Consider the following 57,671-nt stretch of genomic DNA (forward strand, 5'->3'; position numbering starts at 1 on the left):
CCACCAGCTCGCGGATCCTGACAACCATGAAATTAAATCTGCGGGAAAGTCGTCCCACCTCATCGTCGCCGCGGATCGGAATATGAATATCAAAATCCCCATGCTCGACCTTGCGCATAGATCTCTCCAGTCGCTTGATCGGTTGCGAGATTTTGGCAGACATAAATGCAGAGATGAGCAGCACGAATCCAAGAACAACAAGCAGCAGCCACGAAATAAACCCGCTGATTTCCCTGCGCGTGGTCACGATCTCATCCATATAGGAAACGCCGATTATTTTCCACCCGATATTATTGACAGTGTTGATCGTAATGAGCCGTTTCTCCCCATTGGATTCATCCAAAAAGCTGCCGTATGTATATTTGAGCGCCTGCTCCACATTTTCATATTTGAGCCCGATATAAATTAGCTGCTGCTGCGGATGATAGATCATATTCCCCGCCGATTCATCAATGATGTACACATAGCCTTTTTTCCCCAAGCTTACCTTGCGGCATAAATCATCAATCGTTTTAAAATTAACGTCTACCAATAAAACGCCTTGGATGCTTTGGTTATTATGTTTAATCGTAATCCCCTTGCTCATCGATACCACCCATTTGTACTCACCCTTGTACAAGTTCTGGATATGAGGAAGCGAATACGACAGGTGGTTCGGATTTTCCAGTGCCGATCTAAACCAGCTTTGCTCGGTTAGCCTAGTAATGACACGCATTTCTGCGTTAGGCAGACCCGTTATCAGCTCTCCCCCGCTTGTAAATAACGCCATCGAGACAATATCGTCCCGTGAATCCAGGATCGTATCCAGCTGCTCAGCTAACCTATCATTGGGAATTCCCTCGCTGATGTTAATTTTTTTATGAACCAGCCCAAATACCTCAGCCATTCCCTTTAAATAAATGCCTAAATTTGAATTGACCTGCTCGACGATTTGCTGGTTGCTTAAGATCGTATTCCTCTCGGCAGTCTCAGAAAACTTATTGTACAGAATCACACTAACAAAAAGCATGGCCAGCACCGTTACAAGCGTAAAGGAAACCGTAATAATAAACTGGATGCTTTTTACTCTCCAAATCTCAACTAAGGCATACCGCCAGCTGCGAAGCGCTTTTTTCATTGCAAATGCCCCCTATTAATCCTTCGAGCTATTTCTATATTCCTTAGGGGACATGCCGAAATGCTTGCGGAAGGTGAAGCTGAAATAATTGGGCTCGGCGTAGCCTACCCTCTCAGCAATCTCAAATGATTTGAGATCAGTCGTCATCAGCAGCTCCTTGGCAGCCTCCATTCGGATATTCATCAGATAGCTGACGAAGGTGAGCTTGGTTTCTTTTTTGAAAATACTGCTAAAGTACCCGGTGCTAATATGTAGAAAGCTGCAAACCTTGCTAATCGAAATATCACTGTCTTGATAATGCGCCTTGGCATAATCCTTCGCTTTATCCACTAGTGTTCTATAGCTATATTGGCGGTCTGCCGCAATACAACTCATCATTTTCGTACACAAAGCAAGCATCCAACGCTTCGCCTCCTGCAAATCGGTGAATCGGTGCAACTCTGCAAAAGGATTGAAATCAGCGCCTACAATCGCGTCCAATTCCGTCCCCGAATCCTTGGCGGCCTTTAGAACAGCCGTTAATAGTTCAAGTAAATAAATTTGATAATCCTTAAAAGAAATCTGCGTATCCACAATATCAAGGAAGAGCTCATCGATAATTTCGTTCAACTCTGGAAGCGTACCCACCTTGATACAGCGAATCAAGGCTTGCTCCTTCAGCTCATCAAAGCGTAGTTTTTCGATAAACCGGGCTTCCACATCCCCAATGCAAATAACCCGATTATTGCCGAGGATCAGCCGATAATCCAGCGCCAGTACCGCATCCTTGAACGGATACCGCAGATCCGTAACCTCCTTGCTGACCGTACCTACTCCGATTGTCACTGTAAACTTCAAATATTTTTCGATGCTTTGGCGAATTTCTTCAAGCACCGCCATCGTTCGCTTCATTACGGCTTCCTGCTTGTTATCCTGAGACACGGTAAGCAGCACGAGCTGGTCATTATGCAGGTATACGATGCCAAGCTGATGCTTATCCACGATTTCCTCGGAAATATTCAACACCGCAAACCTCTTCAGCTCATGATCCCGTGAATATTTTAAGGATTGCTGGAGGGCTAAATTCTGTGCTTTCGTCCTGTCCTCCGATGTTCCCTGCTCACCCGGGTTGTCCAGACTAATGACCGAAACCAGGAATGCCTGGCCTTGCAAACGGACATTATAGTTGCTTGCCTTTTCGTAAATTTCCGCCTTCGAAAGCTTCCTGGTCACCAATGCAGCCAAAAACACCTCGCGTAATACAGGCAGGCTTTGGCGATAATGCTCCTGCAGCGTATGTATATTTTCCTTGCGCTCCATTTCTTCGTCAATGAGGCGCTTGATTACAACCAGCGCCTGAATAAATTCCCCTGCGGAAAAGGGCTTCAGCACATATTCGTCAATATGCATCTTGATTGCTTTTTGTGCGTATTCAAACTCATCAAAGCCTGTTAAAATAATAATCTTTGTTGTCGGATATTTCTCCCGTATCCATTCCGATAGCTGCATGCCATCCATAAAGGGCATCTTAATATCGGTCACCACCACATCTGGCAGCCAACGCTCGATCATATCCATTGCTTCCTTGCCATTCTCTGCCTTATCTATAACCTCGAAGCCCTGCTCTGCCCAATTGATTTCCTGAATGATACCTTCTCTTACCTCTTCCTCATCCTCGACCAATATTAATTTATACATACTAAATCCTCCTTGAGGTAAATATGGATGTAATTGTCATATGATTATATCAGTATACAGCAAATAAACCCAATGCAAAGTCGCTGGCTGCGATCGTATGCCATTAGGTTTATAAGTCTTACAGGAAAGGCTACCGCATTTTCAAAATCGCTTCTTTACCTTTCATTCCAGGCACAATGCCCATCCGCTCTGCCTCATAGGTAACGGATTCCAGTGGAGCTTCCAGCAGCTCCTCTATGGTCTTAACGCCAGTGGCTCTTGCAGCGATAATGAGGCGGTCCTTCAAACGTTCATTCAGCAATCCCACATCCAAGGCGCCGCACATGATATAACCTTTATCCGTAGAAACCATAACCAAGGTGGTCAGCGGTAACTTAACCTCGATCGCTATGGCCGTAAAGCCTTCTAATACAACAGGAGTCATCTGTATCATGGCTATCCCTCCTACTTATCGCTTGTTGTACAATATGTTGGAAGTGGCGGGAATGTGAATGAAATTAACGGTCAAGCGTCGAATCGTAAATAGCAACCACTGTAACACTTTTTAAAGTAACCACGTCATAATCCGCCAATTCCGTTTGAATCTCAACAAGGTTTTCGACCATATCTGTAATGATTTCGGTAATTTTATCATGGTCAACGATTTCTTCCAAAGGAATTTTAATATTTTGCTTTAACGTTTTCTCTATAGCACCCTTTAATGTATCTAAAGAGTAATTAACATCATATAAATACCGACTTTCTATTTGCAGAAATTTTAAAGCTTGTGGGATTTTCTTAACATATGTAGCCATTCCAAGCACTCCTTCGAATCGAATAATGAATAACCTGTATAGAACCTTATCTCAGTTTGCCGACAAAAGCTACAGCAATTTTTATTTTGTTGGATCTGGATCCTAGCCATCTCTAATTCATTCGGTTCGGCTAGTTTCGAAATTCGCTTTAAAGTGATATAGTAGGGCTAGGCATCGTTTAAATGGAGGCGTCCTCATGGAAAAAACACAGGCAAATAAAGACAATGGGAAATATTTATTCAATGTAGACATCCTCGTTGAAAGCGATACCAACGGTCGCGCTCTAGAAAAGCTGCTGCACATTCTGAATTCTGCTGATATTCAAGACTACTTGGTCAAAGAGGGAATTCAACTAGGACAAAGAATCCAAACGATCATGCGGGAATCGATTGGTAAACAATCAGCCCTACCTAACATAGATTCTGTGCCTAGATCCGAAACTAAACCAGAGGCTTCTATCAGCAAAACCACTAAAAAAATAAGTATAAGCGAAGCTGCCCATCAACCTATTTGGGAGCAATTCCAAGGGTTTAAAGAGCGTAATTCCTTGATTCGCCTCACCATTGTCAAAGCAATGGGCATCAAGCTAAGTATCCCCTGCCGTATCCTAAATGTGGATCAAGATAACGGGAATGTATCTGTATACCATGTGGATGAGAGACAGGTTTATTTGTTTAAAATTAACGAAATCGACGATTATTCCGCAAGCTAATGGGTAAGCCTCTACCGAATAGGGCGTACCCACAAAAGAAGAGAGCCTTAGCACGGAGTAAGTTTACTCTCTGCTAAGGCTCTTTTCTTTGCACACCAACCCAAACCAAGCATAAATACTTGTGCGACTATCACATGTTAGTCCTGCCTCTGATCACGCTCGCTATTCATTCAGTCCGTTTCTTACGAAGCTGCCACCTGCTTCATCCGCAGCACCAATTCTTGGATTTTCTCAGTGTTAACCGGCGGACTGAACCAGTAGCCTTGAATTTCGTTACAGTCGTTATTACGCAGGAAGCCAAGCTGCTCCTCTGTTTCTACGCCTTCGGCAATAACCTTCAAATTCATATGCCTAGTCATTGCTATGATCGAAGCCACAATCGCCGCATCGTTAGGATCCGTCATAATATCGCGTACAAAGGATTGGTCAATCTTCAATTTGTCGATCGGGAACCTTTTCAAATAGGAGAGCGAGCTATAGCCGGTGCCAAAATCGTCAATACTGATTTTCACGCCTAATGCCTTGAGCTCTAATAGCACCCCAATGGCAAAATCCACATCCATCGTACTGCTTTCTGTAATCTCCAGTTCCAAATAAGCTGAATCCAGTCCTGCTTGGGCTAATACGTGGGATACTTTATCACGCAAATCATGCTGCAAAAACTGGCGCGTTGAAATATTCACCGAAACTGGCACGAAAATAAGCCCTTCGTCCTGCCATTGTTTATTTTGCCGGCATGCCTCCTGCATGACCCACTCACCAATCGGAACAATCAAGCCGCTTTCCTCGGCAAAAGGAATAAATTCCTTAGGCGATACCATCCCCCGTTCAGGATGAAGCCAACGGATTAAGGCTTCGAATCCAACAATCGCGCCCGTCTCAATATCCATTTGTGGCTGGTAATGCAGCATCAATTCATTTTGGCTCAATGCCCGCCGCAGCTCATTTTCCAAGGTTAGCCGTTTAAGCGAAACTGACTTCATATCCGAATTAAAAAGCTGGTATGTATTTTTCCCTTTTTCTTTGGCACGGGTCAAGGCAATATCTGCACATGTGGTCAAGGAATCCGCATCGACATCATCCTCGGAAAGCATGGCGATTCCAATGCTAGCCGTAATATGAAGCTGGTATTGCTCTAAGCTAAACGGCTCCTCCAGAACATCAAACACTTGCTTAGCTAGATCCGCTATATGCTGCGTTGGTGAAAGACCCGTGAAAAACAGAGCGAACTCATCGCCTTCGGTGCGAGCCAAATAGTCATTTTCTGTAATGCAGCGGCTAAACCGTTCCGCGAGCTGCAGCAGGAGCATATCTCCATAATCATGCCCAAAGCAATCATTCACCACTTTAAAGCGATCAATGTCAACGAAAAACACAGCCAGCATGCTCTTATGCTTCAGCGCTGTAATCATCGCTTCATTCAAATGGCTTGCGAACAGCCTGCGATTAGGCAAGCCTGTCATGTCATCATAATAAGCCATATGGCGTATTCGTTCTTCCGTCCGTTTATTGGAGGTGATATCTTGGCCAATGACAATGATGCCTGTTACTTCATCGCCTTGCTTGATAGGCGCCGCGGTAACCTCCAAGTCCACCCGATAGCCGTCCTTATGCTGGACTGCTGTTTTGAACGTTTGCGGAGCGCCTTCACATACCTGCAGAAAAGCCTGCAAGGAATGCACCACTGTCTCCTGGGTAAGCAGGGTTTGAAATTGCTGGTTTTCCATTTCTGTATTGATATAGCCCATGATCTGCTGGGTGTTGCCATTCACTTTAATAATGCAAGCCTTTCGGTCCAGCAAAAATACGATGTTAGGGTTATGCTCGAATAAGGATTCAAACACAAATTGATTTTCCTTCAGCCAGCTCTCCATAGAATCATGTATAGAGGATCCATCAGCTTGGTTGTGATGAAAAAACCAAGCGGAACGAAATACAAGAAGACATAGCAGGACAAAAGTACCACTAAATACCCACACCATCGGATTCGGAATCCACCACACCATGCCTAGGGTAAACAGAAAATATCCGCAAAATAGCACAAAAAGTTTGGTTGGAAACGTGCCAGAGCCGGAGCTGGTAGCCTTTATCATCATAGACCCCCCTTCAGCGGATATACATAAACATGAATCCAAAAAAAAATTTTAATAACGGGTTGGTTTTCTTACAGCCAACGCCACAAATAACCATGCCAGTAAAAACGCCACACCGCCAAATGGTGTGATAATGCCTAGCTTTGTATATCCAGTAAGACTAAGCACATAGAGGCTTCCCGAGAATAAAACAATACCAGCCAGCATCAACCAGCCAGCTCTTACAAGATGGAGACTTTTTGGAAAATGCGCAGCGATCAGCCCGACGGCGATCAATCCCAGCGAGTGGTACATTTGGTATTGCACACCTGTCTGAAAATTAGCTAGCATATTCGGTGTCAATATCTCCTTCAGCGAATGAGCCCCGAAAGCACCAAAGGCTACCGATAAAAAGGCGCTCATACAACCAATAGCTACAAAACGAGCATTCATTCCCTAACCTCCACATATCCATAAAGTAGCTGTGGTCAGAGCAAAACCGGTTTCGCCTATAGCGGGAACCGGTTCTAGGCATCAAACAGCTTATTGAATTTCACCAACATCATGCTGGCCGATAATTAATGTAATAGGATCTAGATAAATTCGGGTCGTAGCAGGATTAGTGATCAGATCAATCTCAATGTCGACGATCCGGCACCGTTGCTGCTTGCCTTCTCTTGTATCATATACCACTTCAAATTGCTTTAAACCTAATTCCTTAGTAATTATAGTTGAGCCTACAGCCAATGCGGACAACTCATACTTACCATGATCAAATAAAACCTCAGACATGATCTCATCGTTCATATCCACTATTTTCACAGATTGATTGATTAAATAATTCAAATAAAACTCCTCCTTAAGCTTTGCTAATGCCTAAAGGATTGAATTCGACATAATTCTAGGTAAATCCTGCCTATACCAAAAAAATCTAGGACTATGGTCTTTGATTTTCCTAAAATCATGTCCATGCTTAACTTAAACTGGGTAGACTGGTTAGAATGGTTAGTATTTATGGAATATTCATCCTCATGATTAGTAAGCTAGTCCTATTCTATACTAACCTAACTTGTTAAGAGGGTTAAAGCTGCGCTATAATTCAACAAAAAGCGCATGCAGGAGGTCGGTTTCTGTTGGAAAAAGTAATCGAACTACACGAGGTTTCTTATACGAAGGATCGCAAAACGGTGTTGCAACAGATCAATTGGCAGGTCAACCCAGGAGAGCATTGGGCAATATTGGGCTTAAACGGCTCTGGAAAAACCACCTTGCTTAATTTGTTGAATGGCTACATGTGGCCGAGTACTGGAACGATCCGTGTACTTGGGCATGAATTCGGCGATGTGGATGTGAGGGAGCTGCGCAAGCTCATCGGCTGGGTAAGCTCTTCGCTGCAGGAAAAGCTGTATGGCTCCGACCGCACGCAATACGTGGTCATTAGCGGCAAATATGCCTCTATTGGTTTATATGAAAATCCAACGGACGAGGATTACGAGCTGGCACTTACGCTTATGAAGCGTTTGGGATGCAGCCATTTGGTGGATCGAACCTACCAAAGCTGCTCACAGGGTGAAAAACAAAAGCTGTTAATAGCCCGCGCCTTGATGGCTTCACCTGCTTTATTGATACTGGATGAAGCCTGCAATGGATTGGACTTTATTTCGCGAGAAATGCTCTTATCCAGCATCGCCGAGCTGGCAGCCCAGCCCGACGCGCCCCATATGCTGTATGTCACTCACCATACCGAAGAAATATTGCCCATGTTCAGCCATACCTTATTAATTCGCCGTGGCGAAATATTTATGGGCGGCAAAACGTTCGACGTTGTCAACAGCTCTAATCTGTCCGTATTTTTCGAGACGCCAGTTGATGTTCGTTGGCATCAAGAGCGTCCTTGGCTTTCGGTCACGTAATTACACCTTAACCTCTGCCCCTGCACGTACCTTATTTGCTGACACTGTTTTTAGCGCATTCTGGTAACGTACATAGACCAATAAAGACAGGGTAATCAGCGCCGCCATTCCCCAGAACACCAGGCTGTAGGAAACAGACAATGGAAGATGCTTGCTCCACTCTATCGAGACGCCTGTTAGCGCTACGCCAAATGCCCCCCCAAAAAACTGCGTCAATTGAGCCATTCCCATCCCCGCCCCAATCTCCGACTTATCCAGAATCCGGGACATTTCATTGGAAACACTCGTTGTCAATGCAGAAACAGATGTGCCCATAATAATATAAGCGCCCATGATCGCGTATGTGGACATCCCGCTGAACAAAGCCAGGCATACTGTGGCCAGCAGCAACGTCCAATGGCCAGCGCGGATCAGCACCGCATTTCCGTAGCGGTCAATTATTCGCCCGATATAACGGGCTGCTATAAAGGACAAGATCGCTCCGGGAAAAATAAGCAGCCCTGTTTCCGCGGCACCTTTCCCATACAAATGCACGAGAATAATCGGCATCAGAAACAACGTCGAGAAATGGATCACATAAGCGGAGAAGCCCATCACCATCAGATCGATAAACCTTCGATTACGCAATAGGCTTGGTTGAATAAAAGGATGCTGAATCCGATTGATTCTCCACCACAATAAACCAAATGAAGCCACACCTAAGGCAAGCAGCAGCATGGAATACGAGGTAAGGAATAATAAGGTGCCTGTAGTTCCAATACCGATCAATAAAGCCCCTATAATGTCAAAATGCACAGGCTTTGTTGGCTCCTTCGGCAGCAGCTTGCCGAAAAAAGGAATAAACAGCAGCACAATGGCCGTAACAGTAAACAAATAGTTCCAGCCCAAATATTGGGTGATCGTTCCGCCCACAACAGGGCCTAGCCCAAAGCCTAATGAGGCTGCCGATATGATCGTGGACATCGCCTTGCCACGCCGCTCAAGCGGAATATAGCGGGTGACTAGCACGACACCCAGTCCCGGAGCGGCGGCTGCCCCTGCTGCTTGCAGCAAGCGCGCCAGCAGTAACGGAACGAAGCTTTGCGACAGCATGCCAATGATCGAGGATATGCCAAGCAGGCATAAGCCAATCAACAGCAGCAGGCGGATGGGCAGGAAATCTGAGAGACGGCTGTAAGTAATCGAGCCAATCGCAAACAAAATGGAATATCCTGTTACGATCCATGAAGCGGTTGTAGCGGACAATGCGAAATCCGCGGCTACTCGAGGCAAGGATACATTGAACATCGTCGTATTCATTACGACTAACATAATGATCAAGCTCCATAAAGGAATAACAATGGCTTCTTTAAACGGGGGTATATGATTTCCGTTGAGCATACTAAATCCTCCTTGCCAAATTGTTTTGCGAGTATATAGTTTGATTATAAAACTATTATTATCAAACTATATACCACTTCGGCATTAGGGTCAAATGATTTATTATATACAAATTTATGTTATGATAGGAGATATACTTGGCACTTCAATTACGGCAAGGAGGTTTCTGGAATGAGTCCTAGCTCTACTGACAACAAAGAAACAATCTTCAATATGCCAACAGTAACATCCATGTGGCGGTCATTAATGGAACTTAACCGTCAGGTTAAACAAATGATTCAACAAATGAGCACAGAGGTTGGTATTTCCTGCTCCTCGGTATGCCTCATTTTCAAGCTGGAGCAGGCTGCCTCCATGAAAATGAACGATATTGCCGATTATTTATCAATTACTGTAGGTGCTGCGACCAGCTTGGTCGATAAACTGGAATCCCAGGAATGGATCGAACGGATCCGCTCCATCGAGGACCGGCGGATCATTAATGTACGCTTATCCGATAAGGGAATGATCAAGGTAGCTGAGCTTCGCCAGCATTTTGCCATGCGGGGTGAGCATATATTCGATGCTATTCCCAAAGAGCAATTGGTTATAATGGAGCAGGAATTGGGCAAAATCAATATACTGATGAAGGATTATAACCAGCTATAAAATAGCGTCCACACAAAAAAACCGTCAGCAACTACGCGACGGTTTTACGGTTATGGCTATTCAATAATAAAGCGTATATAACGGAACCTTACATTTGCTGCTCACAGCAATTAGTGGGTTACCACCTATTGCTCCGCCAAGCCTGCTTTGTTTCGATCAATTTGGGCAAGATGGATATTCACATGGTTAATAAAGCCCTGAAACAGGTCGGCGATGGAAACCTCTTTGTCACCATTTAAACCTTTCTTGCTCCAATCCTCCTCCGATAAGCGCTCATAGAACAACGCATTATAAAGCAGGAGCGCATGGAATGCGCTTAATATCTCCTCCATACTCGTTGCATTGGATCTTGAGCTAGCCACCCAGGCATCCTGGTCGTAGAGCAAAAATTGCGGCGTGTTTTCTGCAACTATTTTACGGATACGAATGGCATGTACCATGCTTGAATCAACAAGATGGGCTACCACTTCTTTAATACTCCACTTGGCCGGAGCCGGTTTCCATTCCAATTGAAGGTCTGTCAATCCTTCGATTTTTTCTTGAATGCACACGTAAGTTGCCCTGTACTCGTTAACGGGACGCAATGTAATTTCGCTCATGCTCATACTCCCCATTCCTTATATAATTGGTCGTTATGCTCCCCCTTAAGAGGAGGCTGGCGATAAACCTGGAATTCATAACCGGACAGCTTGACTGGATAACCCACTGTGGTGGTGTTCGTATTATTAGGCAGCGGCAGCTCATGCAGCAGCCCTGAGTCGAGAACCGCTTGATCGTTCAAAATATCGGCAAAATTATTAATCGGTGCACAAGGCACTCCTCTGCGGTCAAACTCCTCCAGCCACTGCACAGCAGTCTTTGATTGAAACACCTGCTGCAGGATAACCGCAAGCTCCTTTTGATTGTGGGCGCGCAAGGCTTGGCTCACGAATCTGGAGTCATCGGCGAGCGCTGGCAGATCTACAGCCGCACAAACCTCTCTCCACAATTTATCGTTGCCAGCAGCGATAACGAAGGGCTTGTCGCTAGCGTGATATCCCTGATAAGGCGCATTGCGTGGATGTGCACTCCCCATACGTTTGGGAGCGACCTGGTTGCCGTAATATTCGCTTGTCTGCAAAGCGGATATTCCTAATACACTTGCCAGCATGGAGCAATCGATATACGCACCTTGCCCGCTTCGCTCGGCTTGCAGAATCGAGGCAACAATCGAATACGCACCATACAATCCAGCAACAAAATCCGCAACAGGCACACCGCATTTAACAGGCTCTCCATGCTCTTCTCCAGTCACACTCATCAAACCGCTGATCGCTTGAATGGTTACGTCGAAGGCACCTTTTTGTGAATAAGCCCCCTCTTGCCCATATCCAGAAATCGAGCAATAGATGAGCTTTGGATTAAGCTGCGACAAGCTGTCATAACCCAAGCCAAATTTCCCCAGTACACCTGGTCTGAAATTTTCAATGATTACATCTGCCTTCGTGCATAGCTCTTTGAGGCGAGCCAACTGCTCCGTAGATTTGAAATCTACGGCAATGCTGCGTTTGTTGCGGTTTAACGAGCTGAAATTGGAGCTAAATGCCTCCCCCTCATCGTTAGCGAAGAACGGCGGCCATTCCCTCATGCTGTCGCCAACATCCGGCCGTTCTACCTTCACTACATCTGCACCCAAATCGGCAAACAAAAGCCCGGCAAAAGGACCGGCGGCTATTTGTCCAAACTCCAGCACTTTGATTCCGGAAAGAGGCCCTTTAACGAATTGCGTCATATCTGTCACCTCTTTAAATTTTTTGATGCAAGTTTTTTGATCCTATTCGTCAAGCACTGATTTCGGCGGTAAGCCATAAAGTCAGCTGTAAATAGGCGATTCATTGTCATGCCGAGTAATCACATCGCGGGATTTCCCGGTTTCCACATCATGGATATGGCGTTCTTGCTTGCCGATATCGGTACCATAAATATGAACCGTAATAGCCTGTTCGGCAAATGGATTGGAAACCCCGTGAATATCATAATCCGGTGGATAAACAAAAGTAATATCACCTTGCTTTGCCGTCACCTCAGACACCTCACGGATCGAATACCGAGGATCTGCCAGCCTGCCGTGATCCTCGCGGCGATAGCGCTTTTCGATCACGGAGCCGCGGTATAAACCTACCAATCCCCAAACTAGATGGTCATGGACTGGAGCAGTTTGTCCTGGCCCCCAGATAAAGGCGATGACCGAAAAGGACTCGTTTTCGGGCTTATACAACAAATATTGGGCATATTTATTAGGAAGCGGTGCTTGATAGGCTTCTGGAATCAAATCATCATTAGCCAGCAGCCTTTGAAGCAATGGACGGACAGCATCAATAATTGCGCGGTTTTCCTGGTGTTGCTCCAGCACTGCATCAACATCATATTCCAATTCTTTCCAATTATAGTTATTACTCATTGCGGTTCCCCATTTCCTGTAATATGCCTTGCTAGACTTTGCTAAAGGTTTGTCGCGCAAATTCCGGATAAATTTGTTCTAACTGCCCGCTCACCACACCTCTAAGCGTTGCCAGCTCCTCAGCACTGGGAGCAGCCGTCTCAGGAATCGGTTCCCCCGAGGCTGCAAGTTTAAGGTCAAAGTTTGTTTGTGCTTGCACAAAATGAGCTTGGACGCCTGGCGCCGTATGGGTAAGCTGTAGCCTTCCAGCCTCTGCTTCCTTGGTGATGGCTGCTGGTCGAAATATGCCAAGCGGTGTAAATAAACCAGCTAATTGGCTGGGTCGGTGAACATACGGTTGGGAGCTGGACACCGAGGTGGCAAAATCAAGCTCCTCAGGAAAGCCCTTGGCATTATGATCGGTTTTGAATAGGAGGATCCGCTTGCACATAAAATAAACGATTGCCGAGCCTGCCCCTCCGGGCAAGCGTACTTTGGGCTGGTTGTAATTCCCAATAACGTGAAGGTTAATATTGCCATACGCATCAATTTGAGCCCCGCTTAGAAAAAACACATCAATGCCGCCACGCTGCATAAGATTAAAAAACTCCCCGGTGCCCTCGAACGGCCAACCCGGTTGACCCAGAATATAAAGGATTGCGCTGGGAGCTTGCAGCGCTTTAGCTAATAAAGCTGCCGCCGCAGGCACGGGCGAGTTATTGCCGACTCCGATTACCTCGTGGTCTCGCAACTCCCTGGCTAGCATACAAATCAATAATTCATCCTGTGAGTAACTGGGGCTTATTATATTCATCGTTTGATCTCCCGGAAATACGCGTCAAATAAGTAAGCCTCATGATCCTTAGGGGCTGTTACATAACGATGCAAATAATCTTCAAAGCCGGTCTCCGACTTCGAAGCCTCTAAATAATGCCGAATATGCGTATTGTCGATCTTATAAATTCCTGGGCAGCTTGTAGGGTGGGCTCCGAAGGGAACGTGCACGACAGCCGTGACGAATGCAGCCGGAATCCTCGACCCTTCGGCCTTTTTAAGCTCTTCAGGCGATACGATCTGCTCGACGGAAACAATGGTCCGCTCCGATGCTTGCGCCAATACCCGATTGTTTTGTGAAGGGTGGGCGAGTACATTGCCCTCTGTATCGGCTTGATAAGCATGGAATATAGCTACATCCGGACGAATGGCAGGCACAATCGCGATCTGCTCTTCGGCATTATAAGGATTGGTTAACTGCTTGAAATCCGGGCGGATGCTCATATAATCCGTTCCGATCAGCCCTCTTACCGGAATAAAAGGAATACCCATTGCCCCGGCCGTAATAGCTGCTATTAACGAGGGGCATGCATGCTCCAAGCCTGTAACCGAGTCATTCTCTTGCTCAAAACGCCGGCGAAAATGGGGGGCGAAGCCAAATTCCCCCAAGGAAATTTGCGAGAATTCAATCGTACGGACGCAGTTTGCGCCGAGCAGCAAATCGGCATTAATGGCTGCAGCACCCACGCAGACCAGGGATAAGCTAATCTTCTTGGCACGAATGACTTCGCGAATGAGAGCCATAGGCGACATCTCCATATTGCCGCTAACTGCCAGCGTCATTCCATTTTCGATCAAGTCGATTGCTTCAGTCAGGGTAAGAAATTTGGATGGCATAGCCGAACACTTCCTTAATCGGTATAAGAGAGGGATTTCCGTGAAATCGTTATTGCTAAGGCTATGAAGGGTATGCAGGACCTTTCCACCACGGACAACGTTATACCGGGTAATGGCAAGCTACATAATGACCAGCAGTAACCGACTGCAGCTCAGGCACCACTTCCTTGCAGCGTGCCGTAGCTGCCGGGCATCGGGTGTGGAAACGGCAGCCGGAAGGCGGTCTGGCTGGAGATGGCATTTCACCCTCTAAAGGAACAAAGATCCTTTTGCGCTTAGGATCTGCTATCGGAATAGCTGCTAGAAGTGCATTCGTATAATGATGTGCAGGATGCTTAAACAGCTCATCCGTTGGGGCGATTTCAACTAGCTTCCCAAGGTACATAACACCTATGCGATCTGAGATATGGCGGACAATGTTCAGCCCATGGGCAATAAACAAATAAGTTAGGTCCAGACGCACCTGCAGCTCCTGCATCAGGTTGATTACCTGTGATTGTACGGATACATCAAGCGCTGAAACGGCTTCATCCGCCAAAATAAATTGGGGATTAAGGGCAATCGCTCTGGCAATCCCGATCCGTTGGCGTTGCCCACCGGAGAACTCATGCGGATGCCGGTCATACCAGGAAGGGTTAAGCCCGACAAGCTGCATCACCTCCTGAACCTTTTCCCGTTTGGCTGCACCCCGCAGGGAATCATGTACCCATAGTGGCTCTCCAATAATATCTCCCACGTTCCAACGGGGATTGATAGAGCCAAAAGGGTCCTGAAACACAACCTGCATATCACGCCTTGTATCTTTTAAAGCTTTGCCTCCCAAGCCGACCAGATCTTTTCCTTGAAATAGGACGCTTCCACTTGTTGCCTTCTCAAGCTGTATCAGCACACGGCCCAATGTTGTTTTTCCGCAGCCGGATTCACCTACCAGGCCAAAGGTTTCCCCTTTATAAATCTGGAAGGACACATCGTCCACAGCACGGACTGCTCCTTGGCTACGCTGAAACATGCCGGTATGAATAGGGAAATGTTTTTTAACATTTCTAACTTCAATCAGCGCCGTTTCATTCGCCTGCTCCTTAGCATCGGCAGTAGTACCCGCTCGTTTACCGATGAGCTCAGAGGCTTGATCCACTCTGCCCCAGAATACCTCGGCCGCTGCATTATCCAGCCTCTCGGCGTGCCAGCAAGCTACTTGGCGCCCGTTAACCTCCAGCAGCGGCGGCTCCTGCGCCAAGCAGCGATCCGTCGCATATGGGCAGCGCGGATGAAACCTGCAGCCTACGGGCAGCTCGGACAAGCTCGGAATTGTCCCGCGGATTGTATACAATCGCGTGCTTCGATCATTATCCATCGCAACAATCGATTGCAGCAATCCTTGTGTATAGGGATGTGACGGACTTTCAAAAAGCTGAAGGACATTCGCCTGCTCGACCACTTTACCTGCATACATCACAACAACACGGTCTGCCAGCTCGGCTGCAATCCCCAAGTCATGAGTGATCAACAAGATCGACATGTTGAATTCATCCTTAAGCTCTCGCAATAAATTCAAAATTTGCGCTTGAATGGTCACATCCAGCGCTGTTGTCGGTTCATCGGCGATCAACAATTCCGGACCACAGGCGAGCGCCATAGCAATCATCGCCCGTTGGCGCATACCGCCTGAGAGCTCATATGGATACTGCTTCATGCGGATTTCCGGCTCGGGAATCCCGACTCGACGAAGCAGGGTGATCGCTTTTTCCTGCGCTTTCGCTTTACTGATACGCTCATGCCGAACGATGACCTCAATAATCTGGTACCCGATACTAAATACAGGGTCGAGTGCAGTCATGGGCTCTTGAAAAATCATCGCGATTTTTTTGCCACGCAGCTCGCTAATTTCTTTTTGCGAAAGTTCCACCAAGCTTTGCCCATTAAATTCAATATGGCCTTGGGTGATACGGCCATTATCATAATCAATCAAACGCATGATCGATAAGGAAGTAATGGTTTTCCCGCTCCCGGATTCACCTACCAAGCAAACAATTTCGCCGCTTCCGATTTCCAGATCGACCTTATGGATGGCATTAAGCGAACCGCTTGCTGTATGGAAATCGACCGATAGCTGGCTAATGTTAAGCAGCTGTTTCACTATCTACACCTCCTGTAAAGCTCTCAGCTTCAACTTATGCCCTCTGCTTCCTTGGATCCATCCGGTCACGAAGATCATCGCCAATCATATTGACTACAACAACTAAAGTGGTTATAGCTAGACCAGGAAAGGTAGCGATCCACCAAGCCACTGTCATATAGCTACGCCCTTGGGAGAGCATATAGCCCCAATCAGGAATTTCCTGGACAACACCCAGACCCAGAAAGCTTAAGCCCGTAAATGACAGAATCGATCCCCCTACACTAATCGTCATCATCACAAGCAAGGGCGAGAAGCAATTGGGCAATATATGGCGAAACATAATTTCCAGATGGGACGTACCGATGGAACGGGCTGCATCAATGAATGGACGATTCCGAATCGTAATCACCTGACTTCGCACTACTCTCGCTTTATTGGGGATCGAGGCTATACTAATCGCTATGATAATATTAAAAAAGCTAGGCCCCAGCACAACAGCAATGACGATGGCAAAAAGAATACCAGGAATCGTCATCATCACATCGGTCACCCGCATAAATATAGAGTCGATAAAACCTCCCCAATACCCGGCAACCAAGCCAATAAGCGTACCAACGAAGCCCCCAATCAAGGTAGCTATGACTCCAATCATTAAAGATTGCCTGCTGCCATAAACAATAAGCGACCACACGTCTCTCCCGAATTGATCCGTTCCCAACCAATGGGTAGCACTAGGTGCTTGCAGTAAATGGTCTGTTTGCATATCCGTAGGCGAATAAGGAGCAATCCACTGCGGGATAAGGGCACATACGACCAAAGCAAGCAGAATCACTATCGATAAACCTAATAGTATGTTGGGAAATGGCCATTTTTTGAATAGGGAGCCGGAGCTTCTTTCTATCCTTGCCTGGGGCAGCAAGGTTTCCGTAGAAACAGAGTTCATCAGCAAGATATCACACCTCCGTGCTCTATTTTAAAAGATTACTTCGATTTTCGGATTCGTGGATCTACGTAGGAATAAGAAATATCCACAAGCAGGTTGGTAACCACCGTAATGATCGCTGTAATCAATACCGCTGCCTGGATGACAGGAATATCCTTTTGGTTAATGGCATCCACAACCATTTTGCCAAGCCCTTGCCTGGAAAATACGGTTTCTGTCACTACAGCTCCAGATAGCATATTACCGACAATAATGCCCAGGATCGTAATTGCAGGCAATAGCGCATTACGCAGTACGTGCTGGTATAGCACAGCCCTTTCACTTAATCCCTTGGCTCGAAGCGTCAGGACATACTGCTCACCAATGACCTCCAGAACACTATTGCGAACCATCCGGACCAAGGTGCCTGCTCCCGAGATGCCTAAGGCAATCGAAGGAAGAATCAATTGCTTGAAGGTGCCGTTACCAATAGCGGGGAGCAGCTGGAAATGGACCGAGAAAATTAAGATAAGCAAAATGGCTACCCAAAACGAGGGCATCGATACCCCTAACAAGCTAATAAAACGAATCACATAATCTAAAAAGCGGTTGCGGTACACCGCCGACAATATGCCTAATAAAACACCGAAGAAAGCGGCGAACAGTGTGCTGAGAGCCGCCAATGACAAGGTCGCAGGCATCTGCGCGAGCAACCGGTTAAGCACAGGCTGGCTATTGGCAAAGGATGTACCGAAGTCGCCTTGGACACTGCTCCAAATATAGGACAAATATTGCTGCCATAATGGACGATCCAGTCCCAGCTGCTTTCTCAAAAATTCGACACGGTCCGGTGCGGCATCATCTCCTGCCAGCATAACCGCCGGATCTCCCGGAAGCCAGTGGACGATCAGAAAAACCAATGTCAAGGTACCCAGGATAACAGGAATGGACGCCATGATCCTTCTCCATATATAACTTGCCATAGCTGGTTCTCCTTCCCTTCATTAATGTTCAATCCAAGCCTCATAAAATACAGGCCATGCTGGAGAATCAAAGGTGATGCCATGGACTTCCTTCACCGTTGCCAAGGAATATTGGAATACGTAGGTGGGGATGGAATATACATTTTTGATAATATGCTGCTGTATTTTTTTATATATTTCAATGCGCTTTTGTGGATCAATTTCCAATAAGCCATCCTCTAGTAATTGCTCCAACTCCGGATCATTCGATCGGGTCGCATTATTTTTCCCGGACGGTCCTTTAGTTGAATATAATTGGCGCAATACATTCGGGTCTCCCGAAAATTGGCTCCCGGCGAGTATATCATAATCGTTTTTAAGCGTGCGCTCAGACATCGTACCCGATGGCAGGGAGACGAGCTTCAGCTCAATTCCGGCTAGCTTCAGCTGCTGGGTAAGCATCGAGATGAGGTCCAGCCGTTTCTCACGGTTGCCTTGTGTATCAAGAAACTCAATCGTTAGCCTTTTGCCATCCTTAGCACGAATGCCATCTGTGCCTTTTTTCCAGCCCAGCTCTTCCAATGCATCATTCGAGCTTTTCAAATCGTATTTCCACGACTTTTCCAAAGAGGCATCGTAGCTATAGGTTTGGGGCGACAAGGGTGACCAGGCTTGCTTGGAGGTACCAAGGTAGATCGTTTTAATCGCAGAATCAAGATCTAGCGCTGACCTGAATGCCTCTCTGAATTTCAGATTGCTCCATGGCTCACGGGTTTGATTAAAATAAATTTGATGGTTGGCTTGAATTAATTCCGTTTCCAGCACTTTGAAATTTTTATCGGCTTTCAGAGCGACCAAATTTTGTGGCGGTATAATATCGGCCAGCTGCGCCTGCTTGCTTTGCAGCACACTCACCCGGGTAGATTCCTCATCCACGTATTTAATCGTAATTTTATCCAAATAGGCTGGGCCTTGGTGCTTGGCGTTCGCAGGACCCCAATTGTAATCGGGGTTTTTCTCTAATTCCACTTGCGAGCTTGGCGTCAGCTTAAGCAGCTTAAATGGTCCTGTACCTACTGGGTTTTGCGGATATTTATCGCCAAATTTCTTGACAGCTGTGGGGGAAACGAAGCCTAGATCCACCTTGGCCGCATTTACCAGAAAAGGAGCATAGGGTGAGGCAAAATTGATTCGGGCTGTGAATTCATCCACGACCTCCGTAGAGGTATAAGGACCGATCTCATTTAAAGAAATCGTCGACTTGGTAGCCGGGTCCTTGATCCGGTCGAAGTTGAATTTCACGGCTTCCGCGTTAAACGGCGTTCCATCGTGAAACTTCACATCCTTGCGCAGCTTGAACGTATAGCTCTTCTTATCCTCAGAAATTTCCCATGATGTAGCCAGCCAAGGCTGGATCGAATGATCGGGAAGCTCAACAACCAAGCTGTCATACAAGGAACGCATAACCCGTGTGCTTGGTGCAAAACCGGCCTTATGCGCGTCCAAGCTGTCATTGGTGACCGTACCCGCCAGAGCCCATACAAGCTCGCCACCAGGTGTGACCTTGCCTGGCTCCGCTCCAGCCACTGGATTGCTTTTACTTGTATCCGCATTGCTGCAAGCTGAGAATAATAGCGCCATGCCTACGAGCATAATGATAAATTTAAAGGATGATTTCTTTTTTGCCTGCTTCATTGTTGTCCCCCTATGTCTCCAAGTATTTATGTGTGGCCTATTGCGCCTAAACCGATACTTCGGCTGCACTATATCGGTTGAGCGGGAATTGTAAGCCTAAATGGCCACGCAGAGTATCGCCGTTATAGTCATCACGGAACAACCCACGTGCTTGTAGAATCGGCACAACCAGCTCGACAAAATCATTCAGGCTGCTTGGCAAAGCCGAGAAAATAATGAACCCGTCGGCTGCGCCCCCCTCAAACCAGCGTTGTACGTTATCCGCGACCTGCTCTGGCGTGCCGACAAAGGTGCTTCTAGGCGTTGCAAACCGCAATGCGGTTTGGCGAAGCGTCAGCTTCTCTTCCCTCGCGATCCGTTTGATCCGATCGGTCGAGCTTCGATAGCTATTGCTTCCAAGATCACCCAGCTCAGGAAATGGTTCATCCAGCGGATATTGTGTAAAATCGTGATAGGTAAACGGGCGCCCTAGCTGGATCAAAGCATCCTGAAGATTCACACGGCCCACAATCTCCTGAAATTTAAGCTCTGCTTCTTCCTCGGTACGTCCAATAACGGGACCGATGCCAGGAAATACGAGAATTTCATCAGACGCTCGCCCATGGGCTGCTGCCCGTTGTTTAATGTCGGCATAAAAGGCTTTTGCTTCCTCAATAGTTTCATGGCCCGTGAAGATGGCATCTGCACTTTTAGCAGCTAAATCCCTGCCTGTGCTGGAACCTCCAGCTTGAAAAATAACCGGTTGGCCTTGCTTGGATCTGGCAATATTTAAGGGGCCCTTAACCGAGAAAAACTCACCTTTATGGTTCAACGTATGCAGCTTGCTTTTATCGAAAAACTCGCCGGTTTCCTTATTCCTCACGAAAGCATCATCTTCCCATGAGTCCCATAGCCCTCTGACAACCTCAAGATGCTCTTCAGCTCGCTTATAACGAACCTCATGGTCAAAATGCTCGGGCCTGCTATAATTCTGGGCAGCACCTTCAAGCCCTGTCGTTACGACATTCCAGCCAGCTCGCCCATGGCTGATATGGTCTAACGAGGCGAATTGCCTGGCCACAGTAAACGGTTCCGTATAGGAGGCCGTAAGCGTGCCAACAAGCCCAATATGCGAGGTTGCCGCACCAATCGCCGACAACACCGTCAACGGTTCAAGACGATTTAAAAAATGCGGTGCTGAGCCTTCGGTAATATAAGGGCTATCGACAATAAATACGAAATCGAATTTGCCGGCTTCGGCTTTCCGGGCAATTTTCTTGTAGTGGTTAAAGCTTACACTCTCATCGCCATTTAATTCTTCATGCTTCCAACCATGCTTGGTTGTTCCTACACCTGTAATCGTAGCACCCAACTTCAATTTCCTTTGGTCAGACATGATTACGTCCCTCCTTCTATTAGCACAAAGTACGGTCAATGTGTGCAGCTGCGCGGCCGGGATACATCCCGGCCACTCCGCTGGTTAGGCATCTAGCTTCTAAATATTCATATATAAGCTTATTTTACTTGTAAACACTCTGTTTACTATTACGATTAACTGGAACCTGCAGCCCCAAATTGCCCCGCAAGGTATCATGGTCATATTCAGTACGGAATAATCCGCGTTCTTGCAGGATGGGCACAACAAGCTCGACAAAATCCTTCAAAGCAGCGGTTGTTCCAGTGCCCACAATAAATCCGTCCGCAGCGCCTTCCTCGAACCACTTCCGGATCGAATCTGCCACTTGGAGTGGCGTTCCTATAAAGCCACTCCTCGGTGTGGAGAATAGGAGCGCAGTCTGGCGAAGCGTCAGGTTGTTCTCCTTAGCCGTTCGTTTGATACGGTTGGAGCTGCCTTGGTTGCTTTTATCACCCAAATCACCTAGATCCGGGAAGGGCTCATCTAACGGATATACGGTAAAATCGTGGTCATTGAACGGCCGGCCCAGCGCCGTCAAGGCATTTTCGATCGTCACCAGATTAGCATAAGCTTGATAGTTGCGCTCTGCTTCCTCCTCAGTACGTCCTATAATAGGACGAATATTCGGGATTACGAAAACATCATTGGGGTCTCTGCCATATAAAGCGGCCCGCTTCTTTAAATCCGCATAATACAGCTGGGTTTCTTCAAAGGACTCGTGTCCCGCATAGATAATATCTGCATGCCTCGCTGCAAAATTCCTGCCATCATCAGAGGTTCCTGCCTGGAAAATGACCGGCTGCCCTTGCTTCGAACGCGATATATTTAGTGGTCCCTTAACCGAGAAAAACTCGCCTTTATGGTTCAATGTGTGCAGCTTACTCTTGTCAAAAAACTCGCCGGTTTCCTTATTCCGTACGAACGCATCGTCTTCCCACGAATCCCATAGCCCTTTAACAACCTCCAAATGCTCGCCGGCTAACCGATAACGCACATCATGGGACAAATGCTCAGCTTTGCTGTAATTGCTTGCGCTGCCTTCCAGCCAGGAAGTGACAATATTCCAGCCTGCACGGCCATGGCTAATGTGGTCCAATGAAGCAAACTGCCTCGCAACCGTAAAAGGTTCACTGTAGCTGACCGTCAATGTTCCTACAAGCCCAATTTTCTCCGTAACTGCTGCAAGCGCAGAAAGAATCGTCAACGGCTCAAATCGGTTCAAATAATGCGGGCTTGACCGTTCCGTAATAAACACACTATCGGCAACAAACAGGAAATCAAATTTGCCAGCTTCCGCTTGTATAGCCTGCTGCTTATAAAATCCAAAGTTAACACTGGCATCACTGTATGCCTGTGGATGACGCCAGTCTGCCCAGCTGGCTCCGGCTCCATGCAGCTGTGCTCCTAGCTTTAGTTGTCTCTTACGCGCCATTATTGCCGCCTCCTCAGTTCGTAATGCTTACTTTGCTATTACGGTTAACCGGAACCTGCAGCCCCAAATTGCCACGTAAGGTATCACGGTCATATTCGGTGCGATATAAGCCGCGTTCTTGCAGGATCGGTACAACCAGCTCGACGAAATCCTGCAAGCCGCCCGGAATCGCAGAGTTAATAATGAAGCCATCGGAGGCTTCCTCCTCCAGCCACTGCTGGATCGTATCTGCAACTTGTGTTGCCGTTCCGACGAAGGTCGATCTTGGTGTTGCTAAGTGCAAGGCGACCTGGCGTAAGGTTAAGTTTCCGTCTTTCGCTAGCTTTTTAATTTTTTGCGAGCCGCCTTGTTGGCTGTTGTTGCCCAAATCGCCCAAATCCGGGAATGGCTCATCCAGTGGATATACCGAGAAATCATGGTCGTTAAAGGGGCGTCCCAGTGAGATAATCGCATCTTCGATGTTAACCAGGTTCAGCTTCTCTTGGAATTTACGTTCCGCTTCTTCTTCGGTTCGTCCAACAATCGGGCCAATGCCAGGCAAAATAAATACATCATCCGGCGACCGCCCAAAGCTTGCTACGCGACGCTTCAAATCCTTATAATATTCCTTTGCTTCCTCAATCGACCTAAAGCCTGCGAAGATGGCATCCGCTTTTTGTGCTGCAAAATTTCTGCCATCCTCTGACGTACCCGCTTGGAAAATAACCGGCTGCCCCTGCTTCGAGCGGGCAATATTAAGTGGACCCTTCACAGAGAAAAACTCGCCTTTATGATTCAGAGTGTGCAGCTTGCTTTTATCGAAAAACTCGCCGGTTTCTTTATTGCGGGTGAACGCATCATCTTCCCAGGAATCCCATAAGCCCTGGACAACATCCAAATGCTCTCTGGCCAACCGATACCGTGTTCCATGGTCCGGATGCTCGGGCTTGCTATAATTTTCGGCACTGCCGGACAGCCAAGAGGTAACAACGTTCCAGCCTGCGCGTCCATGGCTGATGTGGTCCAGTGAAGCGAACTGCCTGGCGACGGTAAACGGCTCGCTATAGCTGGCTGTTAGCGTAGCGACCAAGCCAATATGGTCGGTGACTGCTGCAAGAGCGGATAAAACCGTCAAGGGCTCAAATCGGTTAATGTAATGCGGGCTGGATTTCTCATTGATCGAAACACTGTCGGCAATAAAGGCGAAATCGAATTTGCCAGCTTCAGCAATCTGCGCTTGCTCTTTGTAAAAACCGAAATTGGTGCTGGCGTCCGGCAACGCATTAGGATGGCGCCAATCGGCCCAGCCTCCACCTACTCCATGAATCATTGCACCCAGTTTTAGCTTTTTACGATTTGACATCTCAATTCCTCCTATGGTTTCATGAATGCTTACTATTCCGATTAAATTACTATTAATTGATAAAAGCATACCTCAACACTCAATTTTTGTAAAATCGAAATACATGATGCTTTTCATCACTTTTTATGAATTAAATGAAATAAATTCAATATATTATAGTAATCCGATCGTTTTAATTTATTTTATACTTAAAACATATATACATAATAAAATTCGTTTTGTACAATTGAAAAAATAGAACATTGCATGCATTAAAAATGAACGATGGATTAAGGGGGATTTGGGTTATGGATATTCGTGGCATTAAAACCTTTCAAATGATTGTTAAGCTCGGAAGCTTCCAGCGTGCGGCGGATGAGCTGCAATATGGCCAATCTACAGTAACGATGCATATTCAAAAGCTGGAAATGGATCTGGGCGTCAAGCTATTGGATCGTGGCAAAAAGCTTAATCTAACCGAAGCCGGGCGGTTATTCCTCGAGAAGTCGGATCTACTGCTGAAGGACTATGATTTCCTAAGCAATACCATGATCGATTTTCTAAAAGGCGAGGCCGGCTTTATCCGTCTTGGTGTGATGGAGCCTACTGCCAGCTACAGGCTTCCACAAATTCTTGCTCCCTTCATGCAGCAATATGCCAAGGTGCAGATTAGTATCCAGATTGGGAATACTACTGTGCTGAACCAGATGCTAATCGATAATGAGATTGATCTGGCGATCTGCACAACGCCCGAGAGTGGGCTCAGCAGCGCTTTCGAGCCTTTATTCGTTGAACAACTGGGGCTGCTCATTCCCGAAAACCATGGGCTGGCTGCCAAGGACATGATCTATTTACATGACCTGCAAAATGAGAAGCTGCTCATTACCACCTCGGTCTGCCCTTACCGCAAAAAGCTCGAAAGCTCACTGCTTGAAAAAGGCGGCAGCCCCTATAACGGCATGGAAATCGGCAATATGGCAGCCCTGAAATATTATGTCGAAGCTAATTTTGGAGTAGCTGTTGTGCCTTTGATCACAGTCACGCCACCACCCAAAGGAACCGTGCTGAAAGCCATCCAGGACTTGGACTCAGGACTTGTTACAGGCATATTGCGCCGGCAGGAAGGGTCTTTATCCAGTTCTGCCACTGAAAGGCTAATAACTGTTTTGAAAAAAGGGCTGTTGGCTATGTAAAAACAGCCTAACTCCCAAGAGGAGTAGGCTGTTTGATCGGGCCAGAAACCCAAAACGTTTATTTCTTTTTAAATTTCACATCATAAGCTTGCTGATAAATTTCCATATACCGCTTCAAATTCATATTATCGAGATTTTTCACATAGGTATCCCAGTTCTTATCAATGTCAGAGTCTCCCGTTACGAAACGTGCCATCATTTCTTTAACATGGTCCAAGATGGTCTTTTCTAAATCGGCGATCTCCGATGCTTGCTCGGCTGTAAAAAATACCGGAGGCATTACATTATCGATCTTCATTTGGTAAGGCTCCATCTTTTGCTTCGTTTCATTGTAGAGCATAACCTCTAACGGCTGCTCAGGATTCTGAGCTTCACCCAGACGGAAATCGTTGGAGCGGTAGCTTGGTCCGGTTTGTCCCCAGTTCACATTTTGCACGCCGCCCCAAGGGGTTAACTGCTTCCATATGGCAGGCTTACCGTTAATGCCGATTTCAGTTTTCTCCGCGTAGCGCCATTCTGTACCTTCCCGTCCAGCATACCATCTTAATGTTGTGTCAGGAGTATTATACAAAAAGTCTGCCAACCGGAAGGCGGCTTCCGGATTTTTTGCGTTTTTGGTAATGATATACTGCCCATTGCCCACTGCATAAGGATGATAAGCTGCTGTCTGGAAGCCATTCGGTCCTTTTAACGGAGGCACTGCTGTATACGTCAGCCATCGCCCGCTACTCCCACCCAAAGTCGTTAATGATCCCATATTATGGCCTGAGGATGCACCCAGTATAACGGTATCCGGGTTTTCGCCGAGCTTTTTCAATTGATTATTGTCCTGCGTAAAAGCCTGCGGATCGATTAAGCCTTCAGCATACAGCTTGCGCAAATACTTTAAGCCTTCCTTCCATTCGGGCTTATTATAGGGAACCGACACTTTACCGTTATCGAGGTATAATTTGCGATCCCCATGATTGTAAGTAAACGCATTCATAATGAAGGAATCAATCATTTGCGTATCAAACAAATTGCTGCTTGCCGCTTGGATGGAGCCTGAGAGTGGGATTTCATCAGCCTTTCCGTTGCCGTTCGGATCCTTCGTTTTAAACGCCTTTAGAACCTCATAAAATTCGTCGGTCGTCGTAGGCATCTTCAAGCCCAGCTTATCGAGCCATGGCTTTTGAATCCACATTCTTTGCTTATACATACAGTGGTAGCATTCGTTTACCTGCGGCAGCGCATAGATTTTACCATCAGGTGCCGTGATCAGGTCTTTATAGATGGCATTATCTTTAAACATCTTTTTAATCTCAAAGCCATGTTTTTCGATCAAATCGTTCAAAGGAAGAAACACGCCTTGGCTCCCGTTAATCATCATTTGAGTCGGAGATACCCCAAAGCCCATAATAACATCCGGGTAATCACCGCTAGAGAGCACCAGGTTCAGCTTTTCCGTTGCAGACTTCTCTGGCGCTACTTCCCATTCGATGTGGATATTCGTCTTTTGCTCCAGCCATTTGGTGAATTCATTGGTAGCGAAGTCTTCGACTGAGGCGCTTCCTTTCATCAGAATCCGCACCGTTGTCTTCTCTGCTGTAATTGGCAGCTGCCCCGCTGCACTCACCGTCGCTTCCGCCTTTTTCCCGTCATCGTTGGCCGTAGTTGCTGTCCCACCGGAGCAGCCGCTTAATGCTAAGCCCAACCCTAATACAGATGATAAACCAATAAGCGTGGCTTTTTTCAAAATAACCCCTCCTTCGATTTTTTGTAGAAAACTTACTTTGTAAGCATCCACTTTACAGTTTTCTTAGAAAACTAACCTTTTAACGAGCCGACCATGATGCCTTTGACAAAATACTTCTGTACAAACGGATAAGCAATCATCAGGGGAGCGGTAGAAACCACAATCAGCGAGTATTTCAATAGCTCTCTAAGGCCTTCCCGCTTGGCTGCTTCTTGCACATCGACTAGCATATTTAAGTCTACATCGTTTTGCACCAGGATGTCCCTTAGCACCAGCTGCAGCGGATAGAGCTGTTGGCTTTTCAAGTAAATCAGTGCGCTGAAAAAGGAATTCCAATGTCCTACCGCATAAAACAATGTAATGACTGCAATGATAGGGCCCGATAAGGGCAGCACGATTTTCCATACGAACTGAATATCTGTACAACCATCCAGTTGGGCAGCCTCTAGCAATTCATCGGGAATGGTCGTTTGAAAATAAGTGCGCGTAATGATCATATTCCATACGGCCAAAGCGCCGGGCAATACCATCGACCAGACGGTGTTCAGCATGTTCAGGTCCCTCACCAGTAGATAGGAAGGAATCAAGCCACCGGAAAACATGAAGGTGAATACAAAAAGAAACATAAACATATTTTTTCCGTAAAAATCCTTTCTCGACAATGGATAGGCAGCAAGAACCGTCATAATTACATTAATGAGCGTGCCCAGCAGCGTATAATAGATCGAATTCATGAATCCGCTTACAATTAGTTTGTGTTTGAAGACCGCCTTATACCCTTCCAGGTTCGGATCAATCGGCCATAGCCACACTCTTCCTGAAACAACGGCTTCCGAGCTGCTGATGGAGGAGCTGGCAATATAAATAAGCGGGTAAAGAATGGTAATTAAAAACAAGGATAGGATCAAATAGTTAGTAAACATAAATAACTGGTCCCTCTTGGTTTCTCTAATTGTTGGTTCCATTAGGAGCTCCTTTCCCTTCCCCGTTCACCATAAGCTGGCCTGCTTGGTAGTCTGAGCGATCTTATTGACGATCAAGAGGAGAATGAGGTTAATTACGGATTTAAACAATCCGATCGCGGCAGAGTATGAATAATTCATAGATTGAGATGCCAGGCCAACCTTATACACGTAGGTGTCAATAACCTCAGAGGTCCGCATGTTGAGTGGATTTTGCATCAATAATACTTTCTCAAAGCCGACATCAAGCATATGCCCTACATTCATAATTAAAATAATAATCGCTATGGGCATAATGCCGGGAATATCGATATGCCACATTCGTTGCACTTTCGTCGCACCGTCAACTACAGCCGCTTCATGAAGGGATGGATCGATACTGGAAAGAGCTGCCAAATAAATGATGCAGGAAAAGCCTACACTTTGCCATATGCCCGACCATACATAAATGGACTTGAAATATTCAGGGGTGCCCATAAACCTGACAGGCTCAAAGCCTAATCCCATAATAAGTCGATTAACAATCCCATTTCTTGGATCAAGCAGTTCAATAATAATACCAACCATAACTACTACTGAAATAAAATGGGGTGCATAGGTGATCATTTGCACCGATTTTTTGAAAATTTGGCTTTTCACATAATTCAAGCTAAGTGCAAGTATTATCGGAAAAGGAAAGCTGGCTAGCAGCGTGTAAATACTTAATACAATGGTGTTACTCATTATTCTCCAAAATTCATAGGAATTGAAGAATCTTACAAAGTGGACAAAACCCACCCAATCACTTCCCGAGATCCCTTTGGTAACCACAAAATTTTTGAAAGCGATCTGTGCCCCGTACATAGGGATATACTTAAAAATAACAATATAGATGACTGGTAAAGCTATAAGCAGGTACAACTGCCAAACCTTTCGAATCTTTTTGACTGGAGCCCCTGTACTTAATAGAGCAGTTACGTTCGTTTGCGTACGCGCTGTTTGTTTAAGCGTTTTCAACTCTTCACCTCCTAAGCTTATTCATTAATTGTAGGTGCAACCGACCTATACCCAACATTAGGCTAGGTACAAGCTGATGTAAATGTGAAAGCCTGCAGCTACATGTGCAGGCTTTTAGAAAGGCGATATGCAATTGAAACGCCTATATACATTCCTTAAGAATACGCTTTCATTTTACTGCTAACACGGCGAAATTCAGAGGTGCTTACCGCGTGTATTCTTTTAAAGGCCCGGCAAAAGGTGTTGGAGGAGCTGTATCCCACCTGCTGGGCGATTTCGTATACGGGAAGCTGTGTGCTTGCCAGCAGCTCTTTGGCATGAGCCATACGAAGCTCCTCCAAGTAGTCGGAGAAATTAACGCCAGCTTGTTCTTTGAAAAACTGTGATAAATAGCCTTTGGAAATATTCATGCATTCCGCTACTGAATCCAGACAAAGCTCCGCTTGGGCATAAGACTCTTGCAGCAAACTCACAATATGTTCATACAGCTGGACGTTTTGGCTTTTCTTATGGTTATTGACAAAGTCACACACCTGCCCAAAAACGGAAGTAAGCGAGCGGTAATTGTTCTCCAAGCCTGTATATGAAGCCAAATCACCGGAAAAAGGCTTCATTTGCTCCATTCCCGTATCTTCCTCCATCCCCACCTGTGGCAGCAGCTTAATTAGCGTTCCCCACATTTCATTCATGAATAGCCGCAGCATGGTGACGGATAAGCGGCGTTCCTCAAAATTTTTGCAACGCAGCTCCCCCAGCAATTCAGATACCGCAGTATGCTCGCCCGCTTTTGCCAAATTGCTTAGACGATACTCCAGATCCGCTGGATAATAGTAGCCATGGTTATCCTTTGGAAGCTCATCAAACCCCATCATGCCATTCTTGTTCCTCCAGGACAAATATTCCAGCGTGCGTTTGGCCTCCTCAAAGGAACGCGAGATGTTCAGCAGATCCTCATAAATATTGCCAACACCCAATCTCGTTGCAAGGCTTAAGCTAGATTGGACGTTTTCGCTTATCCGACCCGTCACTTCCTCGAGATGAAGCCGCCGTTTTGCAGGAGCATCAACATCAAAGGCAAACAATAATACGATCTGGTCCTCTGCCACATCATGCATATACACTTGTCCGTTGGTTTCTTGGTAGATAATATCTTTAACCATCACGCGCTTCCTATCGAGCTCCTCAAGGACATCACGATCCAAACCGTTATCGTAGCCTCTTAGCTGGAGGATCGCTACAATAAAATAGCTGCCCCGCATCGTAATCCCTACATGCTGTAGCAAAATAGGGATATCCTTCGGTGTTACATATTCGCCGGTCAATAGCCTGCCGAATAAAGCTGCTTGAAGCAACGGAGCTTGCTTTTCCATTTTATCCTGCATTTCCTGATTATTAGCGATCAGCCGGGATACATGGTCCCGAATAAAATGGTAGGCGTTGGAGCCGTAATACCCTTCTCCATTCGTTCGCTCCATGATCGTTTCCATAATTTTTTTGAGCGGGCGGCTGTTTCGGTAAGCAATTAAATAAGCGATAAGCAGCCCTACTACCAAAAAGCTAAAAACTAATGAAAAGGTAATTTTTTTAATATACAACACTTTGTTCAGCACGACATCGGCGGGTTGGGCGACCAAATAGGTCCAGCCGTTATAGTCGGAGGTTGTATAAGTGACCATCATATCCTGGCCAGCGATTTCCTGTAGCATGTTCCCGTGCTGTCCATTTAGCCTGCTGAGGTCGATACGATTAGTATCAGCACCGGGCGAGGTCGAGCTCACCACATCCCCAGCCTCATTAATGATATAAGCCCAACCTCCTGATAGGTCGAGTCCTCCAAGCAGCTTTTGAATTTCACGATGGTCGACCGTTATCGCTACAGAGCCCTGCGGAAAACCCGGATAGCCCATAGGATGAATATAAGTAAGCAGCGAATAGCGATGTCCATTAACCGTTACATCCTGAGCGGGCAACACCTTGCGTTTGTAATCGCCTCCCATAAACAATTCGTTCCAAGTCCGGGTATCCATCTGTGTATATTGGAAGCTTTTTTCAAATTCAGGCAGCATATATGTTGAGCTCTCCGCCAAGACCAAGCCGCTATTTTTAAAGCTAATAAAGTAATTGAAAATAAAATTATTCGACAAGCTAAAATTGTACATACTTTTGCGCGTTTCCAAAACACGGTACGTGTTCGCTCCTTCGAACGGATTGGTGATCGAGGCAAATTGCATAATTCGGGTATCATTAGCCAGCTGCATAGCGATAGAGGAAATCTCCGAAAGCCTGCGGTCCAAAATATTACGGCTTTGTTGGAGCAGATTCATATTGGAAGCGGTTACTTCTTTCTCCATTTCTAACAATGTCTTATTGTAAATAATCCAACCTACAAGAAGCGGTAGCAGTAATAATATGATATTCGGCACCAAGAGATGAAGAAATATCCCTTTAAAACCACTGCTTTTCCTTTTAACCTTCCACACACTGGTTCCCCCCAAGCGTTGAAGTTTGATCCTACTACTCTAATTCCATTTCTTCAAATCATCATAGCATTGGGAATTTGGTTCAGTCAATGACGCATAAGTACCGAAAATTGGTGTCGTTATTTGTACAGACAGATACAGTTTTTACGATTCTGCCGCGGAGGGCAATAAAAGAAAAACCGCCCGCAAGGTTCGTCGGACGGAGCTTTTATTGGAATGTAATTGATGCCGGTTCCCACTTTTGTGCGTTAACGAGGACAGGAGTATGGGGCTCCATCTGTTTTTCCACTTAACCCTTCGCCCTTTGCCGACCTGCCTCATGGGCTTCGCTAATCCGATCCATCAGGTCATTCCAGCCTTGGTCGATTTTGCATTTCTCCGGGCGTAGCTCGAACCAATTAATCGTTCGTTTGATACCTTCATGGAAAGGAACGGTTGCTATATAGTCGGGAACGAACCTTTTAATTTTACTGTTGTCGAACACACTGCTGACTGCTTTATCACCAAGCAACCCGCCAATGCTCTCCGGCATAAAGGAAGTAATAAATTCCGAGGAAATATGTACAATATTCGGTTCGACACCTGCTGCTTGCCCAATCATGTGGGTGATTTGGTTCCAATCCAGCACTTCGTCCGAGGTAATATGAAAAGCGTGGCCAATTGCTTTGGGATTGCCTAACAGCCCAACGATACCTTTCGCAAAATCGGTATTGTGCGTCATCGTCCATAGTGAGGTTCCATCACCATGCACAATGATTTTCTCGCCCTTGCGCATTCTATCTACCAATGACCAAGGATTCGCCCAGCTATTCAGGGCTGCCGGAATCATCGTATCCCCGTAGGTGTAGGAAGGTCGGACAATTGTGATTGGAAAATTCTCGCTACGATAAGTATCCATCAGCAGATCCTCACAAGCAATTTTGTCACGCGAGTATTGCCAGTATGGATTCGCCAGTGGCGTCGACTCGGTTACTAAATATTGGGTGGAAGGCTTTTGGTAAGCAGAAGCGGAGCTAATAAATATGTATTGGGCTGTTTTCCCTTTAAAAAGCTTTATGTCTGTTGCTACATGGTCTGGTGTAAAAGCGATCCAATCGACGACAGCGTCAAACTCCAGATGCTTCAAAGCTTCCGCCGTTGCTGCCGCATCTCTTATATCCGCAGTAATGACATGGGCGCCGTCCGGTACAAAATCATTGCGTTGTCCACGATTTAATAAATATAAATCAATACCTTTTTCCACAGCCAGCTTCGATGCCGCTTGACTGATCAAGCCTGTTCCGCCAATAAATAAAACCTTCATGCTCCAATTCCCTCCTATATGTACAAATATTTCGGGCACCATTTAACGAGTCTTACAAATCTTCCCTACTTAAGAGTTTACCTTGAGATTGATAATAGTTCAATCCTACGCTTTTATTTGCGTGTCGCTTATTGTATGTAGGTGGATGTAGCAGTAAACTATAGTTATTAATTAACAGGAGGAATGAACAATGCTCGTCTCGATGGCTTATCCAACTGTATACATCCAGGAACCACAAATTTTACAGCAATCCGGCGAATGGCTCGGCAAATTCGGCAAGAAGCTTTTTATTATAACAGGCAGGAATGCTTGGGTGAAAGCTGGAACGCAGGTAGAAGAAAGCCTCAAAATGTATGCGCTTCCTTACGAACTTCATTTCTTTAATGGAGAATGTACCTATGAGGAAGCCGAACGCCTTTTAGCTTTGCTGCCAGCGGAAATCGACTTGATCGTTGCCATTGGCGGCGGCCAATGTATGGATACTGCCAAAATCGTCGCCCACCGCTCCGGTTTAAAAATGGCGACAATCGCCACGCTGGCATCCACCTGTGCTTCTACCACGCCCTTATCGATCATGTATAAGCCTGGTCATGAATATTTGGCGATCGAATATTTTGATTTCTGTCCTGTGCTTACGCTAGTGGATCCGCAAATTATTGCTGAAGCACCGTATCGGTATTTAATTGCCGGAATTGGTGATACCTTGGCCAAATGGTATGAGGCTACCCCTATCAATGCTGGCAAATTTCAAAATGCCAAAACCCGCCTCGGCCTGAAAACAGCGGAGCTGGCCAAAGATCTGCTGATGGAGTTCAGCGAGCAAGCGATTGCCGAAAACAAAAAAGGCCACGCTGGAGATGCAATTCGGCAAATTATTGACACGAATATTTTGTTGGCCGGCCTGGTTGGGGGAATTGGCAATCATACCTGCCGTGGCTCAGGAGCCCATGCCTTTCATAATGGCATGACCTGCATAGACGAGATTCATGGCACCTACCACGGCGAGCTGGTCGCCTTTGGCATCGTATGCCAATTGATGCTGGAGCAAAAGCCCGAGGAGCAGGTTGCCCACCTGATGCGGTTTTACCGTCTCATCGGCTTGCCTGTCAGCCTTTTTGATATGGGGGTAACCGCAGTCCGGGATGCCGAGCTCCGTTTAAGTGCGCAGCGGGCTTGCGACCCTAATGAAACGATTCATTATTTGCCCTTCCCTGTGCTGGAGGACAACGTCTATGCAGCCATTTATGCTGCCCATGAGCTGGGCGAACGGCTGAAAGCCGCTGAACCCGCGCGGCCGTCTGCCGAAGGTGCAGCTTCGGTGCCGGCTAACTGATGACTGATGACGCTAACGGCGGCGAGCACGAGTGCGGCTTGGGGCAAAGTGCTATTCAGGCAAGACGCCAGCTTGGACGCAGCTTGACTGGTCAAGCCTAATCAGCAATTAAGGACAAAAACTCTCGGCAACCTGACGTTTTATCGTCATTATAGCCGAGAGTTTTAGTTCCACGCGTCTTCGTATTGGTTATGAACCAGCTTCAAGCCCTATCAGCCTTATTGCTTAAGGAACCAATATTACTTTCATGCACTGGTCGCCCTTTTCCATCATTTCAAAGCCCTCTTTCCATTGCTCCAGGCTTAGCTTGTGGGTGACAACGCCATCCGTTGGCAGCTTTCCGTTGCCGATCCATTCAATCACGGTTTCGTAGCAGTAGGGGCTCAAGTGTGCACCGTAAATGTTCAGCTCCTTGGAATCCCCGATAATGCTCCAATCGACCGTGACCAAATCCTTGAACACACTAAATTCCACAAAAGTCCCCAGCTTGCGCACCAGCTCCAGACCTTGCTGCACGCTGGAAGCATGTCCAGTAGCCTCAATATACACATCACATCCATAACCATCGGTTAGCTCCATAATGATTTGCTTCACATTTTGCTTCGATGGATTAATCGCCATGTCCGCACCAAATGCTAGGGCCAGCTCCAAGCGGTCATCCTTCATGTCGAGCACAATGAGCTTGGCAGGATTTCGAAGCTTGATTGCGCCTATCATCCCTAGACCTAAGGTTCCTGAGCCTGCAAGCACCACGATATCCTCATTCGTTATATTTGCCCGGTCCACACAATGCTTGGAGCAAGCATACGGCTCAACCAATACCGCTTTTTCGATGGGAATGTCCTTTGGAATTTTGTAATTGAGCGCTTCCTTTGGAAATTTCATATACTCGGCCATAGCCCCGTTCACATGTGCTTGAAAGCCATAAATATCATGGCGCTGGCACATCCAATATTTGCCAGTGTTGCAGTATCTACAGTCCCAGCAAGGTACGATTTGCTCCGATATGACCCGATCCCCAACTTGGAAATCACCCTTCACATTGGCGCCCATAGCGACAATAAAGCCCACAAACTCATGTCCGGGAATAACTGGCGTTTGAATATAAGGTGGATTTCCGTCGCCGCCCCAAATTTTGGACGCACCCAGATAAGTTTTAACATCGCTGGCACAAATGCCGCAGGCTTCCACCTTGATTAATATTTCCCCATCTGACACAGCTGGCACATCGACCGTTTCGATCCGATAATCACCAATTCCATACACGACTAAAGCTTGCATTTTTTCCGGTATTCCTGTGAGCGTCATTGCACATCCTCCTACCTTTATACTCACTCTTGCGCCTGGCCATCCAGATAAGTGATAATCATTTGCTGCCCAACCTTTAAATGCTCCTCCAACAGCCGGATCGCTTGCTCCGCATCGCCTGCCAAGAGCGCTTGGATAATTTCCGCATGGCTTTGCACGACAAAACCGATATCCTGGTAGGTACCCGTAGTTATCTCAATCAATGCACTTGTCAGCCCTTTAATCATCAACCACATTGGCAAAAGAGTACGGTTATGCGCAGCTTTCACGATTCGATAATGAAACTCAATATCTAGGCGGATCGTATCGGATTTGGAATGACTGGCTTCCATTAAAAGCTGCACATCCTGTAAGTCGGACAAATCCTGATGGCTGCCCTTCTCAATTAAGCTGCGGATCGCCAGCGACTCCAGCATAAGGCGCATTTGGAATAAATCCAAAACCTCCTGCTTGCCGTAGCCCTTCACGATCGTTCGGCCATTGCCCGGTGTCTCGGTCAGCCCTTCGCTCTCCAGCATCAAAATCGCTTCACGGATCGGCCCACGGCTAACGGACAAATCCTTGGACAATTGGGCTTCACTAAGATGAAGCCCCCTCGGGTATTCACCCAGCAAAATACGGGTTCGCAAATGGCTGGCTACTTTATCCTTTAACGCTTCTTTTTGAATAATCACTAGGCTCACTCCTACAAAAAAACACGGGTTTAACTAACAAACCCATCATATCAGTTCCGCTTAACAAAAACGATACTTCCGCACCGCTTCCTCATCCACCTCTACACCTAAACCGGGCTCCTCAATGGCATGCACCCAGCCGTCTTTTTGGACAATCGGTGTTTTCACCAGCTCATTTTGCATCGAGCTTGGCAGCGGTTTAAGCTCCATCATGATGCAATGGGGCGATGAAATGGACAGATGGACGCTAGCCGCGGTCGTTAATGCCGTACTCCACGCGTGCGTGTTGAATTTGATTTTAGCATCGGCGACCAAGGTCAGCACCTTCAGAAATCCGGTAATACCGTCGGATCTTGCAGGATCAATACCCACAATATCGACCAAGCCGGTGCGGATTAAGCGGGAAAATGCGTCCACAGTCGATTCACGCTCACCTGTTGCAATTAAGCAGCCGGTAGCTTGCTTGAGCCGGGCAAAATCCCCCAGCCGATTGGGTTCAAAAGGCTCCTCGATCCAATCGATCCCGTATTCCGCAAATTGCTTCGTCATCCGGATGGCATGCGCCACATCCCACGTCACTTTATGGCCGATATCGACCATAAAGCCTACCTTGGGCCCAATCGCACGGCGCACCGCTTTGACAAATTCCATATCGTACTCTTCGGTTAGCCCTAGCTTGGCGGTACCTTTTTTGCCGAAGCCGACCTTTACCGATTGATAGCCCTCATCGATATAGCCCTTGATCTCATCGGCATTTTTCTCATGCTCCAAATATTTAATATGAATGCTGGCATTCGCCGGCAGCTTATCCAGCACCTTGCCACCAAACAGCTTATATAACGGCTGCTGCAAGGCCTTGCCCTTGATATCCCAAAGAGCCATATCTATAGCGCTAATGGCAAAAGAGGCGATGCCCCCATCTCCGCCATACCACCATACATGCTCCTTCATCGCATGCCAATGCAGCTCGGTCTCCAGCGGGTCCTTGCCCATAACAAGCGCAGCTAGACCGCCCTCAATCAAAGCCGCTGCCGCTTTAACCGCCTCCGGCCACATCGTAATGCCTTCGCCCCAGCCCACAAGTCCGCTGTCGGTTTCAATACGGACGATCATCGTGTGGCGCGTGCTGTTATCATCATTAGGCTCAATGTACCGCATACCCATAGGTTCAATTTTGATAATTTTCATCGGTTCACCTCATCTCATGTACAAGCCGCCATTGATATCCAAGGTAGCCCCTGTGATATGGCTGGCAGCTTGATCGCTTAGGAATAAAACGCTTTGTACAATATCCGACACTTCGCCGAGCCGTCCATCTGGTGTTTTTGAGATCATGCCTGCTACACCCTCAGGAGTGAAATCAGCGATCATATCGGTTTTGAAAGGCCCTGGTGAAATGGCATTTACATTGATTCCATAACGGGAGTAAAGCGCGGCGAATGATTTGGTCAACGCCACCACACCCGCTTTCGATGCACCATACGGAGGGCTTACAAGCGTCCCACCGTTATAAGCGCTAATCGAGCTCACATTAACAATACGCCCATAACCCCGCTCTTTCATAAATTCAGCAACCATCTGGCAGGCAAAAAAAGTGCCTTTCACATTAACCTCCATAATACGATCCCAAAGCTCGGCATCAACCTCAGCAGCAGGTACCGTGGAGCACACCCCCGCTGCATTGATCAGCACATCAATCCGCTGCTCCTCGCGTTGAATCATTTGCAGCCATTCCTTCAGCTTATTCGTATCACTGACATCAACAGCAGCTAGATCAAAGCTGCCATACTTGTAGGTCGCCGCTAACGCTTCCCTTGCTTTCGTCAGCTTCGTATCATTCATCCCACAGCTATAAACCTTCGCTCCGCTTTGCAAAAAGCTTTCTGTTAAAGCATATCCCAGACCGCTCGTTCCTCCGGTTATGACAACAACTTGCTTATCAAAATTCCATGTAATCATGATTTGCCTCCTTCGAATAGGTTACTTATAACGATGCTAAATCATAGAGTCTACAACGCAAGTCCTAGGCAAGCCGGTTAACCGGTGAATACAGCTGCTCGCCACGTACCCAGCGGACAATTTCCTCAGCAGCCGAGCGTTGTAATTCCAATAGCGATGAGTCGGAATAATAAGCAGCATGCGGCGTCAGCCAAATATTGCCGCAATCCCTTAAAGGATGCTGCGCCGGCAAAGGCTCCTGCTCAAAAACATCCAAAGCCGCAAAGCCTAACGTATGCGCTCTCAAAGCATGGGCAAGGGCGACTGTGTCAATTAATGCTCCTCTTGAAGTGTTAACTACGCATGCGGTTGGCTTCATCCAGCCCAAGGTTTCCGCATTAAGCAAATGCTGTGTCGTTGGCAATAATGGTAGATGCAGAGCGATAATATCGGATTGCTCTAGGATGGTTTTCAAATCATCCTCTTTGTCCACCTGTTTCTCTAGCGCTGCTTCGGCAGTAAGATAAGGGTCATATACTTTCACTTGATATTGAAAAGGCCGCAGCCGCTGGAGCACTCGCTCCCCGATCCGCCCAAACCCGACGATGCCGACTTGTGTGTCTGCAAGCTTCGGCATTGGTTTTACAATCGGCTCGAATGCCCACTCTCCACGCTCTACAGCCTGGTGCAAAGGAAGCAGCCTTCTTGATACTCCCAAAATCAAAGCCGCTGTATGGTCCGCTACCTCATCCAGGCAATATCCAGAAACATTGCATACCTGAATGCCCAGTTCCGTGGCCGCCTCCACATCTACATTGTCATAGCCAATACCATAACGGACGATCAGCTTGCATCTTGTCCATGTGCTTAAAATGTCTTTGGAAAGGATTGCGAACTGCACTAATACGGCATCCGCTGTTTGTCCTACTACCTTTAAGGACTCTTCCTCCGTACCCGATAAAAAGCTGACCTCCAAACCTGCTGCTTGGAAAATCTCCTGTTCCGGCTTGTTATCCTGAAAATTGCTGTCGATGATCACGATATTCATTGCTAAATAAGCACCTCCCAAATAAATATTAAATGGTAATCGTTAATTGTTAACAGTTATCAGTTTGATCTGCTCCTAGTATAAGCGTTTCTTTTCTAACAGGCAACAGTAGATTATTGCACAACATATGATTACAAAGTGGAGCTTCAGAACGCCATAACAAAAGATGCAGTTCGCTAGTTATCTCTTCACCAGCTTCGCCTGCACTACCAGCCGCCCCTCCTCCGCATCCAGTGTATAGTCGCAGGTAGACAAGGTAATGATCCGATCCGTCGAAGCCAGCGAAGTATTCGTTTCGTACAAAGACCGGGCTTGCATGTCCTGTAGGAAGGTGTAATACGCCTCATCATCAGGAAAATGCGTCATTATATAATTAACATCCGTTGTAGTAAAATAGACCGCAAATATTTCGGCCTGGTAGCTCTCCTCTAAAGTATCATAGCCAAAGCTTCGGTGTGTATCGAAAAAATCGGCTTTCAAATATTGATTCAAGCTGCCAAACATCGAGCCATCCCTCATATCATGGCCATAAATAATCGTATTGAGGCTGCTGCCCGCAGATTGATTGCGATAATCCATAAACATACTACCAGCCCTCATCGCCTCGCGTTTGAAATTCCTTGTTAAATAGTAGTCGTTATCCTTCGCTTGTACAATGGGGTAATCCACAGGCGTATCGTCTATTTTCAGCCATCCCGAAATATCGGCATTCATGCTCAGCAGCGCGTGAAACTGAGGTCGGGCTTTGGCCATTTTGTCATTGGAAGGGCTATCGTTTACGGTACCATTTGGACTTTTGCTCGCGCTGTCACCCGCGTTTCCATCAGCAACCCATTGCACCGTTCTGCCACTGGTATAGATTTCTCTGGCTTCCTCTGTTACCATTTTGTTGCTGTAATAAGAGCTGGCCACGTTATACAAGCTGGCCAGACAATAAACAATGACTGCCAAGCACATAAGCATAACGATCTGCTCGTAGCCTTTCTTGCTCTTCCACCATGTACGCATCATGCAAAGAAAGGTGCGGCCGCCCATGACTTGTGATCATGAGCCTCCACAACCTTCCATTCACCCCTCTCGCTAAATGCCCACAGGCACCATATATAATCCCATGCCGGCCTCTTGCTTAATTATAACATCCACGCCATAAATCGATTTGATCGTCTGCTCCGTTATGACCTCATGGGGCTGCCCCTTCATGGCAATTTCCCCGTCCTTCATAATAATGATGTTGTCACTATACCGAATCGCTTGGTTAATATCATGCAAAACCATCACGATAGTCAGGCAATGCTCCGTGTTCAAGCTTTTGATTAAATCTAATATCTCAAATTGGTAATAAATATCCAAATACGTTGTAGGCTCATCCAAAAATAAAATCGGTGTGCTTTGCGCCAATGCCATCGCAATCCATACTCTTTGCCGTTCCCCGCCCGATAGCTGGTCGATCGTTTTGCCCCGTTTGGCTTGCAAATTGGTGCAGGTAAGCGCCCATTCAATCGCTAACTCATCGTCGGGACTGCTCTGCGCAAACATGCTGCGATGCGGCAAGCGGCCAAAGCCGGCAAGCTTTTCTACAGTCATATCCGAGGGAGCCTCATTATGCTGGTGGACAACGGCTAATTTGCGGGCAAGCTCCTTGGGCTTATAGCCCGTTATTGCCTTTCCGTCCAATAACACCTCGCCGCTTCGTGGCTTGTGATTCTGGGACATTACGCCCAGCAGCGTGGATTTGCCGGAGCCGTTGGGACCGATAATCGTCGTGATTTTACCAATTTCAATATCGCTAGTTACATGTTTTAAATGCTCGGTCTTGTTATCGTGGGAAAATACAATCTGTTTAATTTCCATGGACGCGTTCACTCTTTCTAATCAGGAATACTAGGAAGGGCCCGCCAATAACAGTCATTATTATAGAAGCAGGAATTTCTGTAGGCGCAAGAAGCGTTCTCCCTAGTGTATCTGCCCCCAGGATGAGCAGCGCCCCGGCAAGTGCAGAGAATGGAATCAGCACCTTATGGTCTGAGCCAATCAGAAGCCGGGCGACATGGGGAATCAGCAAGCCAACGAAGGCGATCAAGCCTCCTATGGCCGTGGCTACTGCTGCCAAGAGTACGGCGACTATCGAAATCAGCAGTCTCGCCCGAGTCACATTGAGACCCAGATTATGAGCCGATTTATCCTGCAACGACAATAGGTTGCACCACGAGTAAAGCAACATCGACAAAAGCAGCCCGATCGATCCATACAGAATCATCACCTGTACATCGTTCCACGTTTTCATCGTAAAAATCGAGGTCGTTGCTTGATTAAGGCTTGCCACTGCATAACTCCCCCTGTAATTAAAGGATTGTCCCAAGCCCGTAAAGGTTGCATTGATTGCAATTCCGACAAGAATAATTCGCATGGGGCTCAGCCCGGATTTCCATGAGAAGGAATACACCAGAAAACAGGCAAAAGCACCACCGATAAAAGCAAAAAGTGGCAGCCAGAAAAATAGCGTAGGGAATATCGTAACGAATAATAAAGAAATAAAACCAGCCCCTGAGGAGATCCCGATCACACCAGCATCAGCTAACGGATTTCTCATTACAGCCTGCAATAATACCCCTGAAACCGCCAATGCCGCTCCAACGAACAGCGCAACAATAATCCTTGGCAGCCGAAGGTCTTTAATAATTTGCACATTTTTGTTTGTGCCTGAGAATAGGCCCTGAATCAATTCCAGGCTGCTTACCTTTAAGCTGCCGGTTGTTGCCGAGTATAGGACCACAGCGACCAGCAGAGCAATAACGATCACAAAGCTCCAACCCACTCTTCTACTCATCATTACCGTCCTCTATCAATCATGATGGATATAACATCTTCATTAAAACATCCAAGGCTTCATTGACGAGCAAATTTCCCGTTGTACCAAACAGCTCTTCTTCCAGATCATACACACGATTATTGCTTACCGCGTTAAAATGCTTCCATATATCATTTTTCTTAAACTCCTGATCGAACATGATGATGACTTCCTCAGGCATACCATGGGCGGCACGCAAAATAATATCGGGATTGGACTGCTGCAAATATTCCGTATTCGATGCCAAATATTCGACCGTTTCGCCTTGCACGATATTTTTCCCACCTGCAATTTTGACCAAGTCTCCAATATATGAAAGTTCCGTTGCCACCAAGTAGCTTCCTGGCACACCAAGTAAAATAAGCACGGTTGGCTGCTTCTTCCCTTTAGCTTTCTCATTGATGTCAGCTAGCTTCTGTGTATATTTGGACACAATCGCATCGGCTTGCTTCTGGCGGTTATATTTAGTGCCGAGTGCCAGGATGGCGTTGTTCATCTTTTCCACGCTCGTGAGGTCCAAGAAGCTGGCCTCGATCCCCGTGTTCTTAAAGACTTCTGCCAAATCATATTCCAGCGTCGTCACTGATAGCACTTGTGTCGGATTCAGCGATTTAACAATCTCCATGTCCGGGCTCATGGGATTGCCAACTAACGGAACCCCTGCATATCGCTTGGGTAAATCCTTGACACTCTTGGGAATACCCACTAAATCCATCTCTAATGCATCCATAATTTGAGTTGCCGCTACCGTTGTCGTGACTACGCGATCACCACCTTGATTCTCTGCAGCCGGCGCTACTTCAACGGATGAACAGCCCATTAGTAAAGCAAAAACTGCCACGAGCATACCGATTTTTATCCATTTGGCCCTCATACCTATCGCTTCTCCTTCCCTAATACTTCATTGTTTACCAATGCTTGATTGGTACTTTCAAGCCACGGAGGACACCAGCTGCCTGGCGTCCCCGTGGATGAAAGTCTATTCAAAATCGTTATTTCGTTATTTCGCTTGATCCAGCAGCTTACCGATCAGTGTAACCGCCTCTGCGCGTGTTGCACTTGCATTTGGTGCAAAAAGGTTATTGTCTCTGCCGTTAATTATGCCTTGCTTGGCAGCAACGGCAACATGGGCACGTGCCCATTCTGGAACTTGTTCGGCATCTGCAAACGAAAGGGCTTCCTGTGAATCGGCTGGGAACTTTAATGCCCTGCCGATCATTACCGCTATCTCCGACCGAGAAATTTTACGGTCTGCGCGGAACGTTTGGTCCTCATAGCTGGTAATAATGCCTGCGCCAACGGTTTGCGCCAAATGTGGCGTTACCCATGCAGGAATGCTAGCCATGTCAGCAAAGCTTAGTTCTGCTGCTTGGCCTTCCAATTTCAGCGCCCGGCTGATGATCGTCGTAAATTCAGCACGGTTGATTTCTCCGTCTGGACGGAACGATCCATCCTCATAGCCATTAACGATACCTAATGACACAGCACGCTCAATCGCTGCTTTGCCCCAGTGGTTCTCAATATCATTCAAGGTAAGCTGCCCCGCCTGTGGAGTATCTGGTGTTCCGGGTGCTGGTTGCCCCGTCACTTCCGGAGCTCTAGCTTTGTCCTCGAATGCTGCGGTATCCAGCAGAATATCAAAGTCAATCGTTTCCGCTTTTTTATTGGCTCTGGCAGCAAAAGCTGCGCTGCCATCATCATCTGCTGGAATGGTTTTAGCCACTTCAGGATCAATAGGGATCTCTAGCTCAACCCAGCCATGAAGGGCTGATGTCAAATCCTTGACCTCGAATTTAACCGTTCGGGTATCGTTTGCTTCATCTATGCTGATGAGGTCGGCATCGACCATTTCCCCATCCTTCGCTATCTTGAATTTAGTGAATTTCTTGTTTTGGTTCAAAGTCATTGTAATAAAGCGGGTTTTGTCTTTGACCGTTAATATAGCTGGATGCTTGATTTGCTTATCCATATCCGATATCAGGTTATTTCGATACTGGAATACGGAAAATTCAATAGGGTAATCGCCATTTGCTAAAGATTCTACTGCAGGCTTGGCAGTTAATGAATTGGTTGCATTCTTATCAATGGCCTTCATACTAAACTTATCATATGAAATCTCAATATCGTAGGAATGGAAGTAACCCATTTCTGCCCAATCGACTTTAACCCAGCCCTTGGATCTGGCTGATAAATCCTTCACTTCATATTCAATCTCGCGCGTATTTGTTAACTCATCCTTACTAAGCACTCTGACCTCGGACAATGCTCCACCCTGCTCAACCTTAAACTCCGTGATTTCTTTACTTTGTTTAAGAATGAAGGAAATATACTGCTTACCGCCGGAAATAGTCAGGATCCCAGGTGATATCACATAATCCTGCATGACAGATTTTTGGTCGGTTCCATCCTTTATTATCTTGAAATTAATGCTGTACTTACCGTCCTGTGTAGTGGATGGGTTGGTTATAGTTCCGCCACCTCCTGTTCCTCCTCCTGTTCCACCAGTTCCACCAGTTCCGCCAGTTCCGCCATTACCACCCGTTCCTGGATTTGTCTGATTGTCTGTTAATTTGACAACAACGACCTTGTCAAAATTCAGCTTAAAGGTATGCGTTTCTCCGTTTGCACCTTTAAGATCAATTGCATAAGTAGCAGTTAAATCCTCAGTTTCAAATTGAACCTCTCTTGTTAATTCTTCATCAGCCAATATCCGAACAACTCCGGATTGCTTAAGGGCATATTGCGGTAAAACATCGGCTGTCGTTCCGTCCGCTTTAATAACCTGGATCTTCGAAACGGTCACACCACTTTTTAATTTGAAAGCAGCCATTTTTTTACCATTGACAACCTTCAAGGTACCGCCATTTTCCACATAGTTAGACATTGGCGTTCCTGATCCGTCCTCAGACGTTGCAGCTTTGTAGGTAAACTTGTACTCCCCATCTTTGACTGGCTTCGTTAAGTCTATCGACTGCTCGCTTCCTACAGGCAGGTTGGAGAAGCCCAGCTCTACATCGTACTCATTATCATAGAGGAAGGTCTCGTTTACCTGCCAATAAATGTTTACCCAGCCGTTTAATTTGGCAGTCAAATCGTTGACTTCGAATTTGATTAAGCGGGTATTATTGGCAGTATCATGGCTTACGATTTCTGTTTCTTTTAAGACTCCAGCTTGCTCCGTTTTGAATGATGTGATCTCTGCACTTTGCTTCACGATGAATGAAACATATTTTTTGCCGCCAACTACGGTTAGCTTGCCGCTTGTTTGATCTACATAGTCGTACATAACGGAATTGTCGTTGGTACCTTTTTTGAAGATATTATAGCTGATCGGATATTCACCGTCCGCTATACCTCCTGTTCCAGAATCAATAACGACAACGGATGTTTTAAACACAGTAAACGCTGTTTGTAATAAAGTCAGTGCAGCATCTACCTGCTGCCCATTAGCTGCCGCATCATCAGCCGTTATCTTAGCTAGATTGATGGCTGCCAGCAATTTGCCCTTGGCACCCGTTGGGTATTGACCGTCAGCACTTCCCTCTACAGCTGAGCCATAGGCGATTTGGACATTATTGATGAGTGCATTCAGGATTGATTTATTGGATCCTGTTGCTCCATCGCCTGATGGCAAATTACTGAAGCCAAGCTCAACATCATACTCATTGTCATACAAGAAGGTCGGGCTAACCTGCCAATAAATTTTCACCCAGCCGCTTAATCTTGTGTTTAAATCTTGGACTTCGAATTTAATCAAGCGGGTATTATTGGCAGCATCGCTGCTCACGATTTCTGTTTCTGTCAAAACTCCGGCTTGTTCAGTCTTGAACGAAGTGATCTCGGCGTTTTGCTTTAAGGCAAAAGTAACAAACCTTTTATCGCCCGCAACAATTAACTTGCCGCTGTTTTTATCAACATAATCGTACATAACAGAATTGCTATCGGTACCTTTTTTGTAAATGTTAAAGCCGATCGGATACTCGCCATCCGCTAGTTTAGTTGCAACGGATAATTTGAACTTATCCAAGGCTTGCTGTAGTAATAGTAATGCAGTTGCTGATTCTGCAGGCGTGCCTGTCAAGTTGGCAGCCTCGACATCCGCAGCAGTAATTGCTGACAGGATGGCATTCTTCGCCACCAATGGGTACTGGCCTGGCAAGGTTCCTGTAATTGCTTTACTATTGAATGATTTAGCAGCCGTTACAGCTTTCCATAGCGCGGTATTGTCGATATTGTTAAAATTCAAGCGAATGTCATGAGTGCGGTCATAATTCTGTGATGGCACGACTGTGCGTACCTTAGCATCGATAAGAGCTGATAAATTGTCAACTTTGAATTTAACAACTCTCGTATTCGCTGTGCTATCTGCACTGACAAGAATAGTTTCCACAAATTCACCGTTTTGCTTGACTTTAAATTCCGGTACAGTTGTGCTGTTCGTGACCGTTAAGGAAACATATACAGAGCCATCATTCTCGGTGATTATAGTCGCCGGCTTTCCTAGATAGCTTTCCATAGCTGAGAATGCCTTATCCGTGGCATGGACTGTTGAGTAATTAACCGTACGTACCGCCTTAGCTTTAAAAGCATCGATAGCCGTTTGCAGGGCCGTTGTTGCCGATAAAATTTGTGTCCTTGGGGAAGCAAGATTGGTGCCGACAGATTCGGCTAGCCCGATAGCTTGTAGAAGCTCAGCTTTGGCATTTGTAGGGTATTGCCCTGATGCCGTACCTGCTACAGCCGTATTACTCAATTGCTTGGCAGTAACCACCAAAGTATTTAGGGCTGTAAGCTCGTCAGCATTGTAGCTGATATAAACCGTTTTGGTCACGCTGTTCATTGTATAGGCGAACCATGAGAAGCCTTGCCATAAGGTGTCATTTGCACTATTATCTCGAGCCTCGAACTGATAGGTTTTATGATGTCCGTCAGTACTGTTATTCACCATTGTCATACCATCATATAGATCTTTCCCGAATAGCCCATCAATACCAGGCTTCTGGTAAGAAAAGGAGCTCGGCAAAGCTGCTGGGTCTACAAAAGTAAGATTAACTAAAGCTTGATATCTAGGAAGGGGGTGTTTTAAAATGGTTGCTGTTTGCTTAAATTCATTTGAATAAACCGAATGGTTTACTGTTGCGTTTAGCGAATCGAGAACGATAATACTTGCTGTTGAAGCATGATATTGCTGCGATTTCACACTATCAAGCGTTTTTTTCAAGGCATCAAATGAACTAGTAATTTTTGCGGTAGTAGCGTTGACGTCAGCTACAAGAGTCAAAGCACTATTAATCCTAGAAGTAAGAGTTGGATTAATTAAAGATCCATTGTACTCCTTATCAGAAGTAGCAAAGCCGCTTCCGTTTGAGGTTCCGCTTTCAGTCGTGCCATATGTCTTGGCTATTGCTTTAAGAGCTTGAGCTTCTTCAATCAGTTGATTTAAGGTTTCCTTATTGACGACTATACGCAGAGCTTTGTATGTATTAATCGCTTCATTCAAAATATCGTAGGCAGCTTTAAGCAGCACTGTGTTGCCCGGCGCACCAGCAACGAGGTCTTCCGCCATCTTTATACTGTTATTCAGTTTCGTTTTGGATCCGACTGGGTAGAACCCATCGCCATCGCCCTCTTGGGTGGTGTCATACACGTTACGTCCCACTGTTACCAGTTCGTTAAATATAGTTAGTGTTACTGTAATATTTTCACCATTACCACCCCCAGCGGTGTCTGGAGTTATGAAAACAAGCTTACTTGTATCCAATTTCAATCCGACATTATACCAATAATTATAAGTCGGTGTTAACTGATATATATTATCTTTATCATCAATGTGCATTAAGATATCCTGAGTCTTCAAAGCATCCTCAATATCTACTTGGACAACAATGTTGTTGGGGTCAGTCGATTGTCTGCTTGTAGCAGGTTGATAGCCTTCTATCCCGGTAACAACAGGTACTTTGCCCGCCTCTTCTTTAATTGTGGCTTTGTCTTTGCCAGCAATGCGCGAACCAAAATAGGCAAAAGTAGAATAATCTGATTTCTTAATTTCATGCTCTAGTACCGCTTTGCCATTAAGGACAATAAGCTTCCCAGTGTTTGGTAGCATAAAAGAGTGGGCAGCGGAGGTATCCGATGTTCCGTTTTTCACATACGTGTATATGATTGGATATTCCCCATCGGCTACTTTAGATGGAGCGTCCGCCGCCGAAACCGGTTCAATATGTAAGATGGACAGAAATAATACAAAGGCTAAAAGCATGGCCATAGTTTTCCGAAATAGTTTAGTCAATTCCATTACACTCCTTAAATGTTTCTATATCAAGCTTGTTTATATTCAATTTAAATGGGTTCTACTGAAGACATCAGTAAACAATTATACATATTAACTAAGTTGGAAATATGGTTAAATGAAGAACGGCTTCAATGGATGCAAGCCATTCTTCATTTTGGAAATGATCAGCAGCCGATTCTGGCTACTGAATAAGTATTACAACCAATCAATAATTAATTCCATGTCACCGCTGTGAGGTCCAGCACTTATTTCAAGTAGAACAGGAATATCAGTCGTGTAATCAGCAACAGTGAATGTGAATTCTATGAAGCCACCAGAAACCACACCAGTCAAATCAGTGTAGCTGGAACCATTCCATACTTTTAAATCTGTAACTACAGCGCTGCTGTATTTCAGGGTAACAGTAGTTCCGACTTTAACGGCATCATAAGTAAACGCAGACGCATGTGAAGAATAAACTCCATCCGCATCTAGAAAACGATAGTTTGTAGCATCTGCGAATGCAGGAACCGCCAACGCGAACACCAATACCAACATAGCCAACATCATAGTTACTGATTTTTTCATTGTTCTCATCATTTTAAGTACACTCCCTTAGTTTGGTTTAGTTTTTTCCCTTACGTTTTTGTTCCCTGATACATGATTGCAAGCTGTAACGAGTTTACGTTAAACGATGAATCTCGATTCATTCAGCTCTCCAATGAAGCAGCCTCTCGTCCCCCTTTCCTGAATGCAAGAATGTATGCCACAGAAAAGTAAGTATAAAGATAATGATAATCATTATCATCTTAGTTGCAAAAAAAATATTCTGTGGCTGAGGTACATGATTACCGGTATAACAATGTACCTTTATGTCTTCGGGTTATCCACAACGTGTACATCGTCTATCAATAACCCGATTTTATACATTAATTTCAAAAATTATAAACTACTACTTTATAACTTTTCCAGTTCTTCTTGTTCTCGCCATATAGCCTAGGGATATCAACGCTAGTGGCAGCAAGGTCACCCATATAGCAATCGAAGCTGAATCTCCTGTCTTCGGATTAGCCACAGTGCTGGCATTAGCAACAGCTTGGTTGCCATTGCCATTTGCCGCAACGGGTGCACCTACTGCTGCTGCTGCCGAGGCAGTCTTCGTCGCTTCGACTGTAGTTGTCGCTACCGGCTTGGGAGCTGGCTTCGTTTCTGCTGAAGCAGACGCAGGCGTCGGAGCCACTGCAACGGTGGCTTTGTCTGAGCTTGAGCTAGGTGCAGGTGCGGCTTCTAAAGCTGCTGGAGGCGTGGCGGGAGTTTCCGTAGCTGCTTTAGCTGGCGCAGCAGCTACGGCTTCTGTGCTCTTAATGCTTTTCTCATCCAACATAAAACGGATCGTATAATCATGGTCATAATCAATTGATGGGACGGTTACATGTATTTTTGAAATGATCGGCTTGGATAAGTCGCTTACCGGAAATCTGACAATTCTTTTATCAGCAGCGGTATCTGTGCTAATAACTTTGGCATCTACTAAGCTTGCTTGATTAGGAATCTTAAACTGCGTCACCCATTTGCTATGGTTGATGGGAAGCTGTATTTCGATTTGTCCGTTTTTCACAAACACAGTAGCTGGCTTCTCAAAATAATCATTAGCCATCGATACCGATTCATTTTCTGCTTTGGTTATCGTGTAGTTTAACGTATAAGTACCATCAGCCAGATCGATCGCAGCCTGAGCTGTGGGCATAATTATCAAGGTTAGCAAGCACAATGCTGTGATTAAAACACTTTGTAGCAGTCTTCTTTTTCTCACGATTTATTCTTCCTCTCGGTACTAGTCAACCCAAGTTGTACTAGTTAAATCCTTAGTTATCTTCTCAGGCTATTCTTCAGCCCTACTCAAAGCTTACATAATAACGATAATCATTCTCATTTGATTCACAAAAAAAATGTGACTACGCTTCCCTATTCTTTTGTATATCCGCTCATCCATCATCCTCCTGCTTTTTTTCTGGGATAATTTAGGTGTTCAATTTGTACAACTCCGATACTATCCTACCCAGCCAATAATTGTCAACCCTTAAACCTGTATAATCTTTTTTGAAATTATTGATCAAATATCGTTATAAAATAACCATTGACAATGAGAATCATTTTCATTAGGATTATCTAATATGCAGCTAGTCACCTAAATATTGGGAGGATGATATGGTTAAATACTTACATATTGGTGTAGCGCTTGCCTTTCTTACTGTAACAGGCTGTGGCCAAACCAGCACAGGCAAACAAGCCGAAGCTCCTGTACCAGCGGTATCGGCAGCTTTATCAACAGCAATATCCGTCAAGGATTTTGCCAATCGACAGGCCAGCTTTAAAGAAGCTCCCACCAAAATTGTAGTGTTAAGCAATGGCGAGCTGGATATTATTTATGCACTTGGCAGCAAGGTCGTTGGGCGACCTACCACAACAGAGCCGGTCCCCATTAAAGAAGCAGCCGCAGCCCAGCAGGTAGGATCTACGCATGGTATCGATCTGGAAAAGCTCGCTTTTCTCCAGCCTGATGTCGTACTTGGCAATCATCCTTCCAATATGAAGGATATCCCTTCTGTTGAAGGAATCGGCAGCAAGATGCTGCTAACATCTGCCAATTCGATTGCTGATATTAAAAAGCAGATTGAATTATTCGGTACGATGCTGCAAAAGAATGAAAAGTCCAAGGAATTAATCCAGGCTATCGACGATAAATTAAAACAGATCAACAGCCAGCAGCCAAGTAAAAAACCACGCGTCCTGATGGTTTATGGGGCACCGGGGACTTATTTGGTCGCGTTGAACAATTCGTTAAGCGGCGATATCTTAGTTAATGCCGGGGGAGAGAACATCGCTGCCGATTATCCGAAGCTGGATAATTATCCGCAATATGCACAATTAAACACCGAGAAGATTATCCAATCCGATCCGCAGCTTGTCTTGCTGATGAGCCATGGTAATCCTGATAAGGTGAAGGAAGGATTTCTGAAGGACATGCAGCAGAATGCAGCATGGAATAGCTTAGACGCTGTCAAAAACAATCGAGTTGTGGTGCTGCCAGCTGATTTGTTCGGCACCAACCCCGGTACTCATGTCATTGCTGCGCTAGATTTGTTGACTAAGCTACTTCAAGACGTGAAGTGATTACGATGAATATACAACAGCGCCTTACAAGAAGAAAGCTGGTTATGATTGGACTTCCGCTACTTCTTGTCATCATAGCCTTCTATGGCCTGACCTACGGATCTGTACCTATATCACTTCGGGATATATGGGGCGTGTTCACCTCTCATAGCCAGCCGGTTTATGAGAAGATTATTATGAATTTGCGGCTTCCCCGAGTGCTGATCGGCTTGCTGGTAGGCGCTTGCCTCGCAGCAGCAGGTGCATTGCTTCAGGGCGTTATGCGGAATCCCTTGGCTGATCCGGGTATTATCGGAGTCTCTGCCGGAGGGGGTCTCGCTGCCATTATTGCCATGATCGTATTCCCGCAATTTAGCTACCTGCTGCCAGTAATGGCCTTTCTCGGCGCGTTTATTACTTCTATTGTGGTCTACACACTGGCTTGGGATCGTGGGGCTTCACCGCTAAAAATTATTTTGGCGGGTGTGGCGATCAACGCTTTGTTAGGTGCGATCACCAATGGCTTCATGGTCATTTATAGCGATCGCGTGCAAGCCGTATTACCCTGGCTTGCCGGGGGATTAAGCGGAAAAAGCTGGCATCATCTCGAATTTATGGCGCCGTATGCCATTGGTGGTCTCGTGTTATCCTTGTTTGCGATTAAACCGGCGAACCTGCTGCTATTAGGCGATGAATCTGCCAAGCTGCTGGGCATGAAGGTGGAATGGCAGCGATTCCTGATTATTGTGCTGGCCTCTTTATTGGCTGGTGCAGCGGTCAGTGTAGCTGGTTTGATCGGCTTTGTTGGCTTGGTCGTCCCCCATGCTATTCGCCTGTTGGTTGGCGAAGATTATCGGTATTTACTTCCGTTATCCATTATTGGCGGGGCGGCACTTGTTGTGCTAGCCGACACGATAGCACGCTCGTGGTTCGACCCGATCGAGCTGCCTGTAGGGATATTGCTGGCTGTCCTAGGTACTCCTTTCTTTTTATTCCTGTTGAAGAAGCGAGGCATCATGCGATGAATGCGATCCATACCAAGCGATTACATCTGAAAGCTGGATTTTTCCAGCTTCATGATATTACGGTTTCTTTTCCGAAAGAACAAATAACCGCTATTGTTGGCCCCAATGGTTCAGGAAAATCCACTTTATTGCAGCTGCTAACCCGATTAGTTGAGGCTGACCTTGGGGAAGTCTTCATTAATGATAAGTCAGCCAAGGCTTATAAATCGATTGAGCTTGCTCAAGCCTTGTCCATGCTTACCCAATCCAAAAGCCCCTTGCCTGATTTGACCGCCAGAGAGCTTGTCTCTTATGGCAGGTCTCCGTACAAACGCTTATTCGACCGGATGACAGCGGAGGATGAGGACATCGTGAGCTGGGCGATGAAAATTACTGGAACGAGCAGGCATGAGCAGCGGATGAACTAATGTGTCATATTCGTAATCATAGCTATCCGCATTAGCCGTGGCGTGAATATTGAGCACATCATCAACCCAAGCCAGATAACCATCCGATCCATTACATCTGAATTGCGAATCCAGCTTATTATAGCATCAGCGAATAGACGTTCCTACCCCTTTTCAAAAAAATAGCCCCTTGTCCCTTCACATATCCACCTGCTGCTTGAATATATTTAGTAACAAGCATTCCTTTTTCCTATTGCTGCTTACTTGTCGTTGCTTACTGCTTACCACTAGCTACACAAAACTCAGCAAATGCTTACGAAGTAAGTTTTGCTCCGTAAAACTCTAAGGAGGTGTCCGTCATGACAGAGCCATTATTTACTGTCTCCAGGGAAGATTGGTCCCTACACCGCAAAGGGTATCAGGATCAAACCCGCCACCAGCAAAAAGTCCGAGAGGCTATCAAACAAAACCTTCCAGATCTCGTGACCGATGAAAGTATTATTATGTCTGACGGCAAACAAATCATCAAAGTGCCTATACGCAGCTTGGATGAATACCGGCTTCGTTATAATTACAACAAGAGCAAGCATGTAGGCCAAGGGGATGGAGATAGCCAGGTTGGCGACATACTCGGCGTTGACCCCAGTCCAGCCAAAGGGCCGGGTAAGGGCGAAGGTGCCGGGGACCAGCCAGGCGAGGATTATTATGACGCGGAAGTCCAGATGGAAGAATTGCAAGCGATGCTTTTCGATGAATTAGAGCTGCCTAATTTGCAGGAAAAAGAAAAGGACGTTCTCACTTCCAAGGAAGTGGTTTTTAACGATATTCGCAAAAAAGGGATCATGTCGAACATTGACAAAAAGCGTACCATTATTGAAAATCTTCGGCGAAACGCTACCGCGGGTGCGCCTGGCATTCATCATATTAATCCCGATGACCTACGCTTCAAAACCTGGGATGAAAAGGTGCTGCCGCAATCTAATGCGTTGATTATCGCGATGATGGATACATCAGGCTCCATGGGCTCCTTCGAAAAATATATGGCGCGCAGCTTTTTTTTCTGGATGACACGGTTCCTGCGCACTAAATATGAGCATGTGGAAATTGTTTTTATCGCCCACCACACAGAGGCTAAGGAAGTCACCGAGGAGGAGTTTTTCACAAAAGGCGAGAGTGGCGGCACGATTTGCTCCTCGGCTTACCAATTAGCGGTAAATATGATAGACAGCCGTTATCCTCCTGCGCTTTATAATATATATCCGTTCCATTTCTCGGATGGGGATAACCTGACCTCGGACAACGATAGGTGTGTGAAGCTAATCGGGGAATTGGTGCTGCGCTGCAACTTGTTCGGCTATGGCGAGGTCAACCAATATAACCGCAGCAGCACGTTAATGTCTGCCTATCGTAACATCCACGACCCCAAGTTCGTGCATTATGTCATTCGCGAGAAAAATGAAGTGTATAAAGCACTGCGCACCTTTTTCCCAGGACCGGGCACAGGGAGGGCTGTACAATGAGCAGCACCTATATGCAGGATCTTCATGTGGCTATCGACGAAATCACGGAAATTGCAAGCGGGTTCGGGTTGGATTATTATCCGATGCGTTATGAAATATGCCCCGCTGATATTATTTATACGTTCGGCGCTTACGGGATGCCTACACGATTTAGTCACTGGAGTTTCGGAAAAACCTTCCATAAAATGAAGATGCAATACGACTTCGGGCTAAGCAAAATTTATGAGCTCGTCATCAATTCAGATCCCTGCTACGCCTTCTTGCTGGATGGCAACTCCTTAATCCAGAACAAGCTGATCGTAGCCCATGTGCTGGCGCATTGCGACTTTTTCAAAAACAACGTCCGTTTTTCCAAAACGAACCGGAATATGGTCGAAAGTATGTCCGCAACGGCGGAGCGGATCCAGCAATATGAAGCCGAATATGGCACCGATGAGGTGGAACGGTTTATCGATGCGGTGCTAGCGATCCAAGAGCATGTCGATCCGTTAATTTCCAAGCCTTATGAGGCAGGACGGTATGGCGGGGGCAAGCATACCGAGCAATCCCCCGACCCGGATAACCGCGACAGAAAGCTCGGTTATGAGGACTTATGGGATTTGGATGCACCTGCCAAAAAGCCAGAGCCGCGCCACCAAGAACCCGCGAAGTTCCCGCTCCAGCCCGAGAAGGATCTGGTACTGTTTATCGAGGAGCATGCGCCCTATATGGCTCCTTGGCAGCGCGATATTATGACCATGCTGCGCGATGAAATGCTGTACTTTTGGCCGCAGCTGGAGACCAAGATCATGAACGAAGGCTGGGCTTCATATTGGCACCAACGGATTCTGCGGGAGCTGGATCTGAGCGAGGAAGAGACCATTGAGTACGCGAAGCTGAATTCGTCCGTCGTCGTGCCTTCCCAGCACAGCCTGAATCCGTATTATTTGGGTTTAAAAATATTCGAGGATATTGAGAAACGCTGGGACCAGCCCACACAAGAGGAGCGGGAGCGGTTCGGTCGCGTCGGTGGCGAAGGGCGGCAGAAGATCTTCGATGTGCGTGAATACGACTCAGATATTTCATTTATCCGCAACTATATGACCAAGAAGCTGGTCGACGAGCTGGATCTCTACGTATTCGAGAAAAAAGGCCCCGAGTGGAAAATAACCGATAAATCCTGGGAAAATATCCGCGACCAGCTGATTTATTCCCGCGTCAATGGCGGCTTCCCCTACATTGTAGTAGAGGATGGCGATTACGAACGCAACGGCGAGCTATACTTAAAGCATGCCTATGAAGGTATGGAGCTTGACTTAAAATATGTGGAACGCACAATGCCCTACATCCAGCAATTATGGGGCAAAACGGTCCATCTGGAATCGATTGTCGAGATGAAGCCGGTGCTGTTCAGCTATGACGGCAAGAAGCATAACCGCAAGTTTTTGTGAGGCTGTTGAGCTTCGATCAGCTATAATTTTGAAAGTTCAGCACAAACAAGCCGGTCGAGGGTTATTCTCGCCGGCTTGTTATTCTTTTTATAGCTTCGTACGATAAATAGCTTTATTCTCAATCCCCCGAATCTGTTGTGTCCATTCCTCCGTGTCTGGTGTGGAATCCAGCGCGTCCTCCACCATTTGCAGCTTGGCATCCAGCGCATCAATGTGGTGCAAGGCAATGGCCTCAGCCATTTGCGGCTGAACCGGACTCCCCCATTCTCCCAGGTTATGATGGGACAATACCAAATGCTGCAAGCCGAGCACCTTCGGTGAATCAAGCCCATAATCCAAACGAACAGCCGCTTCTGTAATCCAGTTGGACGCCATCGAGATATGCCCAACAAGCTTGCCTTGCACACTGTAATCGGACACGATTCCCAGCTGGGCAATCATTTCCTCCGGTTTGGCAATATCATGCAGAAGGATGCCAGCCTTCAAGAAGTCAGCATTTAGAAAAGGACGCTGCTTGCATAAAAAGTCCCCAAGCTCCAGCATCCGCACCATATGATAGGCCAAACCTGCAAAATATGCATGGTGATGCATTTTCGCTGCGGGATAATGCATCAGCTTCTCCTCTACTTTGTCCACACAAAAGGATACAATAGCGCGGATCTCCAGATCAGCAATGCTTGCAATCGTTTGTTTGATCGTATAAACAAGATCAATAGGGCGTATAGGAGCAGATCTAATAAAATCCGTCAGCGTCACCCCATCATCTTCCGCGGCTGGGCGGATTTTCATAATTTTTATCTGCAGCCTTTCACGGTACGTTTGGACAAGCCCTCTTATTTTCACAAGGCCCATTGGAAAAAAGGTTTCTTTATCCGTTGGACTGGCATCCCAGTATTTGGCCGGAAGCTGCCCGCTGGCATCGCATAAAACGATATCCATATAGTCTTTTGCAGGCGTGTTATTCGTTTGTTTGACCTCTAGCTCCTTTAATAAGTAAAAGCCTACAAATTCCTCTTGATCTGTCAGTTGTTTAATCAGTGTCACGTATATACCTCCATTTTAATTAGATGATAAGTGCAGCACAACTAGTGTTTAGTGATTGGGCATGTCTTTAATATGCCGCTATGGAGCGTTGGTCGGGAATAACAAAATTATACCACGACGATTAATGAGGGGATACGTAATTTACTTCAGCACATCAAATAGGGCATCCATAAGGATACCCGTTGTGTTTCTTCTACATTATCTATTAGCCAATTGCAGCAGGAAGTGTAAAGCCTAACCCTCCTATCAACTAAGCATATGCTTTTTCATTACATTCAAGTTTAATAGTGGTTAAATGGTTTAGCTCGGGTGTCAGGAAAAACCCGGCCAATCTTCGAAGTCGCATAAAGATAGTCCGCAGAACAACAGAATCCATTTCCGTGATCATACTTTGATTGGCGATAAAGTCCTGCAAACTGACCTTGATCAGATAATCACTGTCCTTTAATTTCACTACAAACTGCCGGCTTAAGTCATAACCATTATTGATTATGTAGCTAGTTTGGTGAATGGCACTTTGAAATAGATCGACACATCTCTCGGTGACCTGGACCTGCCTCGTCATTCCATAAGAATCCTTAATGGTGAGCAACCGTTTAGATGGATCTAAGGATTCTTTTTTTAGATATACAATTTCGTGGGCGCCCACGCCTTCCATAAGCAAACGAATAATAATGGCGTCTTGTGGATTGATGCATTGAGATTCAATAAAACGAATTTTTTCAAATGTACTGATAGCAAATCATCCCTTCAGGTATCTATATATGAGACTAC

The 57,671-nt window shown here is 46.2% G+C and carries 50 protein-coding genes (1 of these 50 only partly in view); 10 read left to right on the plus strand and 40 right to left on the minus strand.

The window, feature by feature from the left end; genetic code table 11:
• The 4 genes from G9U52_RS04750 to G9U52_RS04765 all read right to left on the minus strand — a co-directional run.
• Positions 1-1,117, minus strand: the 5' portion of a protein-coding gene (locus G9U52_RS04750; protein WP_166146831.1) for a cache domain-containing sensor histidine kinase. It extends 671 nt beyond the left edge of the window; 1,117 of the gene's 1,788 nt are visible here — the first part of the coding sequence; its start codon is at positions 1,115-1,117; its stop codon lies beyond the left edge, outside the window.
• A 15-nt stretch (positions 1,118-1,132) separates the two neighbouring features.
• Positions 1,133-2,794, minus strand: coding sequence for a response regulator (locus G9U52_RS04755; protein ID WP_166146833.1), 1,662 nt, complete (start codon positions 2,792-2,794; stop codon positions 1,133-1,135).
• A gap of 130 nt (positions 2,795-2,924) precedes the next feature.
• Positions 2,925-3,227, minus strand: a complete 303-nt coding sequence (locus G9U52_RS04760) for a YunC family protein (RefSeq protein WP_166146835.1) — start codon at positions 3,225-3,227, stop codon at positions 2,925-2,927.
• Positions 3,228-3,291: 64 nt separating this feature from the next.
• The gene (locus G9U52_RS04765) at positions 3,292-3,588 is read right to left on the minus strand and encodes a hypothetical protein (protein WP_166146837.1); all 297 of its coding nucleotides are present in this window, start codon (positions 3,586-3,588) and stop codon (positions 3,292-3,294) included.
• Between the two features lie 196 nt (positions 3,589-3,784).
• Here G9U52_RS04765 and G9U52_RS04770 point away from each other — a divergent pair, with 196 nt between their 5' ends.
• Positions 3,785-4,300 (plus strand): hypothetical protein, encoded by a 516-nt coding sequence (locus G9U52_RS04770; protein WP_166146839.1) that lies wholly within the window; start codon positions 3,785-3,787, stop codon positions 4,298-4,300.
• Positions 4,301-4,482: 182 nt separating this feature from the next.
• Here G9U52_RS04770 and G9U52_RS04775 read toward each other — a convergent pair whose 3' ends face one another.
• The 3 genes from G9U52_RS04775 to G9U52_RS04785 form a co-directional block, all read right to left on the minus strand.
• Positions 4,483-6,396, minus strand: a complete 1,914-nt coding sequence (locus G9U52_RS04775; RefSeq protein WP_166146841.1) for a sensor domain-containing protein — start codon at positions 6,394-6,396, stop codon at positions 4,483-4,485.
• A gap of 48 nt (positions 6,397-6,444) precedes the next feature.
• Complete coding sequence (locus G9U52_RS04780) at positions 6,445-6,825, minus strand: DUF423 domain-containing protein (protein WP_166146844.1); 381 nt, start codon at positions 6,823-6,825, stop codon at positions 6,445-6,447.
• A gap of 90 nt (positions 6,826-6,915) precedes the next feature.
• A complete protein-coding gene (locus G9U52_RS04785; protein WP_166146846.1) occupies positions 6,916-7,218 on the minus strand; it encodes a hypothetical protein in 303 nt (100 codons plus the stop codon).
• Positions 7,219-7,505: 287 nt separating this feature from the next.
• On the opposite strand from G9U52_RS04785, the gene G9U52_RS04790 reads away from it, so the two are divergent.
• A complete protein-coding gene (locus G9U52_RS04790) occupies positions 7,506-8,285 on the plus strand; it encodes an ABC transporter ATP-binding protein (protein WP_166146848.1) in 780 nt (259 codons plus the stop codon).
• Here the strand turns inward: G9U52_RS04790 and G9U52_RS04795 are convergent, their stop codons facing one another.
• Entirely contained in the window at positions 8,286-9,665 is a 1,380-nt protein-coding gene (locus G9U52_RS04795; RefSeq protein ID WP_166146850.1) for an MFS transporter, read from the minus strand.
• A 171-nt stretch (positions 9,666-9,836) separates the two neighbouring features.
• Here G9U52_RS04795 and G9U52_RS04800 point away from each other — a divergent pair, with 171 nt between their 5' ends.
• Complete coding sequence (locus G9U52_RS04800; protein ID WP_166146852.1) at positions 9,837-10,313, plus strand: MarR family winged helix-turn-helix transcriptional regulator; 477 nt, start codon at positions 9,837-9,839, stop codon at positions 10,311-10,313.
• 125 nt (positions 10,314-10,438) lie between these two features.
• Here G9U52_RS04800 and G9U52_RS04805 read toward each other — a convergent pair whose 3' ends face one another.
• The 12 genes from G9U52_RS04805 to G9U52_RS04860 form a co-directional block, all read right to left on the minus strand.
• The gene (locus tag G9U52_RS04805) at positions 10,439-10,912 is read right to left on the minus strand and encodes a DinB family protein (protein ID WP_166146854.1); all 474 of its coding nucleotides are present in this window, start codon (positions 10,910-10,912) and stop codon (positions 10,439-10,441) included.
• Between the two features lie 2 nt (positions 10,913-10,914).
• A complete protein-coding gene (locus G9U52_RS04810) occupies positions 10,915-12,084 on the minus strand; it encodes a CaiB/BaiF CoA transferase family protein (protein ID WP_166146856.1) in 1,170 nt (389 codons plus the stop codon).
• An 81-nt stretch (positions 12,085-12,165) separates the two neighbouring features.
• Complete coding sequence (locus tag G9U52_RS04815) at positions 12,166-12,753, minus strand: cysteine dioxygenase family protein (RefSeq protein WP_166146859.1); 588 nt, start codon at positions 12,751-12,753, stop codon at positions 12,166-12,168.
• Between the two features lie 31 nt (positions 12,754-12,784).
• On the minus strand, positions 12,785-13,546 hold the full coding sequence (locus G9U52_RS04820; protein WP_166146861.1) for a CoA-transferase: 762 nt from the start codon (positions 13,544-13,546) through the stop codon (positions 12,785-12,787).
• On the minus strand, positions 13,543-14,403 hold the full coding sequence (locus tag G9U52_RS04825) for a CoA transferase subunit A (protein WP_166146863.1): 861 nt from the start codon (positions 14,401-14,403) through the stop codon (positions 13,543-13,545). The genes G9U52_RS04820 and G9U52_RS04825 overlap by 4 nt, the downstream gene beginning before the upstream one ends.
• Before the next feature lie 100 nt (positions 14,404-14,503).
• Entirely contained in the window at positions 14,504-16,540 is a 2,037-nt protein-coding gene (locus G9U52_RS04830; protein WP_311764807.1) for an ABC transporter ATP-binding protein, read from the minus strand.
• A gap of 34 nt (positions 16,541-16,574) precedes the next feature.
• Positions 16,575-17,465 (minus strand): ABC transporter permease, encoded by an 891-nt coding sequence (locus tag G9U52_RS04835; RefSeq protein WP_166148101.1) that lies wholly within the window; start codon positions 17,463-17,465, stop codon positions 16,575-16,577.
• Positions 17,466-17,503: 38 nt separating this feature from the next.
• Complete coding sequence (locus G9U52_RS04840) at positions 17,504-18,427, minus strand: ABC transporter permease (protein WP_166146865.1); 924 nt, start codon at positions 18,425-18,427, stop codon at positions 17,504-17,506.
• Between the two features lie 21 nt (positions 18,428-18,448).
• The gene (locus tag G9U52_RS04845) at positions 18,449-20,101 is read right to left on the minus strand and encodes an ABC transporter substrate-binding protein (RefSeq protein ID WP_166146867.1); all 1,653 of its coding nucleotides are present in this window, start codon (positions 20,099-20,101) and stop codon (positions 18,449-18,451) included.
• Positions 20,102-20,147: 46 nt separating this feature from the next.
• Complete coding sequence (locus tag G9U52_RS04850; RefSeq protein WP_166146882.1) at positions 20,148-21,476, minus strand: LLM class flavin-dependent oxidoreductase; 1,329 nt, start codon at positions 21,474-21,476, stop codon at positions 20,148-20,150.
• A 124-nt stretch (positions 21,477-21,600) separates the two neighbouring features.
• Positions 21,601-22,929: an LLM class flavin-dependent oxidoreductase gene (locus tag G9U52_RS04855; protein ID WP_166146884.1), complete on the minus strand. Its 1,329-nt coding sequence runs from the start codon at positions 22,927-22,929 to the stop codon at positions 21,601-21,603.
• 13 nt (positions 22,930-22,942) lie between these two features.
• The gene (locus G9U52_RS04860; protein ID WP_166146886.1) at positions 22,943-24,271 is read right to left on the minus strand and encodes an LLM class flavin-dependent oxidoreductase; all 1,329 of its coding nucleotides are present in this window, start codon (positions 24,269-24,271) and stop codon (positions 22,943-22,945) included.
• A gap of 287 nt (positions 24,272-24,558) precedes the next feature.
• Between G9U52_RS04860 and G9U52_RS04865 the strand changes: the two genes are divergently transcribed.
• A complete protein-coding gene (locus tag G9U52_RS04865; protein ID WP_166146889.1) occupies positions 24,559-25,443 on the plus strand; it encodes a LysR family transcriptional regulator in 885 nt (294 codons plus the stop codon).
• A gap of 58 nt (positions 25,444-25,501) precedes the next feature.
• Here G9U52_RS04865 and G9U52_RS04870 read toward each other — a convergent pair whose 3' ends face one another.
• The 5 genes from G9U52_RS04870 to G9U52_RS04890 all read right to left on the minus strand — a co-directional run bounded on the left by G9U52_RS04870 (position 25,502) and on the right by G9U52_RS04890 (position 32,919).
• Entirely contained in the window at positions 25,502-27,178 is a 1,677-nt protein-coding gene (locus G9U52_RS04870) for an ABC transporter substrate-binding protein (protein WP_166146891.1), read from the minus strand.
• Between the two features lie 71 nt (positions 27,179-27,249).
• Positions 27,250-28,143 (minus strand): carbohydrate ABC transporter permease, encoded by an 894-nt coding sequence (locus tag G9U52_RS04875; RefSeq protein WP_166146893.1) that lies wholly within the window; start codon positions 28,141-28,143, stop codon positions 27,250-27,252.
• A gap of 24 nt (positions 28,144-28,167) precedes the next feature.
• Complete coding sequence (locus G9U52_RS04880; RefSeq protein WP_243767151.1) at positions 28,168-29,136, minus strand: ABC transporter permease; 969 nt, start codon at positions 29,134-29,136, stop codon at positions 28,168-28,170.
• Positions 29,137-29,291: 155 nt separating this feature from the next.
• Positions 29,292-31,616 carry a helix-turn-helix domain-containing protein gene (locus G9U52_RS41300; RefSeq protein WP_166146895.1) on the minus strand — a complete coding sequence of 775 codons (2,325 nt, stop codon included), beginning with the start codon at positions 31,614-31,616 and terminating at the stop codon, positions 29,292-29,294.
• A gap of 289 nt (positions 31,617-31,905) precedes the next feature.
• A complete protein-coding gene (locus G9U52_RS04890) occupies positions 31,906-32,919 on the minus strand; it encodes an SDR family oxidoreductase (protein ID WP_166146897.1) in 1,014 nt (337 codons plus the stop codon).
• Between the two features lie 190 nt (positions 32,920-33,109).
• Between G9U52_RS04890 and G9U52_RS04895 the strand changes: the two genes are divergently transcribed.
• Complete coding sequence (locus G9U52_RS04895; protein ID WP_166146899.1) at positions 33,110-34,252, plus strand: iron-containing alcohol dehydrogenase family protein; 1,143 nt, start codon at positions 33,110-33,112, stop codon at positions 34,250-34,252.
• A gap of 225 nt (positions 34,253-34,477) precedes the next feature.
• Here G9U52_RS04895 and G9U52_RS04900 read toward each other — a convergent pair whose 3' ends face one another.
• From G9U52_RS04900 to isdC, 12 genes are all read right to left on the minus strand, one after another.
• Complete coding sequence (locus G9U52_RS04900; protein ID WP_166146901.1) at positions 34,478-35,560, minus strand: alcohol dehydrogenase catalytic domain-containing protein; 1,083 nt, start codon at positions 35,558-35,560, stop codon at positions 34,478-34,480.
• 23 nt (positions 35,561-35,583) lie between these two features.
• Entirely contained in the window at positions 35,584-36,234 is a 651-nt protein-coding gene (locus G9U52_RS41305; RefSeq protein WP_166146903.1) for a GntR family transcriptional regulator, read from the minus strand.
• A gap of 60 nt (positions 36,235-36,294) precedes the next feature.
• Positions 36,295-37,422, minus strand: a complete 1,128-nt coding sequence (locus tag G9U52_RS04910) for a mandelate racemase/muconate lactonizing enzyme family protein (RefSeq protein ID WP_166146904.1) — start codon at positions 37,420-37,422, stop codon at positions 36,295-36,297.
• Between the two features lie 9 nt (positions 37,423-37,431).
• Positions 37,432-38,193 carry an SDR family NAD(P)-dependent oxidoreductase gene (locus tag G9U52_RS04915; protein ID WP_166146905.1) on the minus strand — a complete coding sequence of 254 codons (762 nt, stop codon included), beginning with the start codon at positions 38,191-38,193 and terminating at the stop codon, positions 37,432-37,434.
• A gap of 64 nt (positions 38,194-38,257) precedes the next feature.
• Positions 38,258-39,220, minus strand: coding sequence for a C-terminal binding protein (locus G9U52_RS04920; RefSeq protein WP_166146906.1), 963 nt, complete (start codon positions 39,218-39,220; stop codon positions 38,258-38,260).
• Positions 39,221-39,400: 180 nt separating this feature from the next.
• On the minus strand, positions 39,401-40,255 hold the full coding sequence (gene srtB, locus G9U52_RS04925; RefSeq protein WP_243767152.1) for a class B sortase: 855 nt from the start codon (positions 40,253-40,255) through the stop codon (positions 39,401-39,403).
• Between the two features lie 45 nt (positions 40,256-40,300).
• Positions 40,301-41,071, minus strand: coding sequence for an ABC transporter ATP-binding protein (locus G9U52_RS04930; RefSeq protein ID WP_166146907.1), 771 nt, complete (start codon positions 41,069-41,071; stop codon positions 40,301-40,303).
• Complete coding sequence (locus G9U52_RS04935; RefSeq protein ID WP_166148108.1) at positions 41,061-42,047, minus strand: FecCD family ABC transporter permease; 987 nt, start codon at positions 42,045-42,047, stop codon at positions 41,061-41,063. Before G9U52_RS04935 ends, G9U52_RS04930 begins: the two co-directional genes overlap by 11 nt.
• 19 nt (positions 42,048-42,066) lie before the next feature.
• Positions 42,067-42,942 carry a heme ABC transporter substrate-binding protein IsdE gene (gene isdE / locus G9U52_RS04940; RefSeq protein WP_166146908.1) on the minus strand — a complete coding sequence of 292 codons (876 nt, stop codon included), beginning with the start codon at positions 42,940-42,942 and terminating at the stop codon, positions 42,067-42,069.
• Positions 42,943-43,068: 126 nt separating this feature from the next.
• On the minus strand, positions 43,069-48,357 hold the full coding sequence (locus tag G9U52_RS04945) for an NEAT domain-containing protein (protein WP_166146909.1): 5,289 nt from the start codon (positions 48,355-48,357) through the stop codon (positions 43,069-43,071).
• A gap of 198 nt (positions 48,358-48,555) precedes the next feature.
• Positions 48,556-48,939 (minus strand): hypothetical protein, encoded by a 384-nt coding sequence (locus tag G9U52_RS04950; RefSeq protein ID WP_166146910.1) that lies wholly within the window; start codon positions 48,937-48,939, stop codon positions 48,556-48,558.
• Between the two features lie 352 nt (positions 48,940-49,291).
• Positions 49,292-50,152: a heme uptake protein IsdC gene (gene isdC, locus G9U52_RS04955; protein WP_166146911.1), complete on the minus strand. Its 861-nt coding sequence runs from the start codon at positions 50,150-50,152 to the stop codon at positions 49,292-49,294.
• A 395-nt stretch (positions 50,153-50,547) separates the two neighbouring features.
• On the opposite strand from isdC, the gene G9U52_RS04960 reads away from it, so the two are divergent.
• From G9U52_RS04960 to G9U52_RS04970, 3 genes are read left to right on the plus strand one after another with little or no spacing between them, the layout of a single operon-like run.
• Complete coding sequence (locus tag G9U52_RS04960; protein ID WP_166146912.1) at positions 50,548-51,513, plus strand: ABC transporter substrate-binding protein; 966 nt, start codon at positions 50,548-50,550, stop codon at positions 51,511-51,513.
• Between the two features lie 5 nt (positions 51,514-51,518).
• Positions 51,519-52,517: a FecCD family ABC transporter permease gene (locus G9U52_RS04965; RefSeq protein WP_166146913.1), complete on the plus strand. Its 999-nt coding sequence runs from the start codon at positions 51,519-51,521 to the stop codon at positions 52,515-52,517.
• Positions 52,514-52,924 carry an ATP-binding cassette domain-containing protein gene (locus tag G9U52_RS04970; RefSeq protein ID WP_166146914.1) on the plus strand — a complete coding sequence of 137 codons (411 nt, stop codon included), beginning with the start codon at positions 52,514-52,516 and terminating at the stop codon, positions 52,922-52,924. Before G9U52_RS04965 ends, G9U52_RS04970 begins: the two co-directional genes overlap by 4 nt.
• On the opposite strand, the gene G9U52_RS41575 is transcribed toward G9U52_RS04970, so the two are convergent.
• Positions 52,832-53,038, minus strand: a complete 207-nt coding sequence (locus tag G9U52_RS41575) for a DNA/RNA helicase domain-containing protein (protein WP_166148111.1) — start codon at positions 53,036-53,038, stop codon at positions 52,832-52,834. The genes G9U52_RS04970 and G9U52_RS41575 overlap by 93 nt on opposite strands.
• A 224-nt stretch (positions 53,039-53,262) precedes the next feature.
• Here G9U52_RS41575 and yhbH point away from each other — a divergent pair, with 224 nt between their 5' ends.
• Together yhbH and G9U52_RS04985 are read left to right on the plus strand one after the other, a co-directional pair.
• Entirely contained in the window at positions 53,263-54,423 is a 1,161-nt protein-coding gene (gene yhbH, locus G9U52_RS04980) for a sporulation protein YhbH (protein WP_166146915.1), read from the plus strand.
• Positions 54,420-55,853: a SpoVR family protein gene (locus tag G9U52_RS04985; protein WP_166146916.1), complete on the plus strand. Its 1,434-nt coding sequence runs from the start codon at positions 54,420-54,422 to the stop codon at positions 55,851-55,853. Before yhbH ends, G9U52_RS04985 begins: the two co-directional genes overlap by 4 nt.
• 87 nt (positions 55,854-55,940) lie before the next feature.
• Here the strand turns inward: G9U52_RS04985 and G9U52_RS04990 are convergent, their stop codons facing one another.
• Together G9U52_RS04990 and G9U52_RS04995 are read right to left on the minus strand one after the other, a co-directional pair.
• Positions 55,941-56,897, minus strand: a complete 957-nt coding sequence (locus tag G9U52_RS04990) for a 3'-5' exoribonuclease YhaM family protein (RefSeq protein ID WP_166146917.1) — start codon at positions 56,895-56,897, stop codon at positions 55,941-55,943.
• A gap of 250 nt (positions 56,898-57,147) precedes the next feature.
• A complete protein-coding gene (locus G9U52_RS04995; protein ID WP_375790233.1) occupies positions 57,148-57,633 on the minus strand; it encodes a phage lytic cycle repressor MrpR family protein in 486 nt (161 codons plus the stop codon).
• Between the last annotated feature and the right edge of the window lie 38 nt (positions 57,634-57,671).

Origin of the sequence: Paenibacillus agricola (assembly GCF_011440305.1) — a bacterium.
In the GTDB taxonomy this organism is placed as follows: Bacteria; Bacillota; Bacilli; order Paenibacillales; family NBRC-103111; genus Paenibacillus_S; species Paenibacillus_S agricola.

Excerpts from the sequence above, each read along its gene's own strand:
- G9U52_RS04755 (WP_166146833.1), bottom strand. The coding sequence starts at position 2,794 with ATGTATAAATTAATATTGGTCGAGGATGAGGAAGAGGTAAGAGAAGGT.
- G9U52_RS04760 (WP_166146835.1), bottom strand. The coding sequence starts at position 3,227 with ATGATACAGATGACTCCTGTTGTATTAGAAGGCTTTACGGCCATAGCG.
- G9U52_RS04765 (WP_166146837.1), bottom strand. The coding sequence starts at position 3,588 with ATGGCTACATATGTTAAGAAAATCCCACAAGCTTTAAAATTTCTGCAA.
- G9U52_RS04770 (WP_166146839.1), top strand. The coding sequence starts at position 3,785 with ATGGAAAAAACACAGGCAAATAAAGACAATGGGAAATATTTATTCAAT.
- G9U52_RS04775 (WP_166146841.1), bottom strand. The coding sequence starts at position 6,396 with ATGATGATAAAGGCTACCAGCTCCGGCTCTGGCACGTTTCCAACCAAA.
- G9U52_RS04780 (WP_166146844.1), bottom strand. The coding sequence starts at position 6,825 with ATGAATGCTCGTTTTGTAGCTATTGGTTGTATGAGCGCCTTTTTATCG.
- G9U52_RS04795 (WP_166146850.1), bottom strand. The coding sequence starts at position 9,665 with ATGCTCAACGGAAATCATATACCCCCGTTTAAAGAAGCCATTGTTATT.
- G9U52_RS04800 (WP_166146852.1), top strand. The coding sequence starts at position 9,837 with ATGAGTCCTAGCTCTACTGACAACAAAGAAACAATCTTCAATATGCCA.
- G9U52_RS04805 (WP_166146854.1), bottom strand. The coding sequence starts at position 10,912 with ATGAGCGAAATTACATTGCGTCCCGTTAACGAGTACAGGGCAACTTAC.
- G9U52_RS04810 (WP_166146856.1), bottom strand. The coding sequence starts at position 12,084 with ATGACGCAATTCGTTAAAGGGCCTCTTTCCGGAATCAAAGTGCTGGAG.
- G9U52_RS04815 (WP_166146859.1), bottom strand. The coding sequence starts at position 12,753 with ATGAGTAATAACTATAATTGGAAAGAATTGGAATATGATGTTGATGCA.
- G9U52_RS04820 (WP_166146861.1), bottom strand. The coding sequence starts at position 13,546 with ATGAATATAATAAGCCCCAGTTACTCACAGGATGAATTATTGATTTGT.
- G9U52_RS04825 (WP_166146863.1), bottom strand. The coding sequence starts at position 14,403 with ATGCCATCCAAATTTCTTACCCTGACTGAAGCAATCGACTTGATCGAA.
- G9U52_RS04835 (WP_166148101.1), bottom strand. The coding sequence starts at position 17,465 with ATGAACTCTGTTTCTACGGAAACCTTGCTGCCCCAGGCAAGGATAGAA.
- G9U52_RS04840 (WP_166146865.1), bottom strand. The coding sequence starts at position 18,427 with ATGGCAAGTTATATATGGAGAAGGATCATGGCGTCCATTCCTGTTATC.
- G9U52_RS04845 (WP_166146867.1), bottom strand. The coding sequence starts at position 20,101 with ATGAAGCAGGCAAAAAAGAAATCATCCTTTAAATTTATCATTATGCTC.
- G9U52_RS04850 (WP_166146882.1), bottom strand. The coding sequence starts at position 21,476 with ATGTCTGACCAAAGGAAATTGAAGTTGGGTGCTACGATTACAGGTGTA.
- G9U52_RS04855 (WP_166146884.1), bottom strand. The coding sequence starts at position 22,929 with ATGGCGCGTAAGAGACAACTAAAGCTAGGAGCACAGCTGCATGGAGCC.
- G9U52_RS04860 (WP_166146886.1), bottom strand. The coding sequence starts at position 24,271 with ATGTCAAATCGTAAAAAGCTAAAACTGGGTGCAATGATTCATGGAGTA.
- G9U52_RS04865 (WP_166146889.1), top strand. The coding sequence starts at position 24,559 with ATGGATATTCGTGGCATTAAAACCTTTCAAATGATTGTTAAGCTCGGA.
- G9U52_RS04875 (WP_166146893.1), bottom strand. The coding sequence starts at position 28,143 with ATGGAACCAACAATTAGAGAAACCAAGAGGGACCAGTTATTTATGTTT.
- G9U52_RS04890 (WP_166146897.1), bottom strand. The coding sequence starts at position 32,919 with ATGAAGGTTTTATTTATTGGCGGAACAGGCTTGATCAGTCAAGCGGCA.
- G9U52_RS04895 (WP_166146899.1), top strand. The coding sequence starts at position 33,110 with ATGCTCGTCTCGATGGCTTATCCAACTGTATACATCCAGGAACCACAA.
- G9U52_RS04900 (WP_166146901.1), bottom strand. The coding sequence starts at position 35,560 with ATGACGCTCACAGGAATACCGGAAAAAATGCAAGCTTTAGTCGTGTAT.
- G9U52_RS04910 (WP_166146904.1), bottom strand. The coding sequence starts at position 37,422 with ATGAAAATTATCAAAATTGAACCTATGGGTATGCGGTACATTGAGCCT.
- G9U52_RS04915 (WP_166146905.1), bottom strand. The coding sequence starts at position 38,193 with ATGATTACATGGAATTTTGATAAGCAAGTTGTTGTCATAACCGGAGGA.
- G9U52_RS04920 (WP_166146906.1), bottom strand. The coding sequence starts at position 39,220 with ATGAATATCGTGATCATCGACAGCAATTTTCAGGATAACAAGCCGGAA.
- srtB (WP_243767152.1), bottom strand. The coding sequence starts at position 40,255 with ATGGGCGGCCGCACCTTTCTTTGCATGATGCGTACATGGTGGAAGAGC.
- G9U52_RS04930 (WP_166146907.1), bottom strand. The coding sequence starts at position 41,071 with ATGGAAATTAAACAGATTGTATTTTCCCACGATAACAAGACCGAGCAT.
- G9U52_RS04935 (WP_166148108.1), bottom strand. The coding sequence starts at position 42,047 with ATGAGTAGAAGAGTGGGTTGGAGCTTTGTGATCGTTATTGCTCTGCTG.
- isdE (WP_166146908.1), bottom strand. The coding sequence starts at position 42,942 with ATGAGGGCCAAATGGATAAAAATCGGTATGCTCGTGGCAGTTTTTGCT.
- G9U52_RS04950 (WP_166146910.1), bottom strand. The coding sequence starts at position 48,939 with ATGATGAGAACAATGAAAAAATCAGTAACTATGATGTTGGCTATGTTG.
- G9U52_RS04960 (WP_166146912.1), top strand. The coding sequence starts at position 50,548 with ATGGTTAAATACTTACATATTGGTGTAGCGCTTGCCTTTCTTACTGTA.
- G9U52_RS04965 (WP_166146913.1), top strand. The coding sequence starts at position 51,519 with ATGAATATACAACAGCGCCTTACAAGAAGAAAGCTGGTTATGATTGGA.
- G9U52_RS04970 (WP_166146914.1), top strand. The coding sequence starts at position 52,514 with ATGAATGCGATCCATACCAAGCGATTACATCTGAAAGCTGGATTTTTC.
- yhbH (WP_166146915.1), top strand. The coding sequence starts at position 53,263 with ATGACAGAGCCATTATTTACTGTCTCCAGGGAAGATTGGTCCCTACAC.
- G9U52_RS04985 (WP_166146916.1), top strand. The coding sequence starts at position 54,420 with ATGAGCAGCACCTATATGCAGGATCTTCATGTGGCTATCGACGAAATC.